The sequence below is a fragment of the Pseudomonas sp. 1D4 genome, assembly GCF_001728925.1.
Classification (GTDB): domain Bacteria; phylum Pseudomonadota; class Gammaproteobacteria; order Pseudomonadales; family Pseudomonadaceae; genus Metapseudomonas; species Metapseudomonas otitidis.
Map to the genome: position 1 here is coordinate 1 of NZ_LXJQ01000042.1, position 56,727 is coordinate 56,727.

At 60.9% G+C, this 56,727-nt stretch carries 46 protein-coding genes and 2 pseudogenes; 39 read left to right on the top strand and 9 right to left on the bottom strand.

Features of this window, described 5'->3' with window-relative positions:
• Nucleotides 1–99 precede the first annotated feature (99 nt).
• From A7D27_RS19550 to A7D27_RS27395, 9 genes are all read left to right on the top strand, one after another.
• Nucleotides 100–5,229, top strand: a complete 5,130-nt coding sequence (locus A7D27_RS19550; RefSeq protein WP_218188492.1) for a DUF637 domain-containing protein — start codon at nucleotides 100–102, stop codon at nucleotides 5,227–5,229.
• Nucleotides 5,226–5,603 (top strand): hypothetical protein, encoded by a 378-nt coding sequence (locus A7D27_RS19555; protein WP_240923042.1) that lies wholly within the window; start codon nucleotides 5,226–5,228, stop codon nucleotides 5,601–5,603. The genes A7D27_RS19550 and A7D27_RS19555 overlap by 4 nt, the downstream gene beginning before the upstream one ends.
• 96 nt (nucleotides 5,604–5,699) lie before the next feature.
• Entirely contained in the window at nucleotides 5,700–5,972 is a 273-nt protein-coding gene (locus A7D27_RS27370; protein ID WP_240923043.1) for a hypothetical protein, read from the top strand.
• Between the two features lie 9 nt (nucleotides 5,973–5,981).
• On the top strand, nucleotides 5,982–6,239 hold the full coding sequence (locus A7D27_RS27375; RefSeq protein ID WP_083265705.1) for a hypothetical protein: 258 nt from the start codon (nucleotides 5,982–5,984) through the stop codon (nucleotides 6,237–6,239).
• A gap of 100 nt (nucleotides 6,240–6,339) precedes the next feature.
• Nucleotides 6,340–6,768, top strand: coding sequence for a cysteine peptidase family C39 domain-containing protein (locus A7D27_RS27380; RefSeq protein ID WP_256548474.1), 429 nt, complete (start codon nucleotides 6,340–6,342; stop codon nucleotides 6,766–6,768).
• Entirely contained in the window at nucleotides 6,765–7,121 is a 357-nt protein-coding gene (locus A7D27_RS27385) for a hypothetical protein (protein ID WP_083265707.1), read from the top strand. Before A7D27_RS27380 ends, A7D27_RS27385 begins: the two co-directional genes overlap by 4 nt.
• Nucleotides 7,122–7,505: 384 nt before the next feature.
• Nucleotides 7,506–7,853, top strand: a complete 348-nt coding sequence (locus A7D27_RS19565; RefSeq protein WP_069562820.1) for a hypothetical protein — start codon at nucleotides 7,506–7,508, stop codon at nucleotides 7,851–7,853.
• Between the two features lie 80 nt (nucleotides 7,854–7,933).
• On the top strand, nucleotides 7,934–8,158 hold the full coding sequence (locus A7D27_RS29220; RefSeq protein WP_205895119.1) for a restriction endonuclease fold toxin: 225 nt from the start codon (nucleotides 7,934–7,936) through the stop codon (nucleotides 8,156–8,158).
• A 102-nt stretch (nucleotides 8,159–8,260) separates the two neighbouring features.
• A complete protein-coding gene (locus tag A7D27_RS27395; RefSeq protein WP_083265709.1) occupies nucleotides 8,261–8,659 on the top strand; it encodes an Imm7 family immunity protein in 399 nt (132 codons plus the stop codon).
• 175 nt (nucleotides 8,660–8,834) lie between these two features.
• Here the strand turns inward: A7D27_RS27395 and A7D27_RS27400 are convergent.
• Nucleotides 8,835–9,215 (bottom strand): annotated as a pseudogene (locus A7D27_RS27400) (acyl-CoA dehydrogenase C-terminal domain-containing protein); the annotation flags it as partial.
• Between the two features lie 209 nt (nucleotides 9,216–9,424).
• On the opposite strand from A7D27_RS27400, the gene A7D27_RS28020 reads away from it, so the two are divergent.
• From A7D27_RS28020 to A7D27_RS28030, 3 genes are all read left to right on the top strand, one after another.
• Nucleotides 9,425–9,790 (top strand): hypothetical protein, encoded by a 366-nt coding sequence (locus tag A7D27_RS28020; protein WP_139131212.1) that lies wholly within the window; start codon nucleotides 9,425–9,427, stop codon nucleotides 9,788–9,790.
• A gap of 442 nt (nucleotides 9,791–10,232) precedes the next feature.
• Nucleotides 10,233–10,598, top strand: coding sequence for a hypothetical protein (locus tag A7D27_RS28025; RefSeq protein ID WP_139131211.1), 366 nt, complete (start codon nucleotides 10,233–10,235; stop codon nucleotides 10,596–10,598).
• Nucleotides 10,599–10,812: 214 nt separating this feature from the next.
• Entirely contained in the window at nucleotides 10,813–11,208 is a 396-nt protein-coding gene (locus A7D27_RS28030) for a hypothetical protein (protein ID WP_139131210.1), read from the top strand.
• Nucleotides 11,209–11,867: 659 nt separating this feature from the next.
• On the opposite strand, the pseudogene A7D27_RS27405 reads toward A7D27_RS28030, so the two are convergent.
• Nucleotides 11,868–12,203 (bottom strand): annotated as a pseudogene (locus tag A7D27_RS27405) (transposase); the annotation flags it as partial.
• 411 nt (nucleotides 12,204–12,614) lie between these two features.
• On the opposite strand from A7D27_RS27405, the gene A7D27_RS27415 reads away from it, so the two are divergent.
• From A7D27_RS27415 to A7D27_RS19580, 3 genes are all read left to right on the top strand, one after another.
• On the top strand, nucleotides 12,615–12,893 hold the full coding sequence (locus A7D27_RS27415; RefSeq protein WP_083265710.1) for a hypothetical protein: 279 nt from the start codon (nucleotides 12,615–12,617) through the stop codon (nucleotides 12,891–12,893).
• Nucleotides 12,894–13,709: 816 nt separating this feature from the next.
• Nucleotides 13,710–14,102 carry a hypothetical protein gene (locus A7D27_RS28035; RefSeq protein WP_139131209.1) on the top strand — a complete coding sequence of 131 codons (393 nt, stop codon included), beginning with the start codon at nucleotides 13,710–13,712 and terminating at the stop codon, nucleotides 14,100–14,102.
• A gap of 688 nt (nucleotides 14,103–14,790) precedes the next feature.
• A complete protein-coding gene (locus tag A7D27_RS19580; RefSeq protein ID WP_069562824.1) occupies nucleotides 14,791–15,249 on the top strand; it encodes a hypothetical protein in 459 nt (152 codons plus the stop codon).
• A gap of 56 nt (nucleotides 15,250–15,305) precedes the next feature.
• Here the strand turns inward: A7D27_RS19580 and A7D27_RS19585 are convergent, their stop codons facing one another.
• Nucleotides 15,306–17,108 (bottom strand): acyl-CoA dehydrogenase, encoded by a 1,803-nt coding sequence (locus A7D27_RS19585; RefSeq protein WP_069562817.1) that lies wholly within the window; start codon nucleotides 17,106–17,108, stop codon nucleotides 15,306–15,308.
• A 138-nt stretch (nucleotides 17,109–17,246) separates the two neighbouring features.
• Here A7D27_RS19585 and A7D27_RS19590 point away from each other — a divergent pair, with 138 nt between their 5' ends.
• Nucleotides 17,247–18,086, top strand: coding sequence for a 23S rRNA (adenine(2030)-N(6))-methyltransferase RlmJ (locus tag A7D27_RS19590; protein ID WP_069562816.1), 840 nt, complete (start codon nucleotides 17,247–17,249; stop codon nucleotides 18,084–18,086).
• A 63-nt stretch (nucleotides 18,087–18,149) separates the two neighbouring features.
• Here the strand turns inward: A7D27_RS19590 and msrA are convergent, their stop codons facing one another.
• Nucleotides 18,150–18,797 carry a peptide-methionine (S)-S-oxide reductase MsrA gene (gene msrA, locus A7D27_RS19595; RefSeq protein ID WP_069562815.1) on the bottom strand — a complete coding sequence of 216 codons (648 nt, stop codon included), beginning with the start codon at nucleotides 18,795–18,797 and terminating at the stop codon, nucleotides 18,150–18,152.
• 63 nt (nucleotides 18,798–18,860) lie between these two features.
• The gene (locus A7D27_RS19600; RefSeq protein WP_069565825.1) at nucleotides 18,861–21,560 is read right to left on the bottom strand and encodes a bifunctional diguanylate cyclase/phosphodiesterase; all 2,700 of its coding nucleotides are present in this window, start codon (nucleotides 21,558–21,560) and stop codon (nucleotides 18,861–18,863) included.
• An 80-nt stretch (nucleotides 21,561–21,640) separates the two neighbouring features.
• Between A7D27_RS19600 and A7D27_RS19605 the strand changes: the two genes are divergently transcribed.
• Complete coding sequence (locus A7D27_RS19605; RefSeq protein ID WP_107328978.1) at nucleotides 21,641–22,171, top strand: hypothetical protein; 531 nt, start codon at nucleotides 21,641–21,643, stop codon at nucleotides 22,169–22,171.
• A gap of 181 nt (nucleotides 22,172–22,352) precedes the next feature.
• On the opposite strand, the gene aceF is transcribed toward A7D27_RS19605, so the two are convergent.
• Nucleotides 22,353–24,320 carry a dihydrolipoyllysine-residue acetyltransferase gene (gene aceF, locus A7D27_RS19610; RefSeq protein WP_069565826.1) on the bottom strand — a complete coding sequence of 656 codons (1,968 nt, stop codon included), beginning with the start codon at nucleotides 24,318–24,320 and terminating at the stop codon, nucleotides 22,353–22,355.
• 11 nt (nucleotides 24,321–24,331) lie between these two features.
• On the bottom strand, nucleotides 24,332–26,977 hold the full coding sequence (aceE, locus tag A7D27_RS19615) for a pyruvate dehydrogenase (acetyl-transferring), homodimeric type (protein ID WP_069562812.1): 2,646 nt from the start codon (nucleotides 26,975–26,977) through the stop codon (nucleotides 24,332–24,334).
• A 238-nt stretch (nucleotides 26,978–27,215) separates the two neighbouring features.
• Between aceE and glnE the strand changes: the two genes are divergently transcribed.
• From glnE to A7D27_RS19690, 15 genes are all read left to right on the top strand, one after another.
• Nucleotides 27,216–30,164, top strand: a complete 2,949-nt coding sequence (gene glnE / locus A7D27_RS19620) for a bifunctional [glutamate--ammonia ligase]-adenylyl-L-tyrosine phosphorylase/[glutamate--ammonia-ligase] adenylyltransferase (protein WP_069565827.1) — start codon at nucleotides 27,216–27,218, stop codon at nucleotides 30,162–30,164.
• A gap of 42 nt (nucleotides 30,165–30,206) precedes the next feature.
• The gene (locus A7D27_RS19625; protein ID WP_044400969.1) at nucleotides 30,207–31,130 is read left to right on the top strand and encodes a branched-chain amino acid transaminase; all 924 of its coding nucleotides are present in this window, start codon (nucleotides 30,207–30,209) and stop codon (nucleotides 31,128–31,130) included.
• Nucleotides 31,131–31,223: 93 nt separating this feature from the next.
• Entirely contained in the window at nucleotides 31,224–32,261 is a 1,038-nt protein-coding gene (waaF, locus tag A7D27_RS19630; protein ID WP_069565828.1) for a lipopolysaccharide heptosyltransferase II, read from the top strand.
• The gene (gene waaC / locus A7D27_RS19635) at nucleotides 32,258–33,319 is read left to right on the top strand and encodes a lipopolysaccharide heptosyltransferase I (RefSeq protein WP_069562809.1); all 1,062 of its coding nucleotides are present in this window, start codon (nucleotides 32,258–32,260) and stop codon (nucleotides 33,317–33,319) included. Before waaF ends, waaC begins: the two co-directional genes overlap by 4 nt.
• A complete protein-coding gene (locus A7D27_RS19640) occupies nucleotides 33,319–34,440 on the top strand; it encodes a glycosyltransferase family 4 protein (protein ID WP_069565829.1) in 1,122 nt (373 codons plus the stop codon). Before waaC ends, A7D27_RS19640 begins: the two co-directional genes overlap by 1 nt.
• Entirely contained in the window at nucleotides 34,437–35,243 is an 807-nt protein-coding gene (gene rfaP / locus A7D27_RS19645; RefSeq protein WP_069565830.1) for a lipopolysaccharide core heptose(I) kinase RfaP, read from the top strand. Before A7D27_RS19640 ends, rfaP begins: the two co-directional genes overlap by 4 nt.
• Nucleotides 35,243–36,229, top strand: coding sequence for a glycosyltransferase family 9 protein (locus tag A7D27_RS19650; protein WP_083265711.1), 987 nt, complete (start codon nucleotides 35,243–35,245; stop codon nucleotides 36,227–36,229). The genes rfaP and A7D27_RS19650 overlap by 1 nt, the downstream gene beginning before the upstream one ends.
• 2 nt (nucleotides 36,230–36,231) lie before the next feature.
• Nucleotides 36,232–36,966 carry a lipopolysaccharide kinase InaA family protein gene (locus A7D27_RS19655; RefSeq protein WP_069565831.1) on the top strand — a complete coding sequence of 245 codons (735 nt, stop codon included), beginning with the start codon at nucleotides 36,232–36,234 and terminating at the stop codon, nucleotides 36,964–36,966.
• Nucleotides 36,966–37,709: a lipopolysaccharide kinase InaA family protein gene (locus tag A7D27_RS19660; RefSeq protein WP_371914827.1), complete on the top strand. Its 744-nt coding sequence runs from the start codon at nucleotides 36,966–36,968 to the stop codon at nucleotides 37,707–37,709. Before A7D27_RS19655 ends, A7D27_RS19660 begins: the two co-directional genes overlap by 1 nt.
• A complete protein-coding gene (locus A7D27_RS19665) occupies nucleotides 37,706–39,160 on the top strand; it encodes a lipopolysaccharide kinase InaA family protein (protein WP_069565833.1) in 1,455 nt (484 codons plus the stop codon). Before A7D27_RS19660 ends, A7D27_RS19665 begins: the two co-directional genes overlap by 4 nt.
• 86 nt (nucleotides 39,161–39,246) lie before the next feature.
• A complete protein-coding gene (locus A7D27_RS19670; protein ID WP_069565834.1) occupies nucleotides 39,247–41,001 on the top strand; it encodes a carbamoyltransferase in 1,755 nt (584 codons plus the stop codon).
• Nucleotides 40,988–42,100 carry a glycosyltransferase gene (locus A7D27_RS19675; RefSeq protein ID WP_069565835.1) on the top strand — a complete coding sequence of 371 codons (1,113 nt, stop codon included), beginning with the start codon at nucleotides 40,988–40,990 and terminating at the stop codon, nucleotides 42,098–42,100. The genes A7D27_RS19670 and A7D27_RS19675 overlap by 14 nt, the downstream gene beginning before the upstream one ends.
• Nucleotides 42,084–43,127 (top strand): hypothetical protein, encoded by a 1,044-nt coding sequence (locus A7D27_RS19680; protein ID WP_069565836.1) that lies wholly within the window; start codon nucleotides 42,084–42,086, stop codon nucleotides 43,125–43,127. The genes A7D27_RS19675 and A7D27_RS19680 overlap by 17 nt, the downstream gene beginning before the upstream one ends.
• A gap of 110 nt (nucleotides 43,128–43,237) precedes the next feature.
• Nucleotides 43,238–44,200, top strand: a complete 963-nt coding sequence (locus A7D27_RS19685; protein WP_069565837.1) for a glycosyltransferase — start codon at nucleotides 43,238–43,240, stop codon at nucleotides 44,198–44,200.
• Between the two features lie 17 nt (nucleotides 44,201–44,217).
• Complete coding sequence (locus A7D27_RS19690; protein ID WP_069565838.1) at nucleotides 44,218–45,318, top strand: glycosyltransferase; 1,101 nt, start codon at nucleotides 44,218–44,220, stop codon at nucleotides 45,316–45,318.
• Here the strand turns inward: A7D27_RS19690 and A7D27_RS19695 are convergent.
• Together A7D27_RS19695 and A7D27_RS19700 are read right to left on the bottom strand one after the other, a co-directional pair.
• Nucleotides 45,315–45,923 carry a toluene tolerance protein gene (locus tag A7D27_RS19695; RefSeq protein WP_069565839.1) on the bottom strand — a complete coding sequence of 203 codons (609 nt, stop codon included), beginning with the start codon at nucleotides 45,921–45,923 and terminating at the stop codon, nucleotides 45,315–45,317. The two genes, A7D27_RS19690 and A7D27_RS19695, sit on opposite strands and share 4 nt — an antisense overlap.
• 3 nt (nucleotides 45,924–45,926) lie before the next feature.
• Nucleotides 45,927–46,994, bottom strand: coding sequence for a hypothetical protein (locus A7D27_RS19700; RefSeq protein WP_069565840.1), 1,068 nt, complete (start codon nucleotides 46,992–46,994; stop codon nucleotides 45,927–45,929).
• Between A7D27_RS19700 and A7D27_RS19705 the strand changes: the two genes are divergently transcribed.
• The 7 genes from A7D27_RS19705 (at nucleotide 46,993) to A7D27_RS19735 (ending at nucleotide 56,706) form a co-directional block, all read left to right on the top strand.
• Nucleotides 46,993–48,258, top strand: coding sequence for an O-antigen ligase (locus A7D27_RS19705; RefSeq protein WP_139134138.1), 1,266 nt, complete (start codon nucleotides 46,993–46,995; stop codon nucleotides 48,256–48,258). The genes A7D27_RS19700 and A7D27_RS19705 overlap by 2 nt on opposite strands.
• Before the next feature lie 110 nt (nucleotides 48,259–48,368).
• Nucleotides 48,369–50,195 carry a lipid A export permease/ATP-binding protein MsbA gene (msbA, locus tag A7D27_RS19710; protein ID WP_069565841.1) on the top strand — a complete coding sequence of 609 codons (1,827 nt, stop codon included), beginning with the start codon at nucleotides 48,369–48,371 and terminating at the stop codon, nucleotides 50,193–50,195.
• On the top strand, nucleotides 50,195–51,091 hold the full coding sequence (locus tag A7D27_RS19715) for a GNAT family N-acetyltransferase (protein WP_069565842.1): 897 nt from the start codon (nucleotides 50,195–50,197) through the stop codon (nucleotides 51,089–51,091). The genes msbA and A7D27_RS19715 overlap by 1 nt, the downstream gene beginning before the upstream one ends.
• A gap of 4 nt (nucleotides 51,092–51,095) precedes the next feature.
• On the top strand, nucleotides 51,096–52,496 hold the full coding sequence (locus tag A7D27_RS19720) for a PIG-L deacetylase family protein (protein ID WP_069565843.1): 1,401 nt from the start codon (nucleotides 51,096–51,098) through the stop codon (nucleotides 52,494–52,496).
• 72 nt (nucleotides 52,497–52,568) lie between these two features.
• Nucleotides 52,569–53,990, top strand: coding sequence for a bifunctional D-glycero-beta-D-manno-heptose-7-phosphate kinase/D-glycero-beta-D-manno-heptose 1-phosphate adenylyltransferase HldE (gene hldE, locus A7D27_RS19725; RefSeq protein WP_069565844.1), 1,422 nt, complete (start codon nucleotides 52,569–52,571; stop codon nucleotides 53,988–53,990).
• Between the two features lie 161 nt (nucleotides 53,991–54,151).
• Nucleotides 54,152–55,432: an acyl-CoA dehydrogenase family protein gene (locus tag A7D27_RS19730; RefSeq protein WP_069565845.1), complete on the top strand. Its 1,281-nt coding sequence runs from the start codon at nucleotides 54,152–54,154 to the stop codon at nucleotides 55,430–55,432.
• A 65-nt stretch (nucleotides 55,433–55,497) separates the two neighbouring features.
• Nucleotides 55,498–56,706 (top strand): acyl-CoA dehydrogenase family protein, encoded by a 1,209-nt coding sequence (locus A7D27_RS19735; protein WP_069565846.1) that lies wholly within the window; start codon nucleotides 55,498–55,500, stop codon nucleotides 56,704–56,706.
• Nucleotides 56,707–56,727 lie beyond the last annotated feature (21 nt).

The following is a 56,727-nucleotide window of genomic DNA, read 5'->3' on the forward strand; positions in this document are numbered from 1 at the left end:
CTCTACAGCCTGGGGAGCCTGAGCGTTGCGAGGGATGATGCCGGGGCCCAACTGACCCGCCTGGAGAACATCTCCGGGACGCTGGAAAGCTCGGGCGACATGAGCCTGCGGGCTGCCGTGCTGAGCAACCGCAAAGAGACCTTCGTCGAGGGCCGTGAGCTCACCTACGGCTACATCAGCGTGGTCTGCTACGACTGCAGCGGTGACCACCACAACGTCGACTACGTGGCCACCGAACGCTTCAAGACCATCGTCGCCAGCGATTCCGCCGCCGGCCGGATCAACTCGGGCGGCAACCTGGACATCCAGGGCGGTGCGGTCAGCAACCTGTACAGCAGCCTCAGCGCCACCGGCAACATCGCCATCGTGGCCACCAGCCTGGACAACACCGGCGCGGCCAGCGGCACCATCGAGCGCACGCGCCGCTTCAACACCGGGCGCGTCACGGACGGTACCGACGAGCGTTTCCGCGGGAACTACATCGACCCCTACAACGCCCGTCCGATGCCCAAGGAGATGCCCGGCGCGCTGTACGCCTGGAACCTGGTGAGCGACATCGAAACCCGCACGCCGACCGGCTCCGCTGCGCCGGCCATCATCCAGGCGGGCGGCAATGTGAGCATCCAGGCGACCCAGCCGCTCACCAACGATGCCGTCATCACCGGCCAGGCCCCCCAGGCCGGCGCGAGCCGCAGCCTGGACAGCCAGGTTTCCGATTCCAGCCAGCCGTTGGTGGTCCGGCTGAATGCCCAACTGGCACCCGACGCCCAGCAGCAGGCCATCAACCCCGTCGCCTTGCCCGGGTTCAGTCTGCCCCAGGGGCAGAACGGGTTGTTCCGGGTCAATACCAACCCCGGCCACCCCTACCTGATCGAGACCAACCCGGTCTTCGCCAGCCTGTCGGGCTTCATCAACTCCAGCTACCTGCTGGACCGCCTGGGCTTCAAACCGGACGAGACCCAGCGTCGCCTGGGGGACGGCCTGTATGAGCAGCGCCTGCTCCGGGAGGCGGTCATCGCCCGTACCGGCAAGCGCTTCCTGGATGGGCTGGCCTCCGACGAGGCCCAGTTCAAGTACCTGATGGACAACGCCCTCGCCAGCAAGGAGCGCCTCAACCTCGCCCCGGGCATCGCCCTGAGCGCGGAGCAGGTCGCCGCGCTGACCCACGACATCGTGTGGATGGAGGAGCAGGAGGTCAGTGGGCAGAAGGTGCTGGTACCGGTGCTCTACCTGGCCCAGGCCAAAGACCGCCTGGCCCCGAGCGGCGCGCTGATCCAGGGCCGCGACGTGGCGCTGATCAGCGGCACCACCCTCACCAACAGCGGCACCCTGCGGGCCAGCAACAACCTCCAGGCCTCGGCCCTCAACGTCAGCAACAGCGGCCTGATGCAGGCCGGCGAGCGCCTGTCCCTGCTCGCCACCGACAGCATCCGCAATGCCCGTGGCGGCCTCATCAACGGCAAGGATGTCAGCGCTATCGCCCTCACCGGCGACATCACCAACGAGCGCACCATCAGCCAGGAGTCCCGCAGCGGCAGGAGCTTCAGCCAGCTCACCAGCGTGGTGGACAAGGCAGCCGGCATCGAGGCCGGCAACAGCATGACCCTCACCGCCGGGAAGGACATCCAGAATATCGGCGGCAGCCTCAAGGCCGGCGGCAACGCCACCCTGAAGGCCGGCAACGACCTGGTAATCGCCTCTGCTGCCGAGGAAAACGGCAGCATGCGCAAGGACAAGCGCCATTTCTGGAGCACCACCAGCACCACCCAGCATGGGAGTGATGTGCAGGTGGGGGGGGATCTGGATGCCAGCGCCGGGCAGGATCTCGCCGTGATTGCCAGCACCGTCAAGGCGGGGGGCGATGTCAGCCTGGAGACCGAGCGCGACATCACCATCGCCGCGGCAGCCGACGAGACCAGCAGTGAGTACCGCTACAAGCGCAGTGGCAAGAAGGTCAACAAGGAAGACAGCACCGTCCGCCAGCAGGCGGCGGTGATCGAGGCGGGTGGCGGCCTCGATATCGAGGCGGGTGGCAACCTGCTGCTCAGTGCCAGCCAGCTCAAGGCCGGTGAAGAGGCCTACCTGTATGCCGGCGAACAGTTGGCCCTGACTGCCGGACAGGACAGCGACTACCACCTGTACGACATGAAGAAGAAGGGAGCCTTCGGCGCCAAGAAGAGCCAGCGCGACGAAGTGACCGATGTCCGAAATGTCGGCACCACCATCACAACAGGGGGTGACCTCTCTCTGGTCAGCGAGGGCGACCAGCTCTATCAGCGTGCTCGCCTCGAAAGTGGCGGCAACCTGACCCTGGACAGCGGTGGCGCCATCACCTTCGAAGCAGTGAAGGACTTGCATCAGGAGAGCCACGAGAAGAGCAAGAGCAGCTTCGTCTGGAACTCCATGAGCGGCAAAGGCAATACCGATGAAACGGTGCTGCAGAGCCAGCTCATCGCCCAGGGCGAGATCGCCATCAAGGCGGTTGAAGGCTTGAAGATCGACATCAAGCAGATCAATCAGAAGACTGTCAGCGAGACCATCGACGTCATGGTCAGTGCTGACCCGCAACTGGCGTGGCTCAAGGATGCCGAGAAGCGTGGCGACATCGATTGGCGACGCGTGAAGGAGGTACACGACTCCTTCAAGTACAGCCACTCGGGGTTGGGTGGCGGGGCGCAGATCATCATCGCGATCATCGTCACCTACCTGACTGCCGGTGCTGGATCCGTGATTGCTTCTACGGTTAGCGGTGCCGTTGAGGGCGGCCTAGCTGGAACGGTAGTAGGAGGGGTCGCTCAGGGCGCATTCCAGGCTGCTGCCGTACAGGGGACCATCAGCACCATCAACAACCGCGGAAACCTGGGCGCAATCGCCAAGGACATGACCTCCAAGGACGCCGTCAAAGGGTATGTGGTGGGCGGCGTGACAGCGGGGCTGGTGGGGAACTACAGCCCCGGCTCAATGGGGTTCAACTGGCAAAGTGTCGGCCAGGTTGCCAAGGTCACTGCAGTTCAAGCCGGTGTTAAGACCGCCGTTTATGGCGGCAGCCTCAAGGACAACCTCAAAAGCGCAGCAGTTGCCAACGCCGTTGCGATTGCAGGCGCCGCAGGTGCCGACATCATCGGTGGATTGCGTCTTGAGACGGGCAGCTTCGAGAAGGTCGCACTCCACGCGACGTTAGGTGGCCTCCTGTCCGAAGCCATGGGTGGCGACTTCCGGACCGGTGCCATCGCCGCTGGCGCCAACGAGCTGATGCTCAAGTGGATTGGCGAACATGTGTTGCCAGCCGACCTCGATAAAACCAGCGATGCGTACCGGGAAGGGCGGGAGAAGCTGCTGGTCATCTCCCAACTCGTGGGTGCCCTGGCAGCAGGTATGTCAGATGGCAATGCGGAAATTGCAGCCGCGGTTGCGGCCAACGCGACGGCCAATAACTACCTGCGCCATCAGGATGTCCAGGCCCTTGTTCGAGAGCTCGATGGCTGTGAGCAGGCTGGCACCTGTGAGCAGATCAAGGCCAAGTACCAAAAGATCAGTGCGGAGAATACCGAGCGCCTGAAGAACTGCCGGGCAAACGGGAATTGTGAGCAGATCGAGCGAGAAGTAGCCGAGGGCAGAGCGGCAATGGACAAAGTCCAGGATCGCTATGCCAGTGCTGTATTGGAAAAAGAGTTTTCCAATCAACAATGGCGGGATGGCCAGGACGTCAAGAATATTCTTTTTGATATGGCCAGTGACAAGGCCAGAGATGCAAGTGCCCGAGATGCGGCAAAGCGTGAGGAGTATCTAAAGTCGGCGAGTCCGCAGGAGCTTCAGGCCCAGTTGGATGCAGAGGCGCGCGAGCTCTATATAAAAGATACGCAGAAGAAGCTGGACGAACTCATTGCCAATATGGATGGGCAAATCAATCAGTTGCCCGTGGAAGTTCGGGAGATACAGAAGCTACAGCAGGAATATGCCGGAAACTTCAAGGTCGTTGCGGAGTTGGGGCAAGCGCTCAGTGAGATAGTCGAACCCGGTATCTGGGACGCACTGGGGCCCACTGCCAAGCTGGCCAAGCTCGAGCGGCTGGCAACCGTCCTCAAGGCGGCGGGTGCGAGCAAGCTGAGTACCAAGGCTGCCGAGACCGTCATCGCTATCGAGGAGCTCAGTGCGAAGCTCAGAAAGCTGGAGGCGGGCAAGATCACCCCCTCTCAACAGGATCTAGCCAAATACTCCAACCAGACCACCACTGGGAAGCTGGTCAAGCCATGCTGCTTTGCCGCAGGAACCATGGTTTCGACACCGGACGGCGACAAGGCGATCGAAACCCTCAAGGCCGGCGACATCGTCTGGAGCAAGCCTGAGAAGGGCGGTAAGCCCTTTGCCGCAGCGGTCACCGCCACGCACGTGCGGACTGACCAGGCAATCTACCGATTGAAACTGAACGCCCTCGACAAGGATCAGACCGACACTCTGCTGGTTACTCCGGGGCACCCCTTCTATGTGCCTGCTCGCAAAGATTTCGTACCAGCGATCGGCCTGAAGCCTGGAGATGAACTGCAGTCGTTGGGCGATGGCAGCAGCAATGAAGCATCCATACGGGTCGAGTCCATCGAGATGGTCCAGCCCCAGGGCGTGACCTATAACCTGACAGTGGATATAGGACATACCTTCTATGTAGGGAGTCTGAAAACGTGGGTGCACAATACAGGGCCGTGCCTGCAGTGTGGGGCCGGTGGGTGTGTGGTGCATGCTACGGAGGGTCCAAAAGGTAAAGGCTCCGAGGCTCCGTACAATCCGCAAACCACCAGAAATGAGCTTGAGTCTAATTATGGGCGCGACAATGTTCTTTCCACTACGGTTCCGCCAGTCGATGGTCGAAATGTGCATCTTGCCGGGCAGCGCCATCCGGTAACGGGGATCGTATTCGATAACAGGGGCTTCCCTATATTTGATGATGTGGCTGCATTTGATACGCGGATATCAATTGATGTCTTCAAATCTGCGAGCTATGTAGGGCAGATGAAACTTGCGACCAAAGATTTGTTAGGGGCGATTCAGCAAGGTCAAGTGAAAGCCTCAAGTTTTACTGCTAAGCAGCTTCAGCAGATTAACGCAGGGGCAAAGAAAATTGATGGCTATACGTGGCATCACCATCAGGATAGTGGGCGAATGCAGTTAGTCCCTGAACTGATTCATTCAAAGACGGGGCACATCGGTGGCGAAGCCATGGGAGGTGGAATGTGAATCTGAGTGAGACTGGTTGCTTCAGCGATGAGCTGATAGCGTTTGTTATCACCTGTCTTTTTTGTGGGGCTATAAGCAGGGATGAGTTTAATACGTGGTGCGCTCAAGCACTATCGCTAGATGACGCCCCTGTATTTTTGTACGACTTGATGGATTTTCATGATGAAATTTTTAAGATATATCAGGTAATTGGCTATGTCCCCCATTGGGAGCATGCGGAAGATGACGAGTATGCCTTATATGGTATTGCTGTCCGTCGAGGGTTTGAGCCTTACGACATGCCTTTGACGACGGATAAAGCACTTGCGTCTCTTGGGGTAAGGCCAGATATTGAGCGGCTGTTTGGTAAGGTTTTTGACTTTATTGAACTGTAAGTTGGTCCAAAAGCGACTGAACCATTAAAAGCGTTGCCGGCACCCCGTCAAATCGATGCATCTTGGAGCTCTAACACCTATAAGCATGGTGGGCTGATGACAGGTATTGAACATGTCTTCTATCGCCATGGCCCTGACTCCGGATTCTCCAATACAAGTAAGTTTGCTGCTGGTACATCTCTAAAAGATGTTTCGAACTATGTGGATAGCGCTTTGAGGTACGGGAAGGTAACTCCCAATGGTCCGGGTGGATATGTAGTAGAGTATAACGTTGGCAAGATTATTGGTGTAGATGTTTCTGGGAAACCAACCAGCACTCTGAAGGTGAATGTTCGGGATGGGATAATAAACACGGCCTTCCCCAAATGAGAATGCACCATGAAAAATGATTTGCTTAGTGCTTTTTTGGAACAGGAGCTTAGCGACTCCGTAAGAGAGGTGCTTGCAGCCGCTGTGAGAGAGTCTATAAATCCAGAGGCGCAGGTTGCTACAAGAAGTTTTGAGTTTAACTGTTTTGATGTTGCTTTGGATTTTGAGTTTGGTACGGCTACTTTAGGAGATGTCTTATCTTCAGGGGCTGGCAGTGAGCAAGTGATTCCGCTGCCATTTTTCCTAGAAGCGTGCGGCTTGAGTTAATGGTCCAAAAGCGACAGGGACGGCTGGAGATGTTGCAGGCACGGGCGCTAGAAATCCGTTGCTTGATGATGCGATACCGAGAGGCGGTGATCGTCTGGTCGTGAATCAAGGACCTGTGCCTACTTGCGGTCACAACTCTTGTGGGATGGTTCTGAATACGTTGGGCAAGGAAGTTGATGTAGGCACTCTTATCCAAAAGCTCCCGCCCTCTGAAAAAGGAATTTTTGCTCAGGATGTTGCTAGCCTGATGAAGGCTGAAGGTGTTCCTGCAAGTGCCTTTGGGAACAGAAATGTCGCTGATTTGGCTAGATATACCTCAAATGGAACTCCGGTAGTTGTTCGAGTTGTTGACAAGACTACAGGCTCTGGTTTTTCCCATTTTGTTGTGGTGGATGGGGTTACAACTAGAAATGGCATTTCTGTTGTGGCTATTCGTGACCCGCATGGTACGCAGTATTTCAGTCCTGTTAGTACCTTTGAAAGAAATTTTTCGGGTGAGGTTGTTGTTCCTCGGAGTGCTTTGAAATGAAATTAAAAATTAGCTTCCCCCAAAATATGCACACTGAGCAATTGCTCAGGCAGGAGCGAATTCCTTGCTTGTGCAAAATATCTAAAGAATTTGAGATTTCTTTTTCGGATACTGTTCCTGAGGCATCCGGAATTGTATCTGAATGGGATCGTAATGAGTTGGAGTTAAGAGCTATTGCTGGTGGGGGAGGGCAATATACGCACTATGCGAACAGTCTGATTACCTTGAGGGGAATTGAGCCTGATGTTTATAAAATCATTGGGCTAGAAATGTTTTATACGAACTTCGGGTGGTGTGTTGTCTTGAAGGATGGTGAGTATGCGCCGCCAGGGAATTTTTGGGACGAAGAGTGACGGTTTTTGATGGGCTTTACTGACAGGTTGGTCCAAAAGGGTTAGAGATAGCGTCGGGCAAGTTTGACTATCTATTTGGGCGTGTGGCTAGCAATTCCCACAACGCCGCTCGTTCGAATCAACTCGCCCTTGAGATGAAGAGGCTTGGTGTTCCAGATAATGCAAGTGGTTACCAAATGCTGACTGAGCACTTGGCTCTTTCGGTTAAAACCGAAGGCAACGTGGTGAATACGTTCACTAACCAGTTCGGAAAATTTGAGGTTAGGGAATCATTGCTTATGGAGCCATCAGGCAAGGCCGCGAATTTTCAGAGTACGTTTCAAGTTCTTGAGGACGGGACTCGAAAACTTAGCACAATCATACCTATTCATTAAGGAGGCCGGGGTGGACTTTCCAAGCATCAATGACTTTTTGGAAGAATTTGGTATTGAACCGGTCGAGATTGACCCAAGTTTGTCGTTATGTCGCTACATAAAAAAATCTGGCAGTAGTGAGCTGGAGGTTGATTTTTCTTTCAGCGCTGTAATGGGGTCGTTTCAGGTCGTGCTGCGGTTTGCTGAGCAGGAGTTGGCTATCATTACTTCGGAAAGTGTGAAGTTTATTGAGCTTTTTCGGGATGACGCGGGAGCAGGGATTCATGTCGTTTTTGATATCTATACCTCGACATCAGAGGCTTGGGTGATGCTTGAACCTGACGTGAGTTGTCGGTGGTGGACATTGCGTAACGCATAATTTGAGTTGGTCAAAAAGAGGTAGCTGGTCCTGCTACGAGGGGTGGGAAGGAAGTTTTTGCAAAGTATACAAAGGTCAATGTGAATGACCCCGCAGCAGACGCCATCGCAGCAAGGTTGGGTGGGATTTCTTCAGTAAAATTTCCTGGTAAATTTAAAGATCGCGAATTTTATGTCTTTAGTGATGAGTTTATAGGGAAAACAAAGCCTGCTAATTTCCAAATGGGAAGTGCGTTCCGTAACCAAGCTAAAGGTACCTTTGGAAGCTGCTGTAGAATTAGGCCGAAAGTCTTATTTCCATTTTGATGGTGCTCCTAATCCGGCAGTTATTGAAAAATTAAATGAGTATGGAAGGCGATACGGTATAGAGCCAGTAATCGATAGGACTCCATTGTAAGGGGATAATTTATGTATGAATTTCATGGTTGGATTAAATTATCCGAATCCCCTTCGGAAATGGATGAAGGGGGGGTGGATCAAAAAGTTAAAAAATTGAAAAATGAATTATCCAGCTTTGGATGGTCAAGCGGTAGATGTGAAATTTTACTAATGAATGGCGCTTATACCCTTGTGTTAAACGCCACTCCTAATAGGCGGCGCACTGAAGCCGAAGACCTACAAAAAGTAGTTAGCATTGTGACGAAAGACTTTGCTGGGGCATATGGATTAATCTATGAGTACGATGAGCAGGCAAGTACTGAATATGGGCGCGGTGTGTTTTCAGTCAGAGTAATCAAAAGAGGAAAGTGCGAGATTTTTTTAGATCCGTTTCTGTCGCCAGTAATACCTGTCGTTGAGGACGAATGATTTACAGGGAAAAAAGGGGGCAGATTTAATTTTCGTTGGTTGGGCGCCATTAGGTTTTCATCCTTGCCCATGACCGGGCGGGCGGTGAGGCGTATGTGGTGTTGAAGGCTGAAGACTGACCGCGAGCCATAAAAAAGCCCCGCATGTGCGCGGGGCGTGAAAGGTCCGGTTGGACTCAGAACCAGTCGGCTTGCATGCCCAGGCAGGTGTCTTTGCGGGCTTCGAGGATGGTCAGGGCGTGGTGGACGCCGGGCACTTCCCAGGTGAGGAAGAAGCGGGCGGCCTGCAATTTGCCTTTGTAGAACTCGGTGTCGGCGGGGTTGCCGTTGGCCAGGCCTTGCTGCGCGCGGATTGCTTGTTCCAGCCAGCGCCAGCCGATGACGGCGTGGCCGAAACTGTTGAGGTAGAGCGCGGAGTTGGCCAGGGCCTGGGCGACCTTGCCCTGCATCAGGTCGCCGAGCAGGGCGAGGGTGACGGTGGAGAGGCGGGCGAGCAGTTGCTCCAGCGGTTGGCGCAGGGCGTCCAGTTCGCTATGGGCGGCGGCGCGCTGGCAAGCCTAGGCGCTTGTGATAGCAGCTTTGCTCAGAATTTGGCCAATAAAATGGGCGTTCCGGTTGAGGCGCCTACCAACCTAGTTTGGGCTTATGGTGATGGGCAGATGGTGGTTGCGCCGCGCGCATCATTAGATAAAAGATCTCCACTGTAAATACGCCAGATTTTTTTGAAGCAAGGTAAGCTCAAGGTATTCAGTCCTAGGAGACTATAATGGACAAAATGTCTTCTCTTGCATGTGAAGTTTGTGGTGGGCGATTAGAAGCTTTTAATGAGGGGAGTGCTCAAGGTTTAAGGTGTGTTGATTGTGAGTGGTCATTGGTGACTACCCAGATTCCAGAAATCAGGGTTGATGAACAAGAATATGATATCCACTGTGATGGGGATTTTAAGAGTGGGGCTCATATAAGAGCGGTTGCTGAAGTGTCAGGCTTAAATTTCTTGGAGTCTAGAAAGGCTCTTGAAGGGGGGCGCTTTGTAGTGCTTTCCGGTCAAGCAATTGATGTGCTTCGAGTTAAAGAGATTCTTGAGTCTGCTGGGGTTCGGTATTCAATAGAGCCTGATTTCAGATGGGGCTGAACAAATATTTCTTAGATGGTGTGACTAAGGCTCGCATGCCCATAAAACTAAATTTTTTTTCAATGGTGATGATGTGAAGTTTATAGTGGTGGAGTCAAGGTTTTTCATGGGTTAAGTCGAAGCATGAGGTAAAGGTTAATTATTGCTTATCAAGTGCTCGCGCTCTTGGTTGGTTTTAGGCACTGCTGATTGTTAGTTAAAAACTGACCAAAGTGGTTCAGATCGCTCGCTCGTTCAAGTGTTCTCGCCACCAATATGACTTGGCTGTTAACGCTTCCTTGATCCAAAGCAAATCTCTGCTGTATTCGGCAGAAAACATCAATGTACCTCCGCTGGATCGATAGCAAAAACAGCATTACCTAGGTCGGACGCTCAGCTCGGTGTGACCTATGCTCTAGTCTTCTGCAGTTGCCCATATTTTGATTAGAGGTGGAAAAGGTTAATGGAAAAAGCAACGCGCTTATATGCGTGCCATAGCTGCCTGATGGGGTCTAAAGATCCAGTAACATGCACGAATTGTGGGGTTTTAATCAGGAAGTTGGATCTTTCAGGTGCGATGGTGATCCCGCCTGTTTGGGGTGTTGTGGTAATCAATGACATTAATCAAGAAGAGCTGGATGCTGTGAACCGTGTGATAGATGAGGTGGCGAATCGCTTCTATCAGAATTTCTCTACTTTTGAAGTGGATGGCGCTCTAGTAATAGAGTGCAACGAGATTGCTGCCGCTAAACTGATACCTAAATTGGAAGATGAACTGCGTGGGTGTAGGCCAGATATCGTAATTTGTTTTGAGGGTAAGCCGGAGTAGGTGGTCAATTTCAGTGCCTGCCGTTTTTGAAAATAGGGTCAGGATTTTTCTTGTCTACGAGGTGTTAGGTAGAATTCTGCTCAAGTAGATTTCTATGCATAAGTTAGTTGTGGGGATTGGAAGTATTCGTATGGTGGCCGGATCATTTAGAGTCTTCTGTTGAAGTATGGGGTTGGAGGCTTGGTTTTCACTGTTTGACTATTAAGAGCTAAATATGATGGCAGGCGGTTCTGTTGTAGTAAATGGGTGGCTGATAATAATTGATTTTAAGCTATATCTTGTTCAGGTTGATCAGGCCGAGCAGGTTGAAAATTGTGAGAGCTCTCAGAGAATGGAAGTGTCTGAGCCAGAAATAATTTTTTCGGTATTGGAGCGGATTTTGCCATTGGGAGGAGGTAATAGCTTTATATTTCATCGAGCTAGAGTTTGTGGCGTTATTACAAGCAGCGTGCAGAGAGTAGTCAAAGTGATTTCAATGTCGGTGGAAGAGAGAGGGGGTGGCTTTGTTCAAATCGCTATTGAGGGCAGCGCAGAGCGGCATAGGGCCAAGTATCAGGAGTTTATCAGTAAGAGAGGGATAAAATCTAGCGATTGGCTCGATTACTATTAGGATTCAGCAGTGGTTTGCTGAGTTAATGGTTTAGTGATTTTTATTCTTCTTTTTTTGAGTTTTCCCTGCTCTTCTGCTAGCTATGTGGTAACGCGGTTGCATGCTGTGTGAGGCTTTTTGTTGTTTTTTGGATTGCAAGGGCTTTGGCAGGCTGTAGATTATATTTTTCTGGTTGGCTTGTTGTTGTATTGGTTGTCGTAGATGTTTTATGTAGTGATGTGGTTGTTCTATTGGGTTGCGGTGTGCGTTTTTATTTGTTCGAGGTTTAGGGAAAGTGAAAAGAACTGCGAAGCTGTATCAGTGCTATGGCTGTCTGAGAGAGTCTACAGATCCTTTAAATTGCACCAATTGTGGAGCGTCGATAGAGGAGCTTGATCTCACAAACGCAATGTTCATACCGCCCATTGGGGGGTATGTCGTGGTGGAAGGCTTTGATCAGGAGGCTCTTGAGGTGGTTAGGCGTATTGCGAGTGAGGTAGCAAATGCCTTTTACCACAATTTCTATATTTCCGAGGTTGCGGGTAAGTTGCTTGTGAAATGCAACGACTATTCCGCTTCCCTGCTAATCCCTAGGTTGGAGCAGGAGCTTTCAGGGCGTAAGCCAAGCCCGTTGATTTATTTTGAGGGTAAGTCGGGACAGGTATTTTCTGGTTAGATGCTTAATATTTTTTCAGTGGCATAATATTATATATACAGAAATTCTTATGTGGGCATCGCAGCGCGCAAGCCAGTGTGACCATTGCAGTAAAGCTCTTGGCGAGCTTGTCGTAACGGGTACCGATTCTTCGGTTCTCTTTTAGCCAGCCGAACATCTGCTCGATGATGTTGCGCTGCCGATATCTCGGTCGATCAAAAAGTCTAGGTACCCCGGCTCAGGCCGCCCCGACTTTCCGGGGATACGTACCTGATCCAAGAGTAGCTGTACATGGGGAAAGTCGCTGGCTTGAAAGCAGGAAGCGAGGAGTTATCCCGTTGGCATCGTGGCGGTAGTGTACTGGATGGTGACTTAATACTCCGCGCAAAGTCTTCTATCAAGCCTAATAGTGATGTCGGTCCTTCGGTTCCTCCGCTATCTTCCGCCTTCCATAGCGATGAACTGCTAGTCTTTGCTGATCAAACCATTAGAAATGGTGGAGCCCTGCAGAAGGCTCTAGCCCGCCAGCCGGGGCAGAGTGTGATTAGAGTGAATGTTAGTGATGTGGGCGATGTCGGCGTTGATCTTGGTAGGGGCTTTAGAACAGTTTTGAGTGGCGGTAATAAAACTGCGAATTTGGAGGCGCATGGTGCGCCAGTTAGGGTTGATGGTCTGCGTAGTGTAGAGGGGGTATATCAGTTTAATCCTAATAAAAATGTATGGGAAACAATTACTATATTTCCTGCACCACTTCCATGATGAGTTATGAATCATGAAATATGAAAACATTCGCCACATGCTGCGGACTATTTTTGTCACGGATTTCAGTCTTCCAGAAGATGCAGCTATCAATATCTATGTTAGTGGATTAAAGGTAAGTGGCAAGGAGGAGATAATGAAGCATGAGCTATCTGAGGCTTTTGGAGATGGGAGCATATCTTGGCGGGCTATGCTGAATAATGATGAGTACGAGGTTTTGGATTTTGAAACTGAAGAAGAGGCTAGGGCTTATGTAAAAAGAATTCTTTGGGATCCACTAGAAAGACTCTGAACAAGGCTGCTCGCATTGGTAGATTATCGGCTCTCTCCGAACATTGTAAGGTTCGGTGGGTGTACGGTTGATAACCTTTTTTCTGTTGGTTCGAATAATAACGAAGGCCTGGCCGATACCGCTAACTGTATTTTCTGGTTGTCTTTATAGTGTCGCTGGAATTTATGGGGTATTTTTTCTAATGGTTGATACAGTGGTGTGATTGGCCTGCCGGGCTGTTTTTATTCGGAGTGAAAAATTGAAGAAGTCTAAAAAATTGTATGACTGTCACAGTTGTCTTATGGAGTCTACAGACCCAGTAAGATGTACCCATTGTGGGGTTTTGATACAGGAGATTGATATTTCAAAAGCGATGTTCATACCGCCCGTTTGGGGGTACTTAGTGGTAGAGGGCTGTGATCAGGAGGATCGTGAGATTGTGAGGAAAGTAACCGATGAGGTGGCAAGTGCCTTTTTTCAGAGTTTCTATATTTCTGAAGTGGCGGATGGCTTGCGAATAAAATGTAATAATTCTTCTGCTTCTCTACTAATTTCTAAGCTTGAGGAAGAGTTGCCTAGTCGTAAGCCAAGTCTCTTGATTTATTTTGAGGGTAAGCCGGAGTAGATGGCTGTCTTCAGCACCTGCAGTTTTTGAAAAAGTCGATAAAAATGGCCAAATCACCCGCCCACTTCTGAGTTTCCAGCCGGCGCGAGCACCTCGCGCCGGCTAATCCCTGCATTACAGACACATCTCTCCCGCACTCGTCAGCAAGTGCCGACGCGCGATCCACAGATTTGAAGGACCGAATAAACGGAAGGTTTGGAGGATTATAAATAATGATTGATTTTTTGTTGAGATATAGAGTTTCTCTCCAAGAGTTAAGGGCTTTCATTGCTCTGGTCGTGGGCGCTTCCGTGGATGAGGTCGTTGTTTTTCAGGATGCTGAGTTTTATGAAAGGGCTGGTGCGCTGGATTTATCCAGCTGCAGATGTCTATGTGTTTTTTCGTACGTCTATGGGGAGGCTGCTATGTTGCTGCAGCTGTTCAGGTGTGAGATGAGTGCTGCGGATTTAAAGGGAAAAATAATATCTGCATCTTCTGTTCTGGGAGTTGAGTGTTATATTCCAGATCCCGTTGGTGAGGGTTGGGTTTATGTAGGGGGGAATGGAGTGGTGTCTGGTGTTAAAAGGATGTGCGACGATAATGAAGAGTATTTTTACTTTGGGTAAAGTGGTTCTTGTTCTGTTTTTGGAGTAAGGCAGCTAGGCACTTAATGATTAAGATTTTGATCTGACCAATCGGCACTCTCCGTACATTGTAAGGTTCTGGGGTGGTTGATAATATTTTTTAGTTTGTTCGAATAATAACGAAGGTCTGGCTGATGCCGCTAATTTTATTTTCTGGTTGTCTTTATATTGTCGCTGTAATTGATGAAGTATTTTTCTAACAGTTGATGCAATGGTGTGATTGGTCTGTCGGGATATTTTTATTCGGAGTGAAAGATTGAAAAAATCTAAAAATTTGTATGAGTGTCACAGTTGTCTTATGGAGTCTACAGACCCAGTAAGATGTACCCATTGTGGGGTTTTGATACAGGAGATTGATATTTCAAAAGCGATGTTCATACCGCCCGTTTGGGGGTATTTAGTGGTAGAGGGCTGTGATCAGGAGGATCGTGAGGTTGTTAGGAAAGTAATCGATGAGGTGGCAAGTGCCTTTTTTCAGAGTTTCTATATTTGTGAAGTGGCGGATGGCTTGCGAATAAAATGTGATAATTTCTCTGCTTCTCTACTAATTTCTAAGCTTGAGGAAGAGTTGCCTAGTCGTAAGCCAAGTCTCTTGATTTATTTTGAGGGCAAGTCTGAGTAGATGGTTTGTGGTAGGGGCTTAAGGCTGAATTCAATGGGTATAAAGAATATGAAGCGTACTTTTCTTATCACAGCCGTCGCTCTGATGGCTGCCTGTTCCAATCAAGGCCCGATGACTTCTCCGGTTGCTTCCGATGACACACCCTCTGCCGCTATTCAGGCGTTCCGTGAAATCTGCCTGAAGACTGCGCCAGACTTTTCCCGGGCAGCGACTGCCGCCAAGGCGGTGGGCGTCGAGGTGGGCGATATGGGCTTCATGATGGCCGGCTTCAAGGCGGACAAGAGCCTGGGCGTTCAGATCCAGGCAGGGAAGGAGTGTGTCGTGACCACGTCTTCACAGCGGGACGAGCACCTTACCCGGCAATTGCTGGACGCGGCTCGTGATTTGTCCAGTACGCCGGTTGCGCAAACCTCGCCTGCGAAGATCACGCTGGGTGGCCAGGTTTTCATCCTTGCCCATGACCGGGCTGGCGGTGAGGCGTATGTGCTGTTGAAGGCTGAGGACTGACCGCGAGCCATAAAAAAGCCCCGCATGTGCGCGGGGCGTGAAAGGTCCGGTTGGACTCAGAACCAGTCGGCTTGCATGCCCAGGCAGGTGTCGTCGCGGGCTTCGAGGATGGCCAGGGCGTGGTGGACGCCGGGCACTTCCCAGGTGAGGAAGAAGCGGGCGGCCTGCAGTTTGCCTTTGTAGAACTCGGTGTCGGCGGGGTTGCCGTTGGCCAGGCCTTCCTGCGCGCGGATGGCCTGTTCCAGCCAGCGCCAGCCGATGACGGCGTGGCCGAAGCTGTTGAGGTAGAGCGCGGAGTTGGCCAGGGCCTGTGCGACCTTGCCCTGCATCAGGTCGCCGAGCAGGGCGAGGGTGACGCTGGAGAGGCGGGCGAGCAGTTGCTCGAGCGGTTGGCGCAGGGCGTCCAGTTTGCTGTGGGCGGCGGCGCGCTGGCAGGTCTCGTTCATGAGGCGGTTGAGCTGCTTGAGGCCAGCACCGTTGTTCTGCGCCAGTTTGCGCCCGAGCAGGTCGAGGGACTGGATGCCGTGGGTGCCTTCGTGGATGGGGTTGAGGCGGTTGTCGCGGTAGTACTGCTCCACCGGGTATTCGCGGGTGTAGCCGTGGCCGCCGAGGACCTGGATGGCCAGTTCGTTAGCCTTGAGGCAGAACTCGGAGGGCCAGGACTTGACGATGGGGGTGAGCAGGTCGAGCAGTTCGTGGGCCTGTTGGCGGGCGCTGTCGTCGGCGAGGGTCTGGGTGTCGTCGAACAGGCGCGCGGCATACAGGCCGAGGTCGAAGGCGCCTTCGACGTAGGCCTTCTGGGTGAGCAGCAGGCGGCGTACGTCGGTGTGCTGGATGATCGGGATCTGCGGGCTGCTCGGGTCCTTGCCGTCGGCATGGCGGCCCTGGGGCCGGTTGCGGGCGTAGTCCAGTGAGTACAGGTAGCCGGCGTAGCCGAGCATGATGGCGCCCATGCCGACGCCGATACGGGCCTCGTTCATCATCTGGAACATGTAGGACAGGCCGTGGTGGGGCTTGCCCACCAGGTAGCCGACGCATTCGCCGTTGTCGCCGAAGTTGAGCGCGGTGGAGGTGGTGCCGCGCCAGCCCATCTTGTGGAACAGGCCGGCGAGGATGACGTCGTTGCGTTTGCCGAGGCTGCCGTCGTCGTTGACCAGGAACTTGGGAACGATGAACAGGCTGATGCCTTTCACGCCGGGCGGGGCGTCCGGCAGCTTGGCCAGGACCATGTGCACGATGTTCTCGGAGATCGGCTGGTCGCCGCCGGAGATGAAGATCTTGTTGCCCTTGAGGCGGTAGGTGCCGTCGGCCTGGGGTTCGGCGCGGGTGCGGATGTCCGACAGGGAGGAGCCGGCGTGGGGCTCGGTGAGCGCCATGGTGCCGAAGTAGCGGCCTTCGATCATGGGGGCGAGGAAGCGGGCCTTCTGCTCTTCGCTGCCGAAGCTTTCGATCAGGTTGCTGGCGCCCATGGTGAGCATGGCGTAGGACGCGGTGCCGGCGTTGGCGGACTGGAAGTGGGCGAAGCAGGCCTGGGACAGCAGGTTGGGCAGCTGCATGCCGCCGACCTCGAAGTCGCGGGTGGCGTTGAGGAAGCCGGCTTCGATGAAGGCTTCCAGCGCGGGCTTGACCTCGGGGATCAACTGGGCGGCGCCGTCGACGTACTGCGGCTCGTGCTCGTCATTCTTGCGGTTGTGCGGGGCGAAGAGCTCTTCGGCGATGCCGCGCGCGGTGGCGAGGGCGGCGTCGAAGGTCTCGCGGTTGTGGTCGGCGAAGCGCGGGCGCTGGGTCAGGGCTTCGGCATCGAGCACTTCATAGAGTTCGAAGGCCAGGTTGCGGGAGCTGAGCAGGGTCTCGGACATGGTCGGTCTCCGGTGGAATGCCCGGAGTCTAGATTGGTGAATGAAGGCCGCCTAGCAACATCCATGAGGGTGATGCAGCGGCCAAACCCGGCCTGGGTCGCGGCTGGTAAACTGCGCGCCTCGCGAGGAAACCATGCCATGAACTACCGTCACGCCTTCCACGCCGGCAACCACGCCGACGTGCTCAAACACCTGGCCCTGGCCCGGATGATCGCCCTGCTGTCGCGCAAGGACGCTCCCTTCGCCTACCTGGACAGCCACGCCGGGGTCGGCCTCTATGACCTGGCCGGCGACCAGGCCAGCCGCACCGGCGAATGGGAGGAGGGCATCGGCCGGCTGTGGGGCCGCGATGACCTGCCGGCTCCGCTGGCGGACTACCTGGGCACCGTGGCCGCGCTGAACCCGTCGGGTGCGCTGCGCTACTACCCGGGCTCGCCTGAGGTGGCGCGCCGGCTGATGCGCCCCCACGACCGTCTGGTGCTGAACGAGATGCACCCGGAAGACGGCCAGGCGCTGAAGGAGAACATGGCCGGTGATCGCCGGGTGACGGTGCGCCTCGGTGATGGCTGGCACCTGCCGCGGGCGCTGCTGCCGGCAGCGGAGAAGCGCGCGCTGATGCTGATCGATCCGCCGTTCGAACAGGCCGATGACCTGGAGCGCTGCGTGACGGCGCTGAAGGAGGCGATTGGCCGGATGCGCCAGACGGTGGTGGCGATCTGGTACCCGATCAAGGACGAGCGCCAGCTGAAGCGCTTCTACCAGGGGCTGTCGGCGTCCGGTGCGCCCAAGCTGCTGCGGGCGGAGCTGATGGTGCACCCGACGGACAACAGCATCGGCCTGAACGGTTCGGGGCTGGCCATCGCCAACCCGCCGTGGGGCCTGGAGGAGGAGCTGCGCGAGGTGCTGCCCTGGCTGGCCGGTGAACTGGCCCAGAGCCAGGGCGACTGGCGGTTGGACTGGCTGATCGCCGAGGGCTAGCAGACTTCCGCAGCGCCGATGGCGTTGCCGCTGCGGCGCTCAGGGTGCGATCAGTACTCGGGGTCAGGCCGGCAGGCAGACGCCGGTGCCGCCCAGCCCGCAGTAGCCGTTGGGGTTCTTGGCCAGGTACTGCTGGTGGTAGGCCTCGGCGTAGTAGAAGGCCGGTGCTTCGGCGATCTCGGTGGTGATGGCGCCGAAGCCGGCCTTGTCCAGTTCGGTCTGGAAGCGTGCTTCGCTGGCACGGGCGGCCTGGAGTTGGGCGTGGCTGGTGCAGTAGATCGCGGAGCGGTACTGGGTGCCGATGTCGTTGCCCTGGCGCATGCCCTGGGTGGGGTTGTGCGCCTCCCAGAACACGGCGAGCAGCCGTTCGTAGCTGATCACGCGCGGGTCGAATACCACCAGCACCACTTCGGTGTGCCCGGTGAGGCCGGAGCAGACTTCGTCATAGGTGGGGTTGGGGGTGTGGCCTCCGGCGTAGCCGACGGCGGTGCTCCAGACCCCTTCCTGTTGCCAGAAGCGCCGCTCGGCGCCCCAGAAGCAGCCGAGGCCGAACACGGCCTGTTCCAGCCCGGCAGGGAAGGGCGCTTGCAGCGGGTGGCCGTTGACGTAATGAGCTTCGGGCACTGGCATCGGGGTCTCACGGCCGGGCAGCGCCTGGGCGGCGGTGGGCAGTTCGATCTTGTGGGCGAGGATCTGTGAGCGCAGGACCATGGCGTTCTCCTGAGGATGGGGCTGGTCGATAGACCCGCTTCGGGTCCTGATGTTACAGCGGCGTCAGTGAGCCGTGCGGCAGGGGTAGCGGTGCAGGCTCTCGATGAGCTGGGCGCCGGGAATGGGTTTGTCGAACAGGTAGCCCTGGCCGACGTCGCAGCGCTGGCGGCGCAGGAAGCCCAGTTGCGCGGCGGTTTCGATGCCTTCGGCGACGACTTTGAGCTTGAGCTTGTGGGCCATGGCGATCACGGCGGCGGTGATTTCCATGTCGTCGGAGTTGTCGGGGATGTCGTTGATGAAGCTGCGGTCGATCTTGATGACGTCGATGGGGAACTTCTTCAGGTAGCTCAGGGAGGAGTAACCGGTGCCGAAGTCGTCCATCGCCAGGGTCAGCCCGAGTGCCTTGAGGCGGTTGAGCTGCAGGCGGGTGTCGTCGGTGGCTTCCAGCAGCAGGCCTTCGGTCAGCTCCAGTTCCAGCAGCGCGGGGGGCAGTTCCTCTTCCTGGAGGATGGCGGCGATGGAGCCCACCAGGTCGGGGTCGCTGAACTGCTTGGGCGAGAGGTTGATGGCGACCTGCACCTGGCCGAGGCCAGCGGCGCTGAGGCGGCGGCTCATGCGGCAGGCTTCGCGGATCACCCATTTGCCGATGGGGATGATCATCCCGGTCTCTTCGGCGACGCTGATGAACTGGTCCGGGCGGATCATGCCGCGCTCGGGATGCTGCCAGCGCAGCAGCGCTTCCATGCCGAGCAGTTGGCCGCTGCGCAGGCACAGCTTGGGCTGGTAGAAGACGTCCAGCTCGTTCTGCGCCAGGGCGCGGCGCAGGTTGTTCTCGACGAAGAGCTTGTAGCTGGCCTCGGCGTTGAGGGTTTCGGTGAAGAGTTGCAGTTGGTGCTTGCCGTTGGCCTTGGCCTTGTGCAGGGCGAGACCGGCGTGCTTCATCAGGGTCTGCGGGTCACGCCCGTGCTGAGGGGCGCAGGCGAGGCCGAGGGAGCCGGTGACGCTGATCAGCTGGTTGTCGACGAACAGGGGCTTGTCCAGGGTGCGGAGGATCTGGCCGGCGGTCTTCTGGCCGGTCTCCAGGTCGGCGCCGTCGAGCAGCACGGCGAATTCGTTGCTGGCGAAGCGGGCGAGGATGTCGCCGGGGCTCAGGGTGTTGCGCAGGCGCCGGGCGAGGCTGACCAGGAGCTTGTCGCCGGTCTGGTGGCCGAGGCTGTCGTTGATCCGCTTGAAGTTGTCGATGTCCACCAGCAGCAGGCAGAGAGGCGATTCCTGTTCGTGGCGGAAGCGCTCTTCGAGGCTGCGGATGAAGTAGGGGCGGTTGCCGAGGCCGGTGAGGTTGTCGGTGTAGGCCAGCTTTTCGATGCGCTGCTGGGCCAGTTTGTTGTGGGTGATGTCTTCGTAGATGCCGATGTAGTGCGTCAGCTCGCCGTTCTCGCCGAACACCTTGGAGATGGACAGCTGGCCCCAGTAGGGCTCGAGGTTCTTGCGGCGGCTGCGGAATTCGCCCTGCCAGCTGTTGCAGGTGCTGAGGCTGGAGCGGGCGTCGAACAGCAGGTCGCTGAGGTTCTCCAGGGCGGGCAGGTCGGAGAGGCGGCGGCCATGGACTTCGTCGGCGCTGTACTGGGTGATGGCGGTGAAGCTGGGGTTGACGTATTCGACCAGGCCGTCGCGGTCCACCAGCAGGAAGGCGCTGGCGCTCTGCTCGACCGCACGCTGGAACAGGTGCAGGGCGGTGGTGGCGTCGAGGCGCTGCTGGTTGACCAGGACCTGGGCGAACTGGTCGGCCAGTTCGCCGGCGAAGGCGATCTCGTCGCTCTGCCAGACGCGGGGAGCGCCGGTGTGTTCCAGGCACAGGACGCCGACCACTTCACCGCCGATGCGCACACTGGCATCGAGCAGGGCGACGACGCCGGAGGGCTTGAGGTATTCCTCCTGCAATTCGCTGGTGCGGGGGTCGCGCTGGGCGCTGTGGGCGTCGATGGCGCGGCCGCTGTGCAGGGCTTCCAGGTAGCGCGGGAAACGGCTGACGTCCATCGCCGGCGGCAGTTCGTGGTGCCCCTGGTCGCGCAGGTAGCGGCTGACCGGGCGCAGGGTGCTGCCTTCGAGCATCCACAAGGAGGCGCGGGCGACTTCGTAGGCTTCGCAGGCGGCCTGGGTGATCAACCGTGCGGCTTCCTGCGCCGGGTCACCCGCGCTGTAGCGGTGGCGGGCCAGGCGGACGATGAGGCTCTGCTGGGCGCGGGAGCGGATGAGGTGTTGCAGGTGGTCTTCCTGGGAGCGCTGATACAGCTCCAGGGAGCTCTTGAGGCGGGCGTTCTGGGCTTCCAGCTCCTGCATCTGCTGGGCGTGGTCGGATTCTTCTGCCGCAGTGTCCACCAGCAGCAGGTAGCCCCGCAGCAGCTGCCGGCCGTGCTGCTGGAAGGCTTCGCCGATCTCCAGCAACTGGATCACGCCATCGGGGCCGTGAAGCGGGTAGTGCACCTGGTAGTTGGCGCCGGAGACCAGTTGCTGCTGGATGTCGTCATGCAGCCGGTAGCGCGACTCGGGGTTCATCAGGCTGGCGTAGGGCGAGCCCACCAGGGCGCAGAGCTCGGTGGCGGGCAGGCCGATATGGCGTTCGCAACTGGCATCGAGGAAGAGCATCGCCCAACTGGCCTCGTTCAGCCGCTCGAAACGCATGAGGCCAAGCCGCGAAGGGACTGGCAACTGCGTCACAACCTCGGCCACCGTACGGCTGGCGGCATCGGGATGGCTTTTCATCGGGCGGGTGGGTTCCAGTATGCTGGCCGAGTTCGGGCTTCGGCCCACTTCTAAAATTTGGCGTCGGGCAAGGGTGCATCATGCTGATGGGGCTGACAAGACAACTGGGTGGGGCTTTGTTGCTGTGTGGGCTGCTTTTTTCCGTTGGAGCGCGCGCGGCGGAGACGCAGCCGGCCCTGAGTAGCGAGGAGCAGGCGCGCTACCTGTCCGAACTGAAGCGTCTGTACATGACCTCCGATGAGCGCAAGGCGTTGTTCGCCCATGCCAATTCGCTGCTCAGCACCTATGCCTTGAGCGCCGGTTACCAGGTTGGCCAGGCGGATCGTCGGGACCTGCGCTACCAGCTCAGCCTGGCGCGCCCGGGCGAGCTGATGCTGCGTGAGGAAACCCGCGCTGCCAATGGCACCGGGGTGGCGGTGCACAACCGCTTGCTGCCGGTGTTCGGCGTCGATCCGAGCATCAGCTACGAGTGCCCGCGTGGCGGCATCAGCTGCACCTTCAATGCGCCGGGCAGCAACGCGCCGCTGCTGACCATCGTGCGGGACGTGAAGGGCGCCGGCGAGCTGGCCAAGGCGCTGAGCTTTCTGATCCGCAACGTCCAGAAGGGTTGAGTTCCGGGGCCTTCCTCGGCCCTTGGCAACCGTTCTTTTCTTCTTCCTTGCCTTGCATCCTGCCGCGCATTTGCGCGGCGGGTGGTTGTTGTCTGCCCCTCTGTTTCGCACTCAAAAAAAACCCCGCCAATCGGCGGGGTTGAGGTACGAGCCTGACGTGCTCGCAATGAAGCAAAGGGTGTTACAGCAGCATGGTGCGGATGTCCGCCAGTACGTCACCGAGGCGCTTGGTGAAGCGCGCGGCGGCGGCGCCGTTGATCACGCGGTGATCGTAGGACAGCGACAGTGGCAGCATCAGGCGAGGCTGGAAGGCCTTGCCGTCCCACACTGGCTGCATGGTGGCCTTGGAGACGCCGAGGATCGCCACTTCGGGTGCGTTGACGATCGGCGTGAAGCCGGTGCCGCCAATGTGGCCGAGGCTGGAGATGGTGAAGCAGGCGCCTTGCATGTCGTCGGCGGAGAGCTTCTTGGTGCGCGCTTTCTCGGCCAGGGCGGCGGCTTCGGCAGCGAGCTGCAGGAGGCTCTTCTGGTCGACATTGCGGATCACCGGGACCAACAGGCCGTCCGGGGTGTCCACGGCAAAGCCGATGTGCACGTACTTCTTGCGGATCAGTGCCTTGCCGCTGGGGGCGAGGGAGCTGTTGAAGTCCGGCAGTTCCTTGAGCAGGTAGGCGCAGGCCTTGAGCAGCAGCGGCAGGACGGTGAGCTTGACGCCCGCCTTCTCGGCCACGGCTTTCTGGGCGACGCGGAAGGCTTCCAGCTCGGTGATGTCGGCGGAGTCGAACTGGGTGACGTGGGGCACGTTGAGCCAGCTGCGGTGCAGGTTGGCGGCACCGACCTGCATCAGGCGGGTCATGGCCACTTCTTCGATTTCACCGAACTTGCTGAAGTCCACGGTGGGGATCGGCGGGATGCCGGCACCACCGGTGGGCGCGGCGGCAGCTGCCGGGGCGTCCTTGGCCTTCTGCATGATCGACTTCACGTAGGCCTGCACGTCTTCCTTCAGCACGCGACCGTGGGGGCCGGTGGCCGGAACGGCCGCCAGGTCGACACCGAACTCGCGGGCCAGTTGGCGAACCGCCGGGCCGGCGTGGACCTTGGCACCGCTGGAGCGGGCCGGTACGCCGGTGGTGTTGGCGGCGGCGGCGGACAGCGAGGCAATCGCCGAGACCTCGGCGGCGGCCACCGGGTGGGCGCCTTCCGGTACGCGGTGCAGCGGTTGCTGCTGGGCGGCCGGCTCGGCAGCCGCGGCGGCGCCTGCGGTCTTGAGCTTGAGGATCAGGTCGCCGGTGCCGACTTCGTCGTCCAGCTTGACGATGACGCTTTCCACCACGCCGGCGGCGGGGGAGGGGATTTCCATGGAGGCCTTGTCGGACTCCAGGGTGATCAGCGATTGGTCGGCTTCGACGGTGTCGCCGGCCTTGACCATGACTTCGATGACCTTGACCTTGCCGCTGGTGCCGATGTCCGGCACATGGACGTCCTGCACGCTGGAGCCCGAAGCAGCCGGGGCTGCTGCGGGGGCCGCAGCCGGTGCCGGCGCGGCGGCAGGTGCAGCGGCCTGGGCCGGTGCCGGGGCAGCAGCGCCACCCGCGACCTTCAGCTTGATGATCAGGTCGCCGGTGCCGACTTCGTCGTCCAGCTTGACGATGACGCTTTCCACCACGCCGGCGGCGGGGGAGGGGATCTCCATGGAGGCCTTGTCGGACTCCAGGGTGATCAGCGATTGGTCGGCTTCGACGGTGTCACCGGCCTTGACCATGACTTCGATGACCTTGACCTTGCCGCTGGTGCCGATGTCCGGCACGTGAACGTCCTGCACGCTGGAGCCCGAAGCGGCCGGGGCCGGTGCGGCAGCGGGCTTTTCCTCGGCCTTGGCGGCCGGGGCAGCAGTCGGAGCAGTGGCTGCGGCGGCACCTTCGACTTCCAGTTCCAGCAGTTCGTCGCCTTCCTTGAGGCGGTCGCCGAGCTTGACCTTGAGGCTCTTGATCACTCCGGCCTTGGGCGCGGGGATCTCCATGGAGGCCTTGTCGGACTCCAGGGTCAGCAGGCTCTGGTCGGCTTCGATGCGGTCGCCGACCTTGACGAACAGTTCGATCACTTCACCTTCGCCGCTGCCGATGTCGGGTACGCGAATCAACTCACTCATCGCTACGCTCCTTAGCAGTCCAGCGGGTTACGTTTTTCGGGGTCGATGCCGAACTTGGCGATGGCCTCGGCCACTACGCGCGGTTCGATCTCGCCACGGTCTGCCAGGGCTTCCAGGGCGGCCAGCACAACCCAGTAGCGGTCCACTTCGAAGAAGTGGCGCAGCTTCTTGCGGCTGTCGCTGCGGCCGAAGCCGTCGGTGCCGAGCACCTTGTATTCCTTGCTCGGGACCCACTGGCGGATCTGGTCGGCGAACAGCTTCATGTAGTCGGTGGAGGCGACGACCGGGCCTTTGCGGCCGGTCAGGCACTGCTCGACGTAGGTCTGCTGGGGCTTCTGCTCCGGGTGCAGGCGGTTGCGACGCTCAACGGCCAGGCCGTCGCGACGCAGTTCGTTGAAGCTGGTGACGCTCCAGACGTCGGCGGCGACGTTGTATTCGTCACGCAGGATCTTCGCGGCTTCGCGGACCTCGCGCAGGATGGTGCCGGAGCCCAGCAGCTGCACATGGTGCGCGGCTTCCTTCTTGTCCTCTTCGAGGAGGTACATGCCCTTGATGATGCCTTCCTCGACGCCCTCGGGCAGCGCGGGCTGCTGGTAGGCCTCGTTCATCACGGTGATGTAGTAGAAGACGTTCTGCTGCTCTTCGGTCATCTGGCGGATGCCTTCACGCACGATCACCGCCAGCTCGTAGCCGTAGGTGGGGTCGTAGGTGCGGCAGTTGGGGATGGTGGCTGCCATGATGTGGCTGTGACCGTCCTCGTGCTGCAGGCCTTCGCCGTTGAGGGTGGTCCGGCCGGAGGTGCCGCCGATCAGGAAGCCACGGGCACGGCTGTCGCCGGCCGCCCAGGCCAGGTCGCCGATGCGCTGGAAGCCGAACATCGAATAGAAGATGTAGAACGGCAGCATCGGCTGGTTGTGGTTGCTGTAGGCGGTGCCGGCCGCGATGAACGAGGACATGGCGCCCGCCTCGTTGATGCCCTCTTCGAGGATCTGGCCCTTCTTGTCCTCCTTGTAGAACATCACCTGATCCTTATCGACGGGCTCGTAGAGCTGGCCGACGGAGGAGTAGATGCCCAGTTGGCGGAACATGCCTTCCATACCGAAGGTGCGGGCTTCGTCCGGGATGATGGGGACGATGCGCTGGCCGAGTTCCTTGTCCTTGACCAGCTGCGCGAGGATGCGCACGAAGGCCATGGTGGTGGAAATTTCGCGGTCGCCGGTGCCGTCGAGGATGGCCTTGAGGGTGTCCAGCGGCGGAGTCGGGATGCTGAAGCTGTTGGCACGGCGCTGGGGCACGTAGCCACCCAGGGCGGCGCGGCGCTCATGCAGGTACTTGTGCTCGGCGCTGCCCGGCTCGGGGCGTACGAAGGGCAGTTTTTCCAGGTCTTCGTCGCGGACCGGGATGTCGAAGCGGTCGCGGAACTGGCGCAGGCTGTCCACGTCCACCTTCTTGGTGTTGTGGGCGGTGTTCTGCGCTTCGCCGGCACCGGTGCCATAGCCCTTGATGGTCTTGGCGAGGATGACGGTGGGCTGGCCGGTGTGATTCACGGCCTGGTGGTAGGCCGCGTAGACCTTGTACGGGTCATGGCCGCCACGGTTCAGCTTCCAGATCTCGTCGTCGGAAAGGTCCTGGACCATTTCCTTGAGTTCGGGGCTGTTGAAGAAGTTCTCGCGGACGTACGCACCGTCCTTGGCCTTGTAGTTCTGGTATTCACCGTCGACCACTTCGTCCATGCGGCGCTGCAGGGAGCCGTCCTTGTCCTTGGCGAACAGCGGGTCCCAGAAGCGGCCCCAGACGACCTTGTTGACGTTCCACTGAGCACCACGGAACACGCCTTCGAGTTCCTGGATGATCTTGCCGTTGCCGCGAACCGGGCCGTCGAGGCGCTGCAGGTTGCAGTTGATGACGAAGATCAGGTTGTCCAGCTTCTCGCGGCCGGCCAGAGAGATGGCGCCGAGGGATTCGGGCTCGTCGCACTCGCCGTCGCCCATGAAGCACCAGACCTTCTGCTTGCCGGCGGGGATGAAGCCGCGGGCTTCCAGGTACTTCATGAAGCGGGCCTGGTAGATCGCCTGGATCGGGCCGAGGCCCATGGACACGGTGGGGAACTGCCAGAAGTCCGGCATCAGCCACGGGTGCGGGTAGGAGGAGAGGCCCTTGCCGTCGACTTCGCGACGGAAGTTCTGCATCTGTTCTTCGCTCAGGCGGCCTTCCATGAAGGCGCGGGCGTAGATGCCGGGGCTGGCGTGGCCCTGGTAGAAGATCAGGTCGCCGCCGTGCTCCTCGGTGGGAGCCTGGAAGAAGTAGTTGAAGCCGATGTCGTAGAGGGTCGCCGAGGAGGCGAAGCTGGAGATGTGGCCGCCCAGGTCCGGGTCTTCGAGGTTGGTACGCATCACCATCGCCAGTGCGTTCCAGCGCACCAGGGAGCGAATGCGACGCTCCATGAACAGGTCGCCCGGCATACGTGCCTCGTGGGAGACCGGGATGGTGTTGCGGTACGGGGTAGTCGTGGAGTAGGGCAGCTTGGTGCCGCTGCGGGCGGCCAGCTCACCCATGCGGGTCAGCAGGTAGTGCGCGCGGTCTTCACCTTCTTTGTCGAGTACGGACTCCAGGGCGTCCAGCCATTCCTGGGTTTCGACGGTATCGAGGTCTTGCATGGCTTGCTCCAGGGCGGAAAGGCTTCCAGAATCGGATGCCTATGTTCACTGCCGGCCTTTTGGGCAGGCAGAAGCTAATTCTTGGATTAACCGGGGGTCGAACCGGCCTCGTGTAGTTTTACTACAAATCGACGGCGGATTCAGCTCTCTGGGCACAATCTTTCGTAGTAAAACTACAGACCAACGATGCGAGGCCTCTGGAACCGAGGCCCGGCGCGCGCCGATCACAGGATAGACCATGAGCCTGCCCCCGCTTGTCGCCCTGCCCCACCTGCTGCAACCCATTGCCGAGCGCGCCCGGAACAGCTTTATCGCTGAGCTGGAGCACCTCCCTGAGTCGCTGCGCGAGGCATTCGCACAGTGGCCCGAAGCCCGTTGGGAGGCGTTCCGCCGGGTCTGTGCAGCCAGTGACTTCGTGACTGAACAGGTGCGTCGTGATCCGGCCATGTTGGTGCAGTTGGTGGAGTCGGGCGGGCTTGAATGTACACTCGAATCAGGAGAATTGTGTACAAAAATCGATGCACTCCTTGTTGATTGCGCAGACGATGAGGCACTAGGCCGCTGCCTGCGGCGTTTTCGCAACCAGCAACAGGTGCGCATCATCTGGCGCGACCTGACTCGCCAGGCCGATCTCGCCGAAACCTGCCGCGACCTCTCCAGCCTCGCCGACGCCTGCATCGATCGCGCCTACCACTGGCTCTACCAGCGCCACTGCGCCCAGTTCGGCACACCCATCGGCCGGCGCTCGGGGGAGCCGCAGCACATGGTCATCCTGGGCATGGGCAAGCTGGGCGCGCATGAGTTGAACCTGTCCTCCGATATCGACCTGATCTTCGGCTACCCAGAGGGCGGCGAGACGGAGGGCGCGCGCCGTGCGCTGGACAACCAGGAGTTCTTCATCCGCCTCGGGCAGCGCCTGATCAAGGCGTTGGACGCCATTACCGTCGATGGGTTCGTGTTCCGTGTGGACATGCGCCTACGCCCCTATGGTTCCTCCGGTGCGCTGGTGCTCAGCTTCAATGCGCTGGAGCAGTACTACCAGGACCAGGGGCGGGACTGGGAGCGCTACGCGATGATCAAGGCCCGAGTGGTGGGGGGCGACCCTGTTGCCGGGGCGCAACTGCTGGAGATGCTGCGGCCGTTCGTCTACCGCCGCTACCTGGACTTCTCTGCCATCGAGGCGCTGCGTTCGATGAAGCAGTTGATCCAGCAGGAAGTCCGCCGCAAGGGCATGACGGAGAACGTCAAGCTCGGCTCGGGTGGTATCCGCGAGGTGGAGTTCATCGCCCAGGCCTTCCAGCTCATCCATGGCGGGCGTGACCTCAGCCTGCAGCAGCGTCCGCTGCTGAAGGTCCTGGCCACACTCGCGGGCCAGGGCTACCTGCCGGGCAAGGTGGTCGACGAGTTGCGCGAAGGCTATGCCTTCCTGCGCTACACCGAGCACGCCCTGCAGGCCATCGCTGATCGCCAGACCCAGATGCTGCCGGACGACGAGCTGGACCGCGCACGCGTTGCCTTCATCATGGGCTTCGACGACTGGGCAGCGTTCCATGAGCGCCTGATGTACTGGCGGGGCCGGGTGGAGTGGCATTTCCAGCAGGTGATTGCCGATCCCGATGAGGACGAGGCTGGCGGTGCCGGTGAAGCCTGCATCGGTGCCGAATGGCTGCCGCTCTGGGAAGAGGCGCTGGACCCTGAGAGCGCCGAGCGCCAACTGGAGGAGGCGGGCTTTCGCGATGCCCCAGCTGCCTTCAAACGCCTCACCGATCTGCGTAATGGCCCCCAACTGCGTGCCATGCAGCGCCTGGGGCGTGAGCGTATGGATGCCTTCATTCCCCGGTTGCTGGCAATGACCGTCGAGCACGCCACCCCCGACCTGGTGTTGGAGCGGGTATTGCCGCTGGTGGAAAAGGTCGCGCGACGCTCCGCCTACCTGGTCCTGCTGACCGAGAACCCGGGCGCCCTGGAGCGCCTGATCACCCTCTGCGCCGCCAGCCCCTGGATCGCCGAGCAGATCGCCCGCTACCCGTTGTTGCTGGATGAGCTGCTGAACGAGGGGCGTCTCTATCACCCGCCACTGGCCCCCGAACTGGCGGCCGAACTGCGTGAGCGCCTGACGCGGATCCCGGAAGACGATCTGGAGCAGCAGATGGAAGCGCTGCGGCACTTCAAGCTGGCCCACAGCCTGCGGGTCGCGGCCTCGGAAATCGCCGGCACATTGCCCCTGATGAAGGTGAGCGACTACCTGACCTGGCTGGCCGAGGCGATCCTCGACCAGGTGCTGGATCTGGCCTGGCGCCATACTGTGGCGCGCCACGGCACGCCGCGCCGTGCCGATGGCTCGGCCTGCGACCCCGATTTCATCATCGTCGGCTACGGCAAGGTCGGCGGACTGGAGTTCGGTCACGGTTCCGACCTGGACCTGGTGTTCATCCACGACGGCGACCCCCAGGCCGAGACCGATGGCGCCAAACCCATCGATGGTGCGCAGTTCTTCACCCGCCTTGGGCAGCGCATCATTCACCTGCTGACCACTCAGACCACCTCCGGAGACCTGTACGAAGTGGACATGCGCTTGCGGCCTTCCGGTGCTTCGGGGTTGCTGGTGAGTTCCCTGGGTGCCTTCCGGCGTTACCAGGAAAGCGAAGCCTGGACCTGGGAGCACCAGGCTCTGGTGCGAGCGCGGGTGCTGGTGGGCTGCCCGCGCGTTGCGTCGGCCTTCGAAACGGTCCGCCTGGCTGTGCTCGGGCGTGAGCGCGACATCGACACCCTGCGCCGCGAAGTGAGCGAGATGCGCGCCAAGATGCGCGACAGCCTGGGCAGCCGTGCGACCGCTGCCGGCACCGGCGAGAATGCCTTCGAAGCCGCATCGCCGTTCGATCTGAAGCAGGACGCCGGCGGTATCGTCGATATCGAATTTATGGTGCAATATGCGGCCCTCGCCTGGTCGCGACGGCATTCTGAGCTGGTTCGCTACACCGACAACATCCGCATTCTGGATGGCCTCGGCGCTGTGGGCCTGCTGACCGCCGAGACCGTCAGCCTGCTGCAGGAGGCCTACAAGGCCTATCGTTCCGCAGCACATCGCCTGGCCCTGCAGAAGCAGCCCGGCGTGGTGAGTGGGGACCAGTTCCAGGCGGAACGCCACGGCGTGATGCGGATCTGGCGCGAGTTGGGCTTGAGCTGACTCGCCGTGCTGAATCAATCGAACCTTTGAGGAGCTGGCAATATGTCGATGGCCGACCGTGATGGCGTGATCTGGTATGACGGCGAACTGGTGCCGTGGCGCGATGCGACCACCCACGTCCTGACCCACACCCTGCACTACGGCATGGGCGTGTTCGAAGGCGTTCGCGCCTACAACACCCCGGACGGCACTGCCATCTTCCGCCTGCAGGCCCACACCGACCGCCTGTTCGATTCTGCCCACATCTTCAACATGCAGATCCCCTTCACCAAGGAGGAGATCAACGAAGCCCAGCGCGCCGCCGTCCGCGAGAACGGCTTGGAAAGCGCCTACCTGCGCCCCATGGTGTTCTTCGGCAGCGAAGGCATGGGCCTGCGTGCCTCCGGGCTGAAGGTGCATGTCATCGTCGCCGCCTGGCACTGGGGCGCCTACATGGGCGAAGCCGCGCTGGAAGCAGGTATCAAGGTGCGCACCAGCTCCTATACCCGTCACCACGTCAACATCGCCATGACCCGCGCCAAGGCCAACGGCAACTACATCAACTCCATGCTGGCCCTGCAGGAAGCCATCTCCGGTGGCGCCGACGAGGCCATGCTGCTTGACCCGGAAGGCTACGTGGCCGAGGGCTCGGGCGAGAACATCTTCCTGGTCAAGGATGGCGTGGTGTACACCCCGGAAGTGACCTCCTGCCTCAACGGCATCACCCGCAACACCGTCCTGACCCTGGCCGGCGAGCTGGGCATCAAAGTGGTCGAGAAGCGCATCACCCGCGACGAGGTGTACATCGCCGACGAGGCCTTCTTCACCGGTACCGCCGCCGAAGTGACCCCGATCCGTGAAGTGGATGGCCGCCAGATCGGTGCCGGCCGTCGCGGTCCGGTGACCGAGAAACTGCAGAAGGCCTACTTCGACCTGGTGACCGGCAAGACTGCCGCCCACGGTGAATGGCGCACCCTGGTCAAGTAATCCGACTGAGCTGCATACCGCAAGCCGCAGGCTGCAAGTGGGCGACCGCTTGGAGCTTGCGGCTTGTCGCTTGAGGCGTGAAGCTGCCCGTTTATGAAAATTCTGATCGTAGGCCCCTCGTGGGTCGGTGACATGGTGATGGCCCAGACGCTCTTCCAGTGTCTGAAGGCGCGCCATGGCGACTGCGAGATCGACGTCCTGGCCCCCGAGTGGAGCCGCCCCATCCTCGAGCGCATGCCGGAAGTCCGCCAGGCACTGAGCTTCCCGCTCGGGCATGGCGTGCTGGAACTCGCCACCCGCCGGCGCATCGGCAAGTCCCTGGCTGGCCAGTACGACCAGGCCATCCTGCTGCCCAACTCGCTGAAGTCGGCCCTGGTGCCGTTCTTCGCCGGGATTCCCAAGCGCACGGGCTGGAAGGGCGAGATGCGCTACGGCCTGCTCAATGACATCCGCACGCTGGACAAGGCCCGTTACCCGCTGATGATCGAACGCTTCATGGCGCTGGCATTCGAGCCCGGCGCCGAGCTGCCCCAGCCGTATCCCCGCCCGTCCCTGCGCATCGAGGCACAGAGCCGCGACGCCGCCCTCGGCCGCTTCGGCCTGGGACTGGATCGCCCGGTCCTGGCCCTGTGCCCCGGTGCCGAGTTCGGCGAGGCCAAGCGCTGGCCGGCCGAACACTATGCCAAGGTGGCGGAAGTGAAGATCCGCGCCGGTTGGCAGGTGTGGCTGTTCGGCTCGAAGAATGATCACCCCGGCGGCGAAGACATTCGCATGCGCCTCATTCCCGGCCTGCGGGAAGAGGTGGTCAACCTGGCCGGGCAGACCAGCCTGGCCGAGGCCATCGACCTGCTTTCCTGCGCCGAGGCGGTGGTCTCCAACGACTCCGGTCTGATGCACGTTGCTGCTGCCCTGAACCGCCCGCTGGTGGCCGTGTACGGCTCCACCTCGCCGCAGTTCACGCCGCCGCTGGCCGAGCACGTCGAAATCGTCCGCCTGGAGCTGGAGTGCAGCCCCTGCTTCGAGCGCACCTGCCGCTTCGGGCACTACAACTGTCTGCGCCAGCTCAAGCCACGCCCGGTCATCGAGGCCCTCGAGCGTCTGTTGGTGGACTCCATCGAGGTCGCCGGATGAGGGTTCTGCTGGTCAAGACCTCTTCCCTGGGTGATGTGATCCACACGCTGCCGGCCATCACCGATGCGGCACGTGCCATCCCTGGCATCCAGTTCGACTGGGTGGTGGAGGAAGGATTCGCCGAGATTCCCGCCTGGCACCCGGCGGTAGCCCAGGTCATCCCGGTCGCGATCCGCCGCTGGCGCAAGAACCTGTTCCAGACCCTGCGCAGTGGTGAGTGGGGTCGCTTCAAGCGGCGCCTGCGGGAAACCCGCTACGACCTGGTGATCGACGCCCAGGGGCTGTTCAAGAGCGCCTGGCTGACCCGCTACGCCAAGGCTCCGGTGGCCGGGCTCGATCGCGAATCCGCCCGTGAGCCCATCGCCGCGCGCTTCTACGACCAGCCCCATGCCGTCGCCTGGGGGCAGCACGCTGTCGAGCGGGTGCGTCAACTGTTCGCCAAGGCACTGGACTACCCGTTGCCACAGAGCACCGGTGACTATGGCCTGAATCGCGCGCAACTGGCGGATGCGCCGAGCGCCGCGCCTTACCTGCTGTTCCTGCATGGCACCACCTGGGACACCAAGCACTGGCCCGAAGCCTACTGGCGCGAGCTGGCCGAGCGGATCTGCGAGCATGGTTGGAACCTGCGCCTGCCGTGGGGGAATGCCGCAGAGAAGGCCAGGGCCGAACGCCTCGCCGAAGGCCTGGACGGCGCCGCCGTGCTGCCGCGCCTGTCCCTGGCCGGCATGGCCAAGGTGCTCGCCGGCGCGCGCGCCTGTGTGGCAGTGGATACCGGGCTGGGGCATCTGGCTGCTGCCCTGGATGTGCCGACCCTGTCGCTCTATGGCCCGACCAACCCGGGCTTCACCGGTGCCTACGGGCGTTCGCAGGTCCACCTGGGCAGCGACTTCCCCTGTGCGCCCTGCCTGAAGAAACAGTGCGCCTACCAGCCGAGCGAAGAGGAGCGCCGTCGCTTCGACCTCAAGCGCGAGCAGCCCCTGTGCTTCACCCGGCTGAACCCGCAGCGGGTGGCCACCCAGCTGGAGGCCCTGCTGCTGACCGAGGACTCCCACTGATGCAACTGGCCTTCGTGCTCTACAAGTACTTCCCCTTCGGCGGCCTGCAGCGCGACTTCATGCGCATCGCCCAGGAATGCCAGCGTCGTGGTCACGCCATCCGCGTCTACACCATGATCTGGGAAGGCGACGTGCCGGACGGCTTTGACGTGCGGGTCGCGCCGGTCAAGGCGCTGTTCAACCACAAGCGCAACGAGAAGTTCACCGCCTGGGTCGAGGCCGACCTGGCGCGTCAGCCGGTGGAGCGGGTGATCGGCTTCAACAAGATGCCCGGGTTGGACGTCTACTACGCCGCCGACCCCTGCTTCGAGGACAAGGCGCAGACCCTGCGCAACGGCCTGTACCGTCGCTGGGGGCGCTACAAGCACTTCTCCGACTACGAGCGCGCGGTGTTCGCCCCCGAGTCGAAGACCGAGGTGCTGATGATTTCCGAAGTGCAGCAGCCGCTGTTCGTGAAGCACTACGCCACCCCAGCGTCACGCTTCCACCTGCTGCCACCGGGCATTGCCAGTGACCGTCGTGCTCCGGCCAATGCGGCGGACATCCGTGCCGAGTTCCGCCGGGAGTTCAAGCTGTCCGACGACGACCGGCTGCTAGTGCAGATCGGCTCCGGGTTCAAGACCAAGGGGCTGGACCGCTCCCTCAAGGCGCTGGCGTCCCTACCGCGGGAGTTGCGCAAGCACACCCGGCTGATCGTCATCGGCCAGGACGACCCCAAGCCGTTCCTGCTGCAGGTGAAGGCCCTGGGCATTTCCGACCAGGTGGACATCCTCAAGGGGCGTAGCGACATCCCACGCTTCCTGCTGGGTGCCGACCTGCTGATCCACCCCGCGTACAACGAGAACACCGGCACGGTGCTGCTGGAGGCGCTGGTGGCCGGCCTGCCAGTACTGGTCACCGACGTTTGTGGCTATGCCCACTACATCGACGAGGCCGATGCTGGCCGTGTGGTGCCCAGTCCCTTCGAGCAGGACACCCTCAGTCGCATGCTTGCCGAGATGCTCACCGACGACGCGGCGCGCCAGCGTTGGTCGGCCAATGGCCTGGCATTCGCCGATCATGCCGACCTGTACAGAATGCCCCAGCGGGCGGCCGACCTGATTCTCCAGGAGCGTCCATGAAGCTGGAACTGAGGGCGCCTTTCGAGCAGTTGTGGCGCGGGCGTGACGCCTTCGAAGCGGTAGAGGCCCTGCAGGGCCAGGTCTATCGCGAGCTGGATGGCCGCCGCACGCTGCGTACCGAGGTCGACGGGCGGGGCTACTTCGTCAAGATCCATCGCGGCATCGGCTGGGGCGAGATCCTCAAGAACCTGGTGACCGCCAAGCTGCCGGTGCTCGGCGCCGGCCAGGAGTGGCGGGCGATCCATCGCCTGCAGGAGGTGGGCGTGCCGACGATGACCGCCGTTGCTTTCGGCGAGCGCGGCGACAACCCGGCCCAGCAGCACTCCTTCATCATCACCGAGGAACTGGCGCCGACCGTCAGCCTCGAGGACTTCTCCCTCGACTGGCCGCGCAACCCGCCGCCCCTGGCGCTAAAGCGCGCGCTGATCGACGAGGTGGCGCGAATGGTGCGTGAGATGCACCGCGCGGGCGTCAACCACCGCGACTGCTACATCTGCCACTTCCTGCTGCACACCGACCGGCCGGTGACCCCGAGCGACTTCCGCCTGTCGGTCATCGACCTGCACCGCGCCCAGGTCCGCCCGAGGCTGCCGCGCCGCTGGCGCGACAAGGACCTGGCTGCGCTCTATTTCTCGGCCCTGGATATTGGGCTGACCCGACATGACTGGCTTCGCTTCCTGCGGGTCTATTTCGACCGGCCATTGAGCGAGGTCTTGCGCCAAGAGCGGCCCCTGCTGGCCCACCTGGCTCGCAAGGCGGCGAAGCTCTATGCGCGCAAGCAGCGCTATGGAGATGCACTGTAATGCCGAAAGGGACGGTAATGATTGGGACTGGAATCAAGATCGCACTCGTTTCATGCCCCGCCCTGGGGGACACCACCCTCTACCTGCGCCTTGCCTGGCGTTTACAGGCGGCGGGGGTAGAAGTGACGCTGGCGTCAGCGTCGCTGGCATCGGTACGTGAGTACCTGCCGGGTCTGGTCATTGTGGGTGAGCAGGTGCCGGATGTGCGCGCGCTTGCCGAGCAGAACGACTTGGTCATCTGTGCCGTTGACTGGCTGGTGAATGTGGTCCGAACGGATATCGACCTTACGTCTCTTCCGAACGTCGCGTTCCTGGCCGGCAAGAAGTTGCCTGTAGCCCACCGGCTGCATGAGCGCCCAGTGACGTTGCGGGGCGAACTCGTTCCAGGGGCTCACAACGTGATCTGCCGGGATCCCAAGGCCGGTAAAAGCATGGTGGAGTGGATGGACCTGTACGCCGAGGAAGTGTTGGGGCTCGACCTCGCGCAGCCCTTGTCTGGCTTTGCTTCGCTGCCTGAACCGGGGAGTGATGCAGGGCGGCGCGTGGTGATCTTCCCGACTACGCCCCACGCCAGCAAGAACTACTCGACCTCTGGGTTCCGGCGGCTGGCCCGCCTCCTCGTAGCAAGGGGGTGGCATGTCGAGTTCGCAGGTATCCCCGTCGAGAAAGAGGCGCTCCAGGCCCAGTATCCTGGTTTCGTCGTGAATGCCTTCGCCGATCTGAAGGGACTTATCGACTACCTGCGAACGTGCTCCGTTGTCATCAGCAATGACTCAGGTGGAGGTCACTTGGGTTCCTTGCTGGGTTTGAGGACATTCACAATCACGCGTCGTCGCCCCGATTTCACATGGCGGCCTGCATTCAACCCATGCAGTCGTGTCATCAGTCCGCTGTTCACCTTCAAGTGGATGGGTAAAACAATCTGGCGCCCCTTCATTCCGCTGGGGCGAATCCTGCGGGATATGCAATTGTCGGAGAAGCGTTAACGATGTCTGCCTGGAAGCATGAGGGTGTCAGCGAAAGGTTGCTGAGTGCCTTCGGCACGCTGGAGGCGGTATTCCAACTGGAGGGAGAACGGCTGACCTCTGATCCACTCTCTGAAGTCATTCGGGTGGAGATCGAGGGGGTCCGCTACTACGTCAAGCGATATTGGGAGGCAGGCAAGGGGTTACGCCGCTACTTGGGGCGCCCTAGGGTCAAGGCCGAGTGGCAGAATCTCAAGCTTTTTGCCAAGTGGGGTATCCCCACGGCCCCCATCGTCGCTCATGGGCTCGAGCGGCGTGCCGGTGCATTCGTCCGTGGTGCCCTTGTGACGCGGGAGATCGTAAACACCTGCAACATGGCTGAGATGGTGGAGCGCGAAGACTCGCGCCTGAAGGACCCCCAATGGGTCGCTCAAATCAGTCGGCAATTGGCAGCGGGTACCCGTGCGCTCCATGACCACCATTTCACCCACAACGATCTGAAGTGGAGGAACTTGCTGGTCAATGACAAGGCAGAGTTGTTCTTCATCGACTGTCCGACTGGCGGGTTCTGGTGGGGACCACTGTTACGTTATCGGATCATCAAGGACCTGGCCTGTCTGGACAAGGTCGCCAAATACCATCTGACTCGCACGCAGCGCTTGCGCTTCTTCCTGCAATACCGACGGCGGTCGCAGCTAAGCGTGGCTGATAAACGCCGCGTCAGGCAGGTACTGGCCTTTTTCGAGGGCAGGGAGTGATGGACTTCCTTGCCGACGATGACCGTGATCTGCTTCAGCAGCGCGGTCTTGCAGGTTTCGATGCGCTTTGGGCGCTCAAGCTCGAAGCCGTGGACCTTCCCAACACCGAACGCGGCGGCTGGAGTAGCGTGTTTCGCCTGGAGCTGGGTGAGCGGGCGTACTACCTCAAGCGCCAGTCCAATCACCTGACCCGCAGCCTGGTACACCCCTTCGGCGAGCCGACCTTCGCCCGGGAGTTCCGCAATATCCGCCGTTACGCCGCCTTGGGAATTCCCGCCTTGCAGGCAGCCTTCTTCGCTGAGCGGCGCCGCTCGGGCGAGCACCGCGCCATCCTGTTGACCCGCGCGCTGGATGGCTGGCATGAGCTTGAACACTGGCTGGACCAATGGTCTGCAGTCGAACTCGGCCAGCGCGATGCCCTGCTGGACGCCTGCGGCCGTTTGGCGCGGCAGCTTCACGGAGCCGGGCAGATGCACGGCTGTTTCTACCCCAAGCACATCTTCCTGCGCCCTGCTGCCGTTGGTTACGAAGCGTGCCTGATCGATCTGGAGAAGACGCGCCCACTGCTGTTCGGGCGTCGCGACCGGGTCAAGGACCTGGAGCCTCTGTTGCGCCGTGCGCGTATCTGGAGCGCCGATGATATCCGGCGCTTCCTGGTTGCCTACCTGGGAAGCTGCGCCGATGCCGAGCATTGGGAACAGCTCCTGATGCGGCGCCAGCGTGACAAGGAGAGCCGCGCATGAGGCTCGCAGAACTCGCTGGCATGGGGCGTTCCCCTGCCTTGCCGCTGCAGCTTGAGCTGAACGGCGAACTGCTGCAGCTGGAGACCCTGCTGCGTGTGTTGCCGGGCCAGCGCTATGTAGGTGCCGCGATGTGGAAGGGGCGCCGGGTGCTGGCCAAGTTGCTGGTGGGGGGCAAGGCAGCCCGCCACTTCGAGCGCGAGCGCCAGGGCGCCGAGCTGATGGCGCGCCAGGGCCTGCCGACGCCGACCCTGCTGGAAAGCGGGCTGGCCTCCGGACAGGGCGGCTGGCTGTTGTTCGAGTTCCTCGAGGGCGCCAGCAGCCTGTGGGACGAGTGGCGCCTGGTCGAAGGCGAGCCGTTGCTCTCCGACGGCCAGCAGCGCGTAGTGGGTGAAGCCCTGGAGCTGGTCGCCCACTTGCATGCTCGCGGCCTGGTGCAAGAGGACCTGCACCTGGACAACGTCCTCCGGCATGACGGGCAGCTCAAGCTGATCGATGGCGGCGGCGTGCGTGCCGTCTGCGAGGGCGAACCCCTGCCCCGCGAGCAGGTGCTCGCCAATCTCGGGGTGTTCTTCGCCCAGTTGCCCGCCACCCTTGCGCCTTACCTGGAAGAGCTGCTGGTGCATTACCTGCTGGCCAACGGCGAGCACGCCTTGCCGCTGGAAATGCTGGAGAAGGAGATTGCCCGGGTCCGCCGCTGGCGCCTGCGTGATTTCCTCGAGAAGGTCGGTCGCGAATGCAGCCTGTTCAGCGTCCGGCGCTCGCTGTTCGGCCTGCGTGCCGTTCGTCGGGATGCCGAGGCGCGCGTGGCGCCGCTGCTGGCCGCTCCGGATGCCGCCATCGCCGCCGGTCATCGCTTCAAGGACGGCGGCGCCGCAACGGTGGCAAGGGTGGAGCAAGGCGGCGAGACGCTGCTGGTCAAGCGCTACAACATCAAGAACCTGCTGCACTGGCTAAAACGCTTCTGGCGGCCGTCCCGTGCCTGGCACAGCTGGCGCGAGGGTCATCGCCTGGCGTTTCTCGGCATAGCTACGCCGCGCCCGCTGGCGGTGGTGGAGCACCGCTGGTTGGGTCTGCGCGGGCGGGCGTACCTGATTACCGAATATCTGCCAGGTCAAGATATAATCGCCCGTTTTCGAGACGCCCAGGCGGATAGTGCGGGCAATAGCCTGCCGCCGAAAGCCGAGCTGGAAGCCCTGGATCGCCTGTTCGCCGCGCTGATCCGCGAGCGCATCAGCCACGGCGACCTGAAGGGTCACAACCTGTTCTGGCAGGACGGGCATTGGTCATTGATCGACCTGGATGCGGTCCGGCAACACGGCAGCGAGCGCAGCTTCGCCAGGGCCTATGCCCGGGATCGCGAGCGCTTCCTGCGCAACTGGCCGGCGGATTCGGCGCTGTACCGCCACCTGGATGAACGTTTACCCAAGGCCAGCTTGAAGCCCGAGGCTTGAAGTTGGGAATGAGCCCCGAGGGGCTGTGTACTGGACAACTTGCCGGGCGTCACGACGCCCGGCCGCTTTGATAGAGGCTTAACACTGTGGCACTGACGATCCTCGGCCTTTCCGGCGCCCTCAGCCATGATCCTTCCGCCGCGCTCTACATCGACGGCAAGCTGATCGCGGCCGCCGAAGAAGAGCGCTTCGTGCGCGACAAGCACGCGAAGAATCGCATGCCCTACGAGTCGGCCAAGTTCTGCCTGGAGCAGGCGGGCATCAAGCCGTCCGACGTGGACGTTGTGGCCATCCCCTTCGCCCCCATCAGTCTCTTCGGCAAGGCCCGTTGGCAATACGCCAAGCGCTACTGGTATGCACCGGACCGTGCCCTGGACGCGATCCTGATGGGCAACCGCCGCTACAAGCGCTACCGCAACAAGATCGTCTGGTGTCTGGAGCAACTGGGCTTCGACGCCAAGAAGGTGAAGATCGAACCGGTGGAGCATCACCTGGCCCATGCCTCCAGCGCCTACCACTGCTCCGGCTTCAAGGAGAAGACTGCGATCCTCGGGATCGACGGCAAGGGCGAGTACGCCACCACCTTCTTCGGTTGGGGCGAGAACGGCAAGATCCACAAGATCAAGGAGTTCTACGACCCGGACTCCCTGGGTGGCCTCTATGGCGCGATCACCGAGTACCTCGGCTTCGAGATGCTCGACGGCGAGTTCAAGGTCATGGGCATGGCGCCCTATGGTGACGCGGCCAAGTACGATTTCTCCCGCCTGGCCAAGTTCGAGAATGGCGAGCTGGTGATCAACACCGACTACGCCAACGTCATCGGCTTCCGCCGCTACAAGGAAAACGGCAAGGGCTACTACTTCTCGCCCAAGCTGATCGAGTGGCTCGGGCCGAAGCGCCAGGGCGACATCGCCGACGACCCCTACATCCACTACGCCGCCAGCATGCAGGCACTGTTCGAGAAGCTGGCGCTGGAGATGATGGACTACTACCTGGGCGACATCATCCGCGAGACCGGCAAGATCGCTTTCGCTGGCGGCTGTGCGCTCAACGTCAAGCTGAACCAGAAGATCATCGCTCGCCCGGATGTGAAGGAGCTGTTCGTGCAGCCGGCCTCCGGCGACGCCGGCACTGCCGTGGGCGCTGCGGCTTTTGTCTCCCACAAGCGCGGTGTGCCGGTGGAGAAGATGGAGCACGTCTACCTCGGCCCGTCCTACTCCAACGAGGAGATCATCGCCGCCTGCGCCAAGCACCCGAACAAGCCGGTGTTCAAGCGCATCGAGAACACCCCGGAGCGCATCGCCCGCATCATGGTCGACGGTAACCCGGTGGCCTGGTTCCAGGGGCGCATGGAGTTCGGCCCGCGTGCTCTGGGCGGTCGTTCCATCATCGGTTGCCCGAGTGTTCCGGGCGTCGCCGATCGCATCAACGAGCAGATCAAGTTCCGCGAGCGCTGGAGGCCCTTCTGCCCGTCGATGCTCGATACCGTCGCACCGAAGATGCTCAAGGTAGACCACCCGAGCCCCTTCATGACCTTCACCTTCGAGGTCAACGAGGAGTGGAAGGAGCGCGTCTCCGAGGTGGTGCACGAGGACGGGACGTCCCGTGCCCAGGTGCTGGAGCGTCGCCACAATCCACGCTGGTACGACCTGATGCTCGAACTGGAGAAGCTGACCGGCAACGGTGTATCGCTGAACACTTCCTTGAACCGTCGCGGTGAGCCGATGATCTGCTCGCCGACCGATGCTCTGAACATGTTCTACGGGTCGGACCTGCAGTACCTGATCATGGAAGACATCCTCGTGGTCAAGGAAGGTGCCGAGTGGTATGAGCAGCTCTGAACCGCGCGTCCTGCAGTTCTGCCACGGCTATGACGGGCCCTTTCTCGATTGCGCCCGTCAGTACGCCGTGCTGTTCGAAGGCACTCCTTACAAAGTGACCACCGTCTACCTCACCGGCGAGCCGAGTGAGGCGGTGGTGCAGGGATCGGCCTCCGACGAAGTGATCTTCCTCGGTCAGAGCAGTCGCGACGTGAGGGGGCTCAAGCTCGGAGCGATCCGCGCGATCCGCAAGATCGTGGCGGGTCGCGATTTCCGTTTCTGCATCGCCCACCGTTTCAAGCCGATCTACATCGCCTTGCTGGGCACATCGCTGCCTGTGATCGGCGTGCACCATGCTTTCGGTGACTACCAGCGGTTGTCGCGCCGGGTGTTCGCCAACTTCTTCCGCAAGCGCCTGGCGTTGCTGGGGGTGTCCAACGCGGTGCGTGACGACATGCGTCGTTGCCTGCCACGCTGGTCTGCCGAGCGGATCGAGACCCTCTACAACCGGATCGATATCGAGGCGGTCCAGGCTGACCTCAAGTCTCGCGAAGAGGCGCGCGAGATGCTTGGCCTGCCCCAGGATGCGTGGGTGGTCGGTAATGTGGGGCGCCTGCATCCGGACAAAGACCAGGCCACGTTGATCCGCGGGTTCGCCGAAGCGTTGCCGCAACTGCCAGCCGGTAGCCTGCTGGCCATCATGGGGAGCGGCCGGCTTGAAGCCTCTCTGAAAGCATTGGCGGAGCAACTGGGCGTGAGCGAGTCTGTGCGACTGCTCGGTCAGGTGAGCAACGGTCGTCGCTATTTCAAGGCTTTCGATGTCTTTGCTCTGACCTCTGATCACGAGCCATTTGGCATGGTTTTGCTGGAAGCGATGGCGGCGGATGTGCCTACATTGGCGACGGATTGTGGTGGTGCGCCAGAGGTGCTTGGTACGCCGGATGCACTGTTTCCTCTTGGCGATGCCGTGGTTCTTGCGAGGCGTTTACAGGCCGTTGCACGTCATGAATTGAAGCAAGGCGGCCCCGCTCGAGTATCAGCTCAATTTACCGATGAGTACGCCCGTCTGCGATTCTGGTCACTCAACAGCCTGTGGAGGGCGAATGATGCCAACCCATGAGCCCAGGCAGTTGGTTTATCTGGTCTACGGCAGGAAAACCGAGTATCACCAGGAGGCCAAGTTCAGCATCCTGTCCGCCCTGCATCATGCTGCGGGGCAGTGTCCGCGCATTCTGGTGTATACGGACGAGCCGGAGCAGTTTGCCAATTGGCCCGTTGACGTTGTCGGGCTGGATGCAGACACCCTTGCTGCATGGACGGGCACCGCCGCGTATTTGCACAGACGAAAGGCCGCTGCCATTCGTGATGCGCTTCAGTACGCCGAGCAGAGCATATTCATAGACACCGACACGCTGTTCTTGAACTCACCGCTAGAACTGTTCGATCGACTGGCCAACGTTGCCTGGCTGGTCGATGAAGTCGAAGGAGTATGGAGTGAGTGTGATAGGGATTCTCTGCGCGAAGTCGTCGGGCCATATCTAGCCGAGCAATATGGGGTTGATGAAAGCATGCTGCTGATCAACTCGGGTGTTCTCGGGTTTAACATCGAGGCGTCTCGCTTGATGGATGAGACGTTGGAACTGATCGATGTATTGCATCCCATGGCTCCTATGGTCCATACGGTCGAGCAGTTCGCTGTAAGTGTGGCTGCTAGGCATCTTGGCCAGCCTGCTGAGTCTCATGGTGTGGTGAGGCATTACTACTCGGGCAAGAGCTACTGGCGCCATATGGTCGCGGCGTTCTTTGAACGCCATGGCGAAACCTTCTCTTTCCATAGTGTCCGTGCCGTTCTGGAGTTGCCCAGCAGCAAACTCAGGCCTTCATGGTGGCACCGCTTGGTGTTCCGCTTGAGAAGTGCTGCATTGCCATCGAAATTGCGAGCTCAAGCCAAGCTGGCTTACTACGCAGCCGTGATGCATGGCGGTCCTTACGAGCAGGCGAGTGCCTACGCCTATGCGGAGGAACTGACGCGCAAGGTCATTCCATCCGGAGAGAGCATCGACGCGCAGCCCTGGAGCAAAGTTCTGAGTGACAGGGATAGGCAGCGTCTTCGTGAGTTGCTGGCGAGGCAGGAACATAGGCTCTGATCGTTGCAGATCTAGCATCAGGTTGTGCAGGATTCCGGTAGGGGCTATGGCAGCGTTGTAATCCCTTCTGCCTTCGCAAGCATTTCCAGTCAGGTTTTCGAGGTGTGCCATTGAACGTGCTTTTTCTGGTCCAGGCCGAGCAGCGAGCGATATTGGACCGGCTCTATGAGGGCGTCGCCGCATCTTGCGATAACTGTGACATTCGCTGGCTTAGCAGTGATGAGCAAGGCAATCTGAAACGCTACTTCAGCGAGCACGTAGATCTGTCGCGCTACGACCGTATTCTTTTCTTTCTGCGCTTCAAGAAAGAGATGCGGCAGTGGCGATTCATTCGTAGCGTGCCCAATCTAGTGATTCTCGAGCACGACGCCTACCAGAACTACATTCCCTGCAAATATACCGGGACGTTCAGTGCGCACTATCGTCGTATGCCCTGGGTGCGAGTCGTCAGCTCCGGTGCGCTGGTCACGCACCAGCTGTGTGATGAAGGTTTTGATGCCTGCTTCGTTCCTAAGGGTTATGACCAGGCGCTGCTCTCCTATCAGGGGCGCGAGCGTGATATTGAGTTGGCATTCGTCGGCAGCACCAAAAGCGTTGCTTACAGCGGGCGCAAAGCGTTGCTCGAAGAATTGGGGCGCGTTGAAAACCTGCTGGTGACAAAGACCAATTCCGGGCAGGAGTACTGCGATACCCTGAACCGCATCCGTTTCTTCGTCAGTGCCGATGTGGGAATGGGCGAGTACATGATCAAGAACTTCGAAGCTATGGCCTGTGGTTGTGTTTTGCTTGCCTATGATCAGGGCGACGAGGAAAACGCGGCCCTCGGCTTCCGTGATATGCATAACCTTGTGTTATATCGCGGCGTCGACGAGTTGCGTGAGAAGCTCGCGGTGCTGAGGGCTGATCCTCAATTGGCGCAACGTATCGCTGATGAGGGGCGGCATTTGGCTGAAGCAGAGTATGGGTTTGATCGAATTGGCGCGAAGATCGTCGATGCCATGCGTCCGGCGTTACGCAGTGCACAGAAACCTTCCTGGTTGCAGTCGCAATTGCGCAAGGTAGGCATTTATTGAGCACAGCGGGGAGCCCCATGGATATCCTTAATGTCATGTGGCAAGGCGGTTCTGCCTTCGTATCCGTGCACAACGTGCATCGCGATATTCTTCGCCTCAGTCCGGCTGGAGCGCAGATCGACACGCTCCTGCTACAAGGTGGCGATGCTGCGCCGCTGCTTGACGTAGGGAGCGTCTCAGCGCTTGGGCTGTCCTCCACGCGTATCAAGGGGCGAGGGTTTTCTGCCTGCCGGCGCTGGTTTGATCGTCGGCGCCTTGCCAGGTGGATTTCTCGGCAACAACCCCGGCTGGTATTGCTCGACGGCATGGGCGTTGCTGCCTATGTTCTTCCGCTTCTACATGGTTTGACGGATACGCGAGCGATTGTGCTGTTTCACGGCCATAAGTGCCTGAAGTCCGCTGATGTTGATTTGCTCAGGCGCTTCCCGGCCGACAGGCTGAAGCTGGTTGCTGTGTCAAAAACTCTGGCGGCCGATCTTGAGCGTCAGACTGGATGTCCGGTGGTCGGAGGGCGCATCGCGCTTGATCCGTCCCGTGTGCGCACTTCGCTGCTAAGCAGGAGCGATGCGCGGAGTGCGCTTGGTTTGCCAGTTGCGACCGGCAACGTCATTGGAGGAGTAGGCCGGCTGGTTCGTGAGAAGGGTTTTGGCTTGTTGATCGAGGCGGCTGGCGGATGGCTGAAGGCACATCCCGAGGATTGCCTGGTCCTGATTGGCGATGGGCCGGAGCGGGAAGGCTTGATCTCGCTGGCGAAGAGCATGGGCATAAGCCAGCAGGTTCGCTTGTTGGGGCATGTTGCCAATGCTTCCTGCTTCTATCGGGCATTTGATTTGCTCTGTATTCCTTCGCGTGAAGAAGGGCTCGGGCTCGTTCTGCCAGAGGCGGTTATTGCTGGTGTCCCTGTCCTCGCAACTCATTTGCCTGTGTTTCGCGAGCAGTTGAGAGGAGAGTACGGCCTGGTCTCATCGGCCGAGAAGGCAGATTGGGAAGCGGCCTTGAGCCACTGTCTGCGTGCTGATCTGAATAGACTTGCCGAGGAGCAGTGGAGTGGTATGGATCCCGAGCACGCCTGGTTGAGTTTTCTGGATCTTTACCGCGCGTTAATGCGTTTTGCCTAGTCTTTCAGTATGGCGGAAGTAATCGAGGCGAGTGGGAATTGCCCTGCAATCCCCATGCTTTCTAGTGGCCTGGAAAAGTGTGCGAGATTACGTTTTGCCTTGGCTCTGGAAAGGGGACGTCTCTGGAAGCTCAAGTCAGCGATATCGATCAGCCCTAGCGCTCCTTGCGGAGTCAATACGATGTTTCCCAGGTGCAGCGAACGGAAATAGATGCCATTGCGGTGAAGCGCACGAATAAACCCTATGAGCTTGGGCACATATTCGGGGAAGGTGTCCGGACTCTCCAGATAGAGGTCCTTCAGTGTTTTCCCCTGTAGGGGGCGATACAGCACAGCACTTAAAGAAGCCTCTTTCAACTGGTAGAGATGCAGAGGGGTCAGCGTTGGAATGCCCAGTCTCTTTAGGTGTTCGGCATTTTCCCAAAAACGGGTCGAATAAGGATAGAGGAGAGCAGAGGAGAGCAGTCTCTTGCGCCGGAACAGCTTGAGAAAATTCCCGTCAGCCAGCCTGTAGACTTTTGGCCCCAGGCTGTCCTCTTCCAGTATCTGTGCGCCGGTGGTCAAGGCAGCAAGCTCGCCATCGGACAGTGCTTTGGTAATCGGCATGAATCAATCAGGCACTCGTTTGGCCCTAAAATTCGCCATTATATGTGAGCGCATCTCCTGATAGTGGTCGCCGGCAAGCATTTTCAGGATTGGGTTGTTGAGGTAGTGCTCCACCTCCTCAGGAGCAAGGCAGAGGCCGTGGCGCTTCTGAGCGTTGATGATTGCCTTGTCCCACCAACTGCTGGCGCACGCGCGATCGAACTCGTTGGCATAGGTATGGCAGCCATAGAGCAACTCCCGAAAAAACTGCCTTTGTGCCGGGGGAGTCAGGCTGGTGAGCAGTTTTTGCCAGCCTCGGTTGGGGTGTGGCGGGCGTGGCAGGCGGTCATTCAGCAGCAAGGCGTCGCGCATTGCCTCCTCGCTGAGCGGGGCATGATGGTGTTTTCTGAACCAAGCCTCAACTTTGGCGCGAAAGTGCGTTTTGCGGCTCCAGTAATGGTGGATCACGTCCGTACAGGAGCGAAGCTCCAGTGTGCCGTGTGCGGCCAGGGCAAGACTTAGCTCCTCAAGTGTGTAAAGCTCTGGCGCCATAGGGCGTAGCTCATCCATCCATGCGATAGAGCGCTCCAGAAGTTTCTGGTCCTCATGCGCAAGGCCTATTACCCCGGAGTTAGTCTGACGCAAGTCGGCCAACGGGAGATTGTCCCGTGCTAGACGCGCGAGCATTTCGTTTGGGAGCGCCGGCGCTGGACCCAGCGGCCGGCCAATGGCATTGCAGAGGAGGCTGCCTGGAGTGACCCTATGGAACAGTGCCTCCGGCGATTGGCGAAAAAATGTGTCCGTATCAATGAGTATCGCTTTTTCACAGCTCTTTAGTGTTTCTAGCAATGCGGCATGCTTGATTCTGAAGTGATACCGATGCGGACCGGCCCACGTGGGATCAATGGCATTTATTTCGACAGGCAGCTTGTCATAGTAATCAGGGCTGTCGGTGAAGATGCGAATACCGAAGGCTGAGCTGCGAGCGTCGCTGCCCAAATGCGCCAAGCCGCTGCTGATGCTGAATACAGCCTCGCGTTGGTAGGTGGTTTCACCAAAAGCCAGATAGATCAGTTGCGAAGCGTGAGTCATGAGGCACGTGCTGTTGTTTTGGTGGCACGGAGAATACCACTCCGTTGTCCTGTTCCTGAATCACCCAGCGGATGGAGAAATGATGTCAAGTGTTCGTAGTGCTGGTGTGATAAGTGTTCTGTGTGTGGGGTATTTCTGGTTTTTAGCGGGCATCGCATGGGCTCCCGACAACAAGCTCTATCAGCAAGGCCTGGTAGCCTTATTGTGGGTTCCGGCCCTCGTTGCTGCGGTGTTGCTGCGAGAACATCTTTTTGCAGTATGGCAGACCAACCGAGCTTTTCTTGGCTTGCTGCTGGCTTTTTTGATCTGGGCTGCATTCAGCGCGATATGGACCGGTGCTGAGTCGCCTTTCAAAGAAGTCAAACGTGTCCTTTACGTCAGTCTTTTCCTTTTGGGCTTTCTGTTGTTGGCTTTGGAGCGCCAGGCGTTGCTGTGGAACGGGCTGTGTTTTGCCTTCGTTTCATTGGCCCTGTCCTGTCCGTTGAGTTTCTACCTGTTCTATGTGCACGACACGAATCCATTGAGTACTCGGCTTTTGGGCGTTGGGGAAGCCGGCCATCCCATCCTCGGTGCGTACGTAATGGCATTGGCAGCAATATGGGGGCTTCAGTTTTTCCCGAGAACCATCGGGCGGCGTCTGCTCTGGGGCCTACTGATGGTTGCGCTGCTGCTGTTTGTAGTATTGGGACAAAGTCGCGGGGCCATGCTGGCGCTTGGTTGCGCAGCACTCACCATGCCTCTGTGGTCGCGCGGGCGTTTTGTCTGGCTTGTATCGATTTCTACATGCGCCATCGCAATCGTGGGATGTGCCATGTTCTTGCCTCTGATACTGGAGCGCGGGCTCTCCTATCGACCTGATATTTTCGTCGCCAGTGTTGAAATGATCATGCAGCATCCCTGGTTGGGGCAGGGGATCGGGGCAGATTATCGAGTGGTGACCCCGAATTACCCTGACGGTTTTGATCACTCCCACAATGCGTTTACACATTCGGCGATCTTGCTTGGGCTTCCGGGGCTGCTGCTCTGGTCAGGTCTGTGGTTGATCGCGTTCCGGCTTGCCTGGACTGAGCGTGAGTCCCGCGATGGCCGCCTGGTGCTGAGTACCCTGCTGGTTTCATTCGTAGCATCGCAGTTCGATGCGGCCAGTCTGTGGGGAAGCCCTCGGGCAGAGTGGTTTGTTACCTGGCTGCCCATTGGGCTTTCCCTTGCGCTCGCGGTCAGGCGCTCAAGCCCCAAGCCCCTGCCCGCGCCGAGCGATGCATAGCGCATCTCCCGACTAGCATGAAAACCTCACACGGTACTGGCGCGCTCCGAGAGGTCGCGCTGGTACAATTTGCGCTTTGCTCAATACAGCCAGTGCAAGAGGCGAGCCGGATGGCCAATTCCAAACAGCAGTCAAGTTTGACGGTGTATCTTCGATTGCTGCGTTATGTGCTCCCCTATTGGGGGCTCTTCTGCATCAGCATCGTCGGGTTCCTGATCTTCGCGTCTACTCAGCCAATGCTGGGTTACATCCTGAAGTACTTCGTTGATGGCCTGTCCAACCCGGATGCCAGCCTGTTCGCCGGTGTGCCCTGGATGTTGGAGTACATTCCATGGCTGGCACATCTGAAGCTGCTGCAGGCCGTGCCGCTGCTGATTGTGCTCATTGCACTGTGGCAGGGCATTGGGTCGTTCCTTGGCAACTACTACCTCGCCAAGGTGTCGATGGGGCTGGTGCAGGATCTGCGTGTTGCCCTGTTCAACAACCTGCTGACCCTGCCTAATCGCTACTTTGACAATCACAATTCGGGCCACTTGATTTCCCGTATCACCTACAACGTGACCATGGTTACCGGTGCAGCCACCGATGCGATCAAGGTGGTCGTTCGTGAGGGAATGACGGTGGTATTCCTCTTCGCGACGTTACTCTGGATGAATTGGAAACTGACGCTTGTGATGGTTGCGATCCTGCCGGTGATCGGTTTGATGGTGACCACTACCAGCAAAAAGTTTCGCAAGCAGAGCAAGAAGATCCAGACCAGCATGGGTGATGTCACTCATGTTACTTCTGAGGCCATTCAGGGTTATCGCGTGGTTCGCAGCTTCGGCGGCGAGGACTACGAGAAGCAGCGGTTTCTGGAGGCCAGCGAGGAAAACAAGAGCAAGCAATTGAAGATGGTGCGTACAGGGGCTGTCTATACCCCGTCGTTGCAATTGGTGATCTACAGCGCCATGGCGATCCTGATGTTCCTCGTGCTCTGGTTGCGTGGTGACTCCTCTGCAGGGGACCTTGTTGCGTACATCACGCTTGCCGGCTTGCTGCCGAAGCCCATTCGGCAGCTCTCGGAGGTCAGCTCCACAATCCAGAAAGGTGTCGCTGGTGCCGAGAGCATCTTCGAGCAACTGGATGAAGTCTCCGAAGTGGACAATGGCCAGCAGGAGCTTGAGCGGGTGAGTGGCCGGCTCGAAGTCAAAGGACTGAGCTTTACTTATCCGGGCTCGGAAAAGCCCGTCCTGGAAGACATTTCCTTCGTCGCCGAACCCGGCCAGATGGTGGCCCTGGTGGGCCGCTCCGGCAGCGGCAAGTCGACCCTGGCGAACCTCATCCCGCGCTTCTACCACCACGAGAACGGCGAGGTCCTGCTGGACGGCGTCGAGATCGAGGACTACCGCCTGCGCAACCTGCGCCGGCACATTGCCCTGGTCACCCAGCACGTCACCCTGTTCAACGACACGGTCACCAACAACATCGCCTACGGCGACCTCGCCGGCGCCCCGCTGGAAGACGTCAAGGCCGCCGCCGAAGCCGCCTTCGCCGCCGAATTCATCGAGAAGATGCCCCAGGGCTACGACACCCTGGTGGGCGAGAACGGCGTGCTGCTGTCCGGCGGCCAGCGCCAGCGCCTGGCCATTGCCCGCGCCCTGCTGAAGAACGCACCGCTGCTGATCCTCGACGAGGCCACCTCCGCCCTGGACACCGAGTCCGAGCGGCACATCCAGGCTGCTCTGGACGAAGTGATGAAGGGTCGCACCACCTTGGTGATCGCCCACCGCCTCTCCACCATCGAGAAGGCCGACCTGATCCTGGTGATGGACCAGGGCCGCATCGTCGAGCGCGGCACCCACCGTGAACTGCTGGCCCTCAACGGCTACTACGCCCGTTTGCACGCCAAGCAGTTCGAGGACGACGGCAAGGACGCGGTGGAGCAGGACACCTGATGCTCAGTTACCTGCGCGCCTGGCGTGAGCGGGGCTGGGAGCCCATCGACGCCGCCACCTACGCCCGTGCCTGGCATGAATTCGGCGGCAGCGTCGCCACCCACCCCGAGGTGGTCGAGCGCCTCGCCGGCCTGGCCGGCATCCCCGTGCGCTACCTCGGTTGTAACCAGAGCGGCCGTCTGGTCGCCGCACTGCCCACCTGGGGCCGACACCTGGCGCTGTCCAAGGATGTGCTCAAGCAGCAGGGCAAGCGCGGCCTGTTCGACCTGGGTAACGCCGAAATCATCCTGCCCATCGCCGAGCAGGCCGGCGTGGCCCTGCGTCATCGGGCCCGCTATGTCTCGGCCCTCAACCTCGGCGGCATCACCGGCCTGCGCGAGCAGCCCGAGGGCCTGGCCCTGGCCCGCGAGCCAGAGGACTACAGCAAGAAGTTCCGCTACAACCAGCGCCGCGAGCAGCGCCTGCTGGAAGAGGCGGGCGGCGTGATCCGCCCCATGCTGGAGCTGGAACCGGCGGAGCAGGCCGCCATCTACGCCGACCTCTTCCACCGCCGCTGGGGCTTCGACGCCACCGGCAAGGCGCACCTGGCCGAGGTGTTCGGCCTGATGCGCGAGTTCATGACCGGCTCGCTGATCTACCTGGAAGACCGCCCCGTGGCCATCCAGGTGCTCTACCGGGTCGAGGCCCCGCGCTGGGTCAGCCTCGAATACATCAACGGCGGTGTCGATCCCCAGGAGCGTGCTTTCAGCCCCGGTAGCGTCCTCAGCTTCGTCAACACCCAGGCCGCCTGGGCCGAGGCCCGCGCCCTGGGCAAGCCGCTGCGTTACTCCTTCGGGCGTGCCGACCGCGAATACAAGGACCGCTGGTGCCACCGCGTGCCCGTCTACCAGGTGTGAACCCATGAGCGGACGCAAGCAGCAACTGCTGAAACGCCACCGCCGGCAGAAGCGTATCGCGCTGCTGGTGGCCCTTGTCCTGCTGGTGGCCCTGGGCATCGGCGTGGCCTGGTGGCTGGTGCCGCTGGCCCTGGTGCTGGGCTGGATCGCCCATGAGGCCTGGTTTGCCGACCACCTGTTCTACGCCCCGAGCGATGACTACCGCTATGACTTCCCGGCCGGCACGCCCGAGTGGCCGCTCGACCTGGCCGGCGGCCGCGTCCACCTGCCCGAGGGCGCAGGCGAGGCGGACACGCTGATCCTGCGGGTACGCCTGCGCGCGTCCTGGCTGGGCCGCTGGCTGGACCCGGCGGTCTGCGTAGGCGACGACCGCCAGGACTTCGAGCGCGGCGTCGATGGCTGGCGCTACCTCAACCTGACCGGCCAGCATGTCGCGCTGCAGGCCGGCACCCTCGTCATTCGTGGGCGCTTCTGCCGGATCGCGGCCGAAGCCACTCTTTACGCCCTCACCCAGCCCGACTTCCGCCAGCAGCGGGTGATGGTCATCGCACCCCACGCCGATGACGCCGAACTGGCCGCATTCGGGCTGTACAGCCAGGCCGCCGAGGCCAGCATCGTCACCCTCACCCAGGGCGAGATCGAAGCCGAGCACTACCAGCGGCTTGGCCTGGATGCCGCCGAGGCCGCCCGCCTCAAGGGGCGCCTGCGCAGTTGGGACAGCCTGGCCATCCCGCTCTGGGGCGGCGTCCCGCAATCCCATTGCGTACAGCTCGGCTATTACTGCCTGCAGCTCCCGACCATGGCCCGGTCGCCCGACCAAGGGCTCGGCTCGAAGGTGTCCGGCGATGCCGACGTCCGCACCGTGCGCCAGCACAACCCCATCGAGCTGCCCGGTGACGCCGACGGCGTGCCCAGTTGGACCAATCTGGTGGCCGACCTGGCGCGCCTGCTGGAGCATTTCCGCCCCGAGGTGGTGGTCACGCCCCATCCCGAGCTGGACCCCCACAGCGACCACGTCGCCGCGACCCAGGCGCTGCTCGCGGCCATCCAGCAAGCCGACTGGCAGCCCGCCAGCCTGCTGCTCTACGCCAACCACCTGCACGACAACGACCGCTGGCCCATGGGCCCCGCCGGCCAGGGCATCGCGTTGCCGCCAGCCATCGAGCCGCTTCCGGCCGACCCGCTGTGGAGTATCTGCCTGGATGCCGCGCAGCAACGTGACAAGGCCCAGGCCCTGGCCATGCAGCATGACCTGCAGGGGCCTCTGCCCATCAAGAAGCGCCTGCGCCGGCTGATCCAGCGCTGCCTCGCCGGGCGCCGCTGGCCGGCCACCGGCGAGGACGAATTCTTCCGCAAGGCCGTGCGTCGCCACGAGCTGTTCTGGGTCCGCCGGCTTTCCGATTGACGGCCACCTTCGGCGGGGCGGATCGGCTGCTATGGTATGATCCGCGCCGTTTTTCCATGCCCTGGAGTCTTCATGAACCTCACCATGCCCCATTTCGATCTGGCCCCCGTTCTGGTGGTGGGCGATGTCATGCTCGACCGTTACTGGCATGGCGGCACCTCGCGCATCTCCCCCGAAGCGCCGGTTCCGGTGGTACGTGTGGACCAGATCGAAGACCGTCCGGGCGGCGCCGCCAACGTGGCGCTGAACATCGCCGCCCTGGGCGCACCGGCGGCCCTGGTTGGCGTCACCGGTGAGGACGAAGCCGCCGAGAGCCTGCTTGCCAGCCTCGGCGCCGCCGGCGTGGATGCCCGCTTCCAGCGCATCGTCGGGCAGCCCACCATCGTCAAGCTGCGGGTCATGAGCCGCCACCAGCAACTGCTGCGCATGGACTTTGAAGAGCCCTTCGACACCGACGCCGACGCCCTGGCTACCGAGGTCGAACGCCTGCTCACCGGCGTCAAGGTGCTGGTGCTCTCCGACTACGGCAAGGGCGCCCTGAAGAACCACCAGGCGCTGATCCAGGCGGCCCGTCGCCACGGCATCCCGGTGCTCGCCGACCCCAAGGGCAAGGACTTCGGCATCTACCGGGGCGCCAGCCTGATCACCCCCAACCTCAATGAATTCGAAACCATCGTCGGTCGCTGCGCCGACGAGGCCGAGCTGGTCGCCAAGGGTGCCCGGCTCATGCAGGAGCTGGACCTCGGCGCCTTGCTGGTGACCCGTGGCGAACACGGCATGACCCTGCTGCGCCCCGGCCACCCGGCCCTGCACCTGCCGGCCCGTGCCCGCGAAGTGTTCGACGTCACCGGCGCCGGCGACACCGTCATCTCCACCCTGGCCGCCAGCCTGGCTGCCGGCGAAGAGCTGCCCCAGGCCGTCGCCCTGGCCAACCTGGCCGCCGGCATCGTGGTCGGCAAGCTGGGCACTGCCGCCATCAGCGCCCCCGAGCTGCGCCGCGCGGTGCAGCGCGAGCAGGGCTCCGAGCGCGGCGTGCTGAGCCTGGAGCAACTGCTGCTGGCCATCGAAGACGCCCGCGCCCACGGCGAGAAGATCGTCTTCACCAACGGCTGCTTCGACATCCTTCACGCCGGCCACGTGACCTACCTGGAGCAGGCCCGCGCCCAGGGCGATCGCCTGGTGGTGGCGATCAACGACGACGCCTCCGTCAGCCGCCTCAAGGGCCCCGGCCGGCCGATCAACTCGGTGGACCGGCGCATGGCCGTGCTTGCCGGTCTCGGCGCCGTGGACTGGGTGGTGAGCTTCAGCGAAGACACCCCCGAGCGCCTGCTGGGCGAGGTCAAGCCGGACATCCTGGTCAAGGGTGGCGACTACGGCGTCGAGCAGGTGGTCGGTGCCGATCTGGTCCGCGCCTACGGCGGCGAAGTGCGGGTGCTCGGCCTGGTGGAGAACAGCTCCACCACCGCCATCGTCGAGAAGATCCGCAGCCGCTGATTCGCTGAGCTTTCCCACGGTCCGGCAGGGCCGACGCGCAGCAGACCCTGAACAGGGCTCTCACTGGCCGAGGCGCCACAGCGGCACGTCGGCCCGGTCATAGGCGCCTCTGGTTGGCGCGCGCATCATCCCGGCATCCTCACCCCGCGTGGAGCGATGCCATGAGTACCGATGTGCAGGGCCGTGCCCTGTCCGTGCTGAACCGCGTGGCCCAGGCCGACTGGCCGGACCGGTTCAAGCTGCGCAAACCCTTCGAACGCCTCCTGTACACCGGCAGCCGTGCCGGCTTCCGGATGGCGGCCAAGCCCGCCAAGTCTGCCAAGGCCCCGCGCCCGGCGGACCCGGACGGCCTCTTCGACCTGTCCCTCAGCGACGAGCAGCAGATGCTCGTGGACATGCTCGGCGCCTTCGCCAGCGAGGTCCTGCGACCGGCTGCGGAAGCGGCGGATGCCCAGGGTTGCGTCTCCGCCGGGCTGATCAACCAGGCCCTGGAGCTGGGCCTGGCCCACTACGGCGTCAGTGAAGCGCTGGGCGGCATGGCCGGCGAGCGTACCGTCGTCACCAACGCCCTGATCGCCGAAGCCCTCGGCGGGGGCGACCTGTCCCTGGCTGCCTCGCTGCTGGTGCCGCTGTCGGTGGCCAACTGCATCCGCCGCTGGGCCTCCCAGGAGCAGCAGGCCCGCTGGCTGCCAGCCTTCGTCGGGGCCGCGCGCCCGCCGGCCATGGCCATCGCCGTCAGCGAGCCGGGCCTGCTGGTCGACCCGCTGCGCCTGGCCACCCGGGCCAAGCGCAAGGGGCGTCACTACCAGCTCGACGGCGAGAAATGCCTGGTGCTCGAAGGCCTCAACGCCAGCGCCATCCTGGTCGCCGCCCAGACGGCCGACGGCCCGGCACTGTTCCGTGTGGATGTTGGTGCCAAGGGCCTGAACCTGCGCCCCGAACCGGCCATGGGCCTCAAGGCCTGCGCCACCGCCCGGCTGAGCCTGAAGGGCGTGCGGGTGCCGATGGAGGACCGCCTGGCCGGCAGTGCCTTCGATCTGGAGCGCTTCCTCGCCTACACCACCCTGGCCTGGTGCGCCCTCGCCGTGGGCACCGCCCAGGCCGCGCTGGACTACGTGGTGACCTACTGCAACGAGCGCGTCGCCTTCGGCGAACCCATCAGCCACCGCCAGGGCGTGGCCTTCATGGTGGCCGACATCGGCATCGAGCTGGATGCCATGCGCCTGATGGTCTGGCGGGCCTGCGCCCGTGCCGAGCGCGGCGAGGAGTTCCGTCGCGAGGCCTACCTGGCGCGCCTGCTGTGCGCCGAGAAGGCCATGAAGATCGGCACCGACGCCGTGCAACTGCTCGGTGGCCACGGCTTCACCAAGGAACATCCGGCCGAGCGCTGGTACCGCGACCTGCGTGCCGTGGCCCTCTTGGCCGGCGGCCTGCACCTGTGAGAACCGGTTTCGATCGGCTGCGCGTCTAGCTCGCACGATCGAAATCCGGTCCTGAGGACTTTGTGATGAACCTGGAAACCCCGAAGAAATTCCGTGGCCTGGCCAACCAGGCCCACCAGGTGGCGGCGAACTACTTCCGCCCCATCTCCCGCAAGTACGACAAGGCCGAGCATGCCTACCCCAAAGAGCTGGACCTGCTGGCCGCCCTGCTGGACGGCATGAACGCCGGCTCGCCCGACGCCGTCGGCGCCACCTCCGCCAGCAAGCGCGGCAGTGGCCAGGTGGAGGAGGGCGTGCGCAACGGCGGCAACCTCTCGGCCCTGCTGGGCGTCATCGAACTGTGCTGGGGCGATGTCGGCCTGCTGCTGGGCATGCCCCGCCAGGGCCTGGGCAACGCCGCCATCGCCGCCGTCGCCAACGAGGAACAGCTCAAGCGCTTCGGCAGCACCTGGGCGGCCATGGCCATCACCGAACCGGGCTGCGGCTCGGACTCCGCCGCCATCCGCACCACGGCGGTGAAGGACGGTGACCACTACGTGCTCAACGGCGAGAAGATCTACGTCACCTCCGGCGAGCGCGCCGATGCGGTGGTGGTCTGGGCCACCCTGGACAGGAGCCTCGGCCGCGCCGCAATCAAGTCCTTCGTGGTGGAGAAGGGCACGCCCGGCATGACCGTCACCCGCCTGGAGAAAAAGCTCGGCATCAAGGCCTCCGACACCGCCTCCATCAGCTTCAACGACTGCCGCGTGCCGGCGGCCAACCTGCTGGGCAACCCCGAGATCGACGTGCAGAAGGGCTTTGCCGGGGTGATGGAGACCTTCGACAACACCCGCCCCCTGGTGGCCGGCATGGCCATCGGCGTCGCCAAGGCCGCGCTGGACCGGACCCGCGAGCTGCTGAAGAAGGCCGGCTGCAGCTTCGACTACCGCAAGCCGCTGCTCAGTGTGAGTCACGCCGAAGCCACCCTCTATCGCCTGGAGGCCGAGTGGGAAGCGGCGCGGCTGCTGACCCTCAAGGCCGCCTGGATGGCCGACAACAAGCTGCCCAACTCCAAGGAAGCCTCCATCGCCAAGGCCAAGGCCGGGCGCGTGGCCAACGAGGTCACCCTCAAGTGCGTCGAGCTGTGTGGCGCGCTGGGCTACGGGGAAGACGAACTGCTGGAGAAATGGGCACGGGACTCGAAGATCCTCGACATCTTCGAAGGCACCCAGCAGATCCAGTTGCTGATCGTGGCCCGGCGCCTGCTGGGCAAGAGCTCCAGCGAGCTGAAGTAGGCCGCGAGTGCGACTGGCGGG

Coding starts and splice junctions, on each gene's coding strand:
- A7D27_RS19625 (WP_044400969.1), top strand. CDS start 30,207: ATGTCGATGGCCGACCGTGATGGCGTGATCTGGTATGACGGCGAACTG.
- A7D27_RS19650 (WP_083265711.1), top strand. CDS start 35,243: ATGCCGAAAGGGACGGTAATGATTGGGACTGGAATCAAGATCGCACTC.
- A7D27_RS19680 (WP_069565836.1), top strand. CDS start 42,084: ATGATGCCAACCCATGAGCCCAGGCAGTTGGTTTATCTGGTCTACGGC.
- aceF (WP_069565826.1), bottom strand. CDS start 24,320: ATGAGTGAGTTGATTCGCGTACCCGACATCGGCAGCGGCGAAGGTGAA.
- A7D27_RS27370 (WP_240923043.1), top strand. CDS start 5,700: ATGACAGGTATTGAACATGTCTTCTATCGCCATGGCCCTGACTCCGGA.
- msrA (WP_069562815.1), bottom strand. CDS start 18,797: ATGGTCCTGCGCTCACAGATCCTCGCCCACAAGATCGAACTGCCCACC.
- waaC (WP_069562809.1), top strand. CDS start 32,258: ATGAGGGTTCTGCTGGTCAAGACCTCTTCCCTGGGTGATGTGATCCAC.
- A7D27_RS28020 (WP_139131212.1), top strand. CDS start 9,425: ATGGACAAAATGTCTTCTCTTGCATGTGAAGTTTGTGGTGGGCGATTA.
- A7D27_RS19700 (WP_069565840.1), bottom strand. CDS start 46,994: ATGACTCACGCTTCGCAACTGATCTATCTGGCTTTTGGTGAAACCACC.
- A7D27_RS19715 (WP_069565842.1), top strand. CDS start 50,195: ATGCTCAGTTACCTGCGCGCCTGGCGTGAGCGGGGCTGGGAGCCCATC.
- A7D27_RS19705 (WP_139134138.1), top strand. CDS start 46,993: ATGAGGCACGTGCTGTTGTTTTGGTGGCACGGAGAATACCACTCCGTT.
- A7D27_RS27375 (WP_083265705.1), top strand. CDS start 5,982: ATGAAAAATGATTTGCTTAGTGCTTTTTTGGAACAGGAGCTTAGCGAC.
- A7D27_RS27415 (WP_083265710.1), top strand. CDS start 12,615: ATGAAATATGAAAACATTCGCCACATGCTGCGGACTATTTTTGTCACG.
- A7D27_RS19660 (WP_371914827.1), top strand. CDS start 36,966: ATGGACTTCCTTGCCGACGATGACCGTGATCTGCTTCAGCAGCGCGGT.
- A7D27_RS19590 (WP_069562816.1), top strand. CDS start 17,247: ATGAACTACCGTCACGCCTTCCACGCCGGCAACCACGCCGACGTGCTC.
- A7D27_RS27385 (WP_083265707.1), top strand. CDS start 6,765: ATGAAATTAAAAATTAGCTTCCCCCAAAATATGCACACTGAGCAATTG.
- glnE (WP_069565827.1), top strand. CDS start 27,216: ATGAGCCTGCCCCCGCTTGTCGCCCTGCCCCACCTGCTGCAACCCATT.
- A7D27_RS19735 (WP_069565846.1), top strand. CDS start 55,498: ATGAACCTGGAAACCCCGAAGAAATTCCGTGGCCTGGCCAACCAGGCC.
- A7D27_RS19675 (WP_069565835.1), top strand. CDS start 40,988: ATGAGCAGCTCTGAACCGCGCGTCCTGCAGTTCTGCCACGGCTATGAC.
- A7D27_RS19640 (WP_069565829.1), top strand. CDS start 33,319: ATGCAACTGGCCTTCGTGCTCTACAAGTACTTCCCCTTCGGCGGCCTG.
- hldE (WP_069565844.1), top strand. CDS start 52,569: ATGAACCTCACCATGCCCCATTTCGATCTGGCCCCCGTTCTGGTGGTG.
- waaF (WP_069565828.1), top strand. CDS start 31,224: ATGAAAATTCTGATCGTAGGCCCCTCGTGGGTCGGTGACATGGTGATG.
- A7D27_RS19665 (WP_069565833.1), top strand. CDS start 37,706: ATGAGGCTCGCAGAACTCGCTGGCATGGGGCGTTCCCCTGCCTTGCCG.
- A7D27_RS19730 (WP_069565845.1), top strand. CDS start 54,152: ATGAGTACCGATGTGCAGGGCCGTGCCCTGTCCGTGCTGAACCGCGTG.
- A7D27_RS19605 (WP_107328978.1), top strand. CDS start 21,641: ATGCTGATGGGGCTGACAAGACAACTGGGTGGGGCTTTGTTGCTGTGT.
- A7D27_RS28035 (WP_139131209.1), top strand. CDS start 13,710: ATGATTGATTTTTTGTTGAGATATAGAGTTTCTCTCCAAGAGTTAAGG.
- A7D27_RS19600 (WP_069565825.1), bottom strand. CDS start 21,560: ATGAAAAGCCATCCCGATGCCGCCAGCCGTACGGTGGCCGAGGTTGTG.
- A7D27_RS28030 (WP_139131210.1), top strand. CDS start 10,813: ATGATGGCAGGCGGTTCTGTTGTAGTAAATGGGTGGCTGATAATAATT.
- A7D27_RS19550 (WP_218188492.1), top strand. CDS start 100: ATGAGCCTGCGGGCTGCCGTGCTGAGCAACCGCAAAGAGACCTTCGTC.
- rfaP (WP_069565830.1), top strand. CDS start 34,437: ATGAAGCTGGAACTGAGGGCGCCTTTCGAGCAGTTGTGGCGCGGGCGT.
- A7D27_RS27395 (WP_083265709.1), top strand. CDS start 8,261: ATGTATGAATTTCATGGTTGGATTAAATTATCCGAATCCCCTTCGGAA.
- A7D27_RS19720 (WP_069565843.1), top strand. CDS start 51,096: ATGAGCGGACGCAAGCAGCAACTGCTGAAACGCCACCGCCGGCAGAAG.
- aceE (WP_069562812.1), bottom strand. CDS start 26,977: ATGCAAGACCTCGATACCGTCGAAACCCAGGAATGGCTGGACGCCCTG.
- A7D27_RS19655 (WP_069565831.1), top strand. CDS start 36,232: ATGTCTGCCTGGAAGCATGAGGGTGTCAGCGAAAGGTTGCTGAGTGCC.
- A7D27_RS28025 (WP_139131211.1), top strand. CDS start 10,233: ATGGAAAAAGCAACGCGCTTATATGCGTGCCATAGCTGCCTGATGGGG.
- A7D27_RS19690 (WP_069565838.1), top strand. CDS start 44,218: ATGGATATCCTTAATGTCATGTGGCAAGGCGGTTCTGCCTTCGTATCC.
- A7D27_RS19580 (WP_069562824.1), top strand. CDS start 14,791: ATGAAGCGTACTTTTCTTATCACAGCCGTCGCTCTGATGGCTGCCTGT.
- A7D27_RS19695 (WP_069565839.1), bottom strand. CDS start 45,923: ATGCCGATTACCAAAGCACTGTCCGATGGCGAGCTTGCTGCCTTGACC.
- msbA (WP_069565841.1), top strand. CDS start 48,369: ATGGCCAATTCCAAACAGCAGTCAAGTTTGACGGTGTATCTTCGATTG.
- A7D27_RS19585 (WP_069562817.1), bottom strand. CDS start 17,108: ATGTCCGAGACCCTGCTCAGCTCCCGCAACCTGGCCTTCGAACTCTAT.